This window comes from Paramesorhizobium salinisoli (assembly GCF_003335045.1).
Taxonomy (GTDB): domain Bacteria; phylum Pseudomonadota; class Alphaproteobacteria; order Rhizobiales; family Rhizobiaceae; genus Paramesorhizobium; species Paramesorhizobium salinisoli.
The window spans coordinates 57323-113062 of record NZ_QOZG01000006.1 but is presented as its reverse complement, the minus strand read 5'-3'; the positions used below and the strand labels follow the sequence as shown (position 1 = coordinate 113062).

General features: G+C 59.8%; 59 protein-coding genes and 4 pseudogenes (2 of these 63 only partly in view). 27 read left to right on the top strand and 36 right to left on the bottom strand.

Features of this window, described 5'->3' with window-relative positions:
- From DUT91_RS15285 to cyoA, 5 genes are all read right to left on the bottom strand, one after another.
- A protein-coding gene (locus tag DUT91_RS15285; protein ID WP_114441400.1) for an SURF1 family protein crosses the window boundary here: on the bottom strand, positions 1–725 show its 5' portion. Its footprint begins 40 nt before the window's first position; only the first 725 of its 765 coding nucleotides appear in the window; the start codon lies at positions 723–725; the stop codon falls past the left edge of the window.
- 62 nt (positions 726–787) lie between these two features.
- Positions 788–1192, bottom strand: a complete 405-nt coding sequence (cyoD, locus tag DUT91_RS15280; protein WP_114441399.1) for a cytochrome o ubiquinol oxidase subunit IV — start codon at positions 1190–1192, stop codon at positions 788–790.
- A complete protein-coding gene (cyoC, locus tag DUT91_RS15275; RefSeq protein WP_114441398.1) occupies positions 1189–1821 on the bottom strand; it encodes a cytochrome o ubiquinol oxidase subunit III in 633 nt (210 codons plus the stop codon). The genes cyoD and cyoC overlap by 4 nt, the downstream gene beginning before the upstream one ends.
- Positions 1822–1825: 4 nt before the next feature.
- On the bottom strand, positions 1826–3829 hold the full coding sequence (gene cyoB / locus DUT91_RS15270) for a cytochrome o ubiquinol oxidase subunit I (protein WP_114441397.1): 2004 nt from the start codon (positions 3827–3829) through the stop codon (positions 1826–1828).
- 15 nt (positions 3830–3844) lie between these two features.
- Complete coding sequence (gene cyoA / locus DUT91_RS15265) at positions 3845–4993, bottom strand: ubiquinol oxidase subunit II (RefSeq protein ID WP_425373805.1); 1149 nt, start codon at positions 4991–4993, stop codon at positions 3845–3847.
- 445 nt (positions 4994–5438) lie between these two features.
- Between cyoA and DUT91_RS15260 the strand changes: the two genes are divergently transcribed.
- The 3 genes from DUT91_RS15260 (at position 5439) to DUT91_RS15250 (ending at position 9378) form a co-directional block, all read left to right on the top strand.
- Positions 5439–6809, top strand: coding sequence for an MFS transporter (locus DUT91_RS15260; protein ID WP_114441396.1), 1371 nt, complete (start codon positions 5439–5441; stop codon positions 6807–6809).
- Positions 6810–7166: 357 nt separating this feature from the next.
- Positions 7167–7967 carry a carbon-nitrogen hydrolase family protein gene (locus DUT91_RS15255; protein ID WP_245419740.1) on the top strand — a complete coding sequence of 267 codons (801 nt, stop codon included), beginning with the start codon at positions 7167–7169 and terminating at the stop codon, positions 7965–7967.
- Positions 7968–8490: 523 nt separating this feature from the next.
- Positions 8491–9378 carry an alpha/beta fold hydrolase gene (locus DUT91_RS15250; protein ID WP_114441395.1) on the top strand — a complete coding sequence of 296 codons (888 nt, stop codon included), beginning with the start codon at positions 8491–8493 and terminating at the stop codon, positions 9376–9378.
- 157 nt (positions 9379–9535) lie between these two features.
- Here DUT91_RS15250 and virB11 read toward each other — a convergent pair whose 3' ends face one another.
- The 13 genes and pseudogenes from virB11 to DUT91_RS15185 form a co-directional block, all read right to left on the bottom strand.
- Complete coding sequence (gene virB11, locus DUT91_RS15245; RefSeq protein WP_114441394.1) at positions 9536–10570, bottom strand: P-type DNA transfer ATPase VirB11; 1035 nt, start codon at positions 10568–10570, stop codon at positions 9536–9538.
- 10 nt (positions 10571–10580) lie between these two features.
- Positions 10581–11753 carry a type IV secretion system protein VirB10 gene (virB10, locus tag DUT91_RS15240; RefSeq protein WP_114441393.1) on the bottom strand — a complete coding sequence of 391 codons (1173 nt, stop codon included), beginning with the start codon at positions 11751–11753 and terminating at the stop codon, positions 10581–10583.
- 9 nt (positions 11754–11762) lie between these two features.
- On the bottom strand, positions 11763–12617 hold the full coding sequence (virB9, locus tag DUT91_RS15235; protein ID WP_114441392.1) for a P-type conjugative transfer protein VirB9: 855 nt from the start codon (positions 12615–12617) through the stop codon (positions 11763–11765).
- Positions 12617–13288 carry a VirB8 family type IV secretion system protein gene (locus tag DUT91_RS15230; RefSeq protein WP_114441391.1) on the bottom strand — a complete coding sequence of 224 codons (672 nt, stop codon included), beginning with the start codon at positions 13286–13288 and terminating at the stop codon, positions 12617–12619. Before DUT91_RS15230 ends, virB9 begins: the two co-directional genes overlap by 1 nt.
- Before the next feature lie 4 nt (positions 13289–13292).
- On the bottom strand, positions 13293–13565 hold the full coding sequence (locus DUT91_RS26580) for a hypothetical protein (RefSeq protein WP_114441601.1): 273 nt from the start codon (positions 13563–13565) through the stop codon (positions 13293–13295).
- Positions 13566–13600: 35 nt separating this feature from the next.
- Positions 13601–14536 carry a TrbL/VirB6 family protein gene (locus tag DUT91_RS15220; RefSeq protein WP_114441390.1) on the bottom strand — a complete coding sequence of 312 codons (936 nt, stop codon included), beginning with the start codon at positions 14534–14536 and terminating at the stop codon, positions 13601–13603.
- A 3-nt stretch (positions 14537–14539) separates the two neighbouring features.
- The gene (locus DUT91_RS15215) at positions 14540–14773 is read right to left on the bottom strand and encodes an EexN family lipoprotein (RefSeq protein ID WP_114441389.1); all 234 of its coding nucleotides are present in this window, start codon (positions 14771–14773) and stop codon (positions 14540–14542) included.
- A complete protein-coding gene (gene virB5, locus DUT91_RS15210) occupies positions 14770–15468 on the bottom strand; it encodes a P-type DNA transfer protein VirB5 (protein ID WP_114441388.1) in 699 nt (232 codons plus the stop codon). The genes DUT91_RS15215 and virB5 overlap by 4 nt, the downstream gene beginning before the upstream one ends.
- Complete coding sequence (locus tag DUT91_RS15205) at positions 15468–17834, bottom strand: VirB4 family type IV secretion/conjugal transfer ATPase (RefSeq protein WP_114441387.1); 2367 nt, start codon at positions 17832–17834, stop codon at positions 15468–15470. The genes virB5 and DUT91_RS15205 overlap by 1 nt, the downstream gene beginning before the upstream one ends.
- Positions 17827–18167 (bottom strand): annotated as a pseudogene (locus tag DUT91_RS15200) (VirB3 family type IV secretion system protein). The gene DUT91_RS15205 and the pseudogene DUT91_RS15200 overlap by 8 nt, the downstream one beginning before the upstream one ends.
- A gap of 4 nt (positions 18168–18171) precedes the next feature.
- A complete protein-coding gene (locus DUT91_RS15195) occupies positions 18172–18471 on the bottom strand; it encodes a TrbC/VirB2 family protein (RefSeq protein WP_114441386.1) in 300 nt (99 codons plus the stop codon).
- Positions 18468–19136, bottom strand: coding sequence for a lysozyme family protein (locus DUT91_RS15190; protein WP_114441385.1), 669 nt, complete (start codon positions 19134–19136; stop codon positions 18468–18470). Before DUT91_RS15190 ends, DUT91_RS15195 begins: the two co-directional genes overlap by 4 nt.
- 3 nt (positions 19137–19139) lie before the next feature.
- Entirely contained in the window at positions 19140–19679 is a 540-nt protein-coding gene (locus DUT91_RS15185; protein ID WP_114441384.1) for a hypothetical protein, read from the bottom strand.
- 97 nt (positions 19680–19776) lie between these two features.
- On the opposite strand from DUT91_RS15185, the gene DUT91_RS15180 reads away from it, so the two are divergent.
- From DUT91_RS15180 to DUT91_RS15160, 4 genes and pseudogenes are all read left to right on the top strand, one after another.
- Positions 19777–20151: a helix-turn-helix domain-containing protein gene (locus tag DUT91_RS15180; RefSeq protein ID WP_114441383.1), complete on the top strand. Its 375-nt coding sequence runs from the start codon at positions 19777–19779 to the stop codon at positions 20149–20151.
- 568 nt (positions 20152–20719) lie between these two features.
- Positions 20720–21658 (top strand): annotated as a pseudogene (locus DUT91_RS15170) (class I SAM-dependent methyltransferase); the annotation flags it as partial.
- Between the two features lie 242 nt (positions 21659–21900).
- Complete coding sequence (locus tag DUT91_RS15165) at positions 21901–23139, top strand: hypothetical protein (RefSeq protein ID WP_200834990.1); 1239 nt, start codon at positions 21901–21903, stop codon at positions 23137–23139.
- A 119-nt stretch (positions 23140–23258) separates the two neighbouring features.
- Positions 23259–23762 (top strand): annotated as a pseudogene (locus DUT91_RS15160) (N-acetyltransferase family protein).
- Positions 23763–23921: 159 nt separating this feature from the next.
- Here the strand turns inward: DUT91_RS15160 and DUT91_RS26190 are convergent.
- Together DUT91_RS26190 and DUT91_RS15155 are read right to left on the bottom strand one after the other, a co-directional pair.
- Positions 23922–24269 carry a hypothetical protein gene (locus DUT91_RS26190; RefSeq protein ID WP_200834995.1) on the bottom strand — a complete coding sequence of 116 codons (348 nt, stop codon included), beginning with the start codon at positions 24267–24269 and terminating at the stop codon, positions 23922–23924.
- A gap of 149 nt (positions 24270–24418) precedes the next feature.
- Entirely contained in the window at positions 24419–25222 is an 804-nt protein-coding gene (locus tag DUT91_RS15155) for a helix-turn-helix transcriptional regulator (RefSeq protein WP_114441380.1), read from the bottom strand.
- 86 nt (positions 25223–25308) lie between these two features.
- Here DUT91_RS15155 and DUT91_RS15150 point away from each other — a divergent pair, with 86 nt between their 5' ends.
- Together DUT91_RS15150 and DUT91_RS15145 are read left to right on the top strand one after the other, a co-directional pair.
- Positions 25309–26862 carry an MFS transporter gene (locus tag DUT91_RS15150; RefSeq protein WP_114441379.1) on the top strand — a complete coding sequence of 518 codons (1554 nt, stop codon included), beginning with the start codon at positions 25309–25311 and terminating at the stop codon, positions 26860–26862.
- A gap of 434 nt (positions 26863–27296) precedes the next feature.
- A complete protein-coding gene (locus tag DUT91_RS15145) occupies positions 27297–28088 on the top strand; it encodes a phytanoyl-CoA dioxygenase family protein (RefSeq protein WP_114441378.1) in 792 nt (263 codons plus the stop codon).
- Positions 28089–28263: 175 nt separating this feature from the next.
- On the opposite strand, the gene DUT91_RS15140 is transcribed toward DUT91_RS15145, so the two are convergent.
- Complete coding sequence (locus DUT91_RS15140) at positions 28264–28656, bottom strand: nuclear transport factor 2 family protein (RefSeq protein ID WP_114441377.1); 393 nt, start codon at positions 28654–28656, stop codon at positions 28264–28266.
- 37 nt (positions 28657–28693) lie between these two features.
- Positions 28694–29740 (bottom strand): SDR family oxidoreductase, encoded by a 1047-nt coding sequence (locus DUT91_RS15135; RefSeq protein ID WP_114441376.1) that lies wholly within the window; start codon positions 29738–29740, stop codon positions 28694–28696.
- A 40-nt stretch (positions 29741–29780) separates the two neighbouring features.
- Here DUT91_RS15135 and DUT91_RS15130 point away from each other — a divergent pair, with 40 nt between their 5' ends.
- The 4 genes from DUT91_RS15130 to xth all read left to right on the top strand — a co-directional run bounded on the left by DUT91_RS15130 (position 29781) and on the right by xth (position 32062).
- Positions 29781–30425 (top strand): TetR/AcrR family transcriptional regulator, encoded by a 645-nt coding sequence (locus DUT91_RS15130; RefSeq protein WP_425373804.1) that lies wholly within the window; start codon positions 29781–29783, stop codon positions 30423–30425.
- A 357-nt stretch (positions 30426–30782) separates the two neighbouring features.
- Positions 30783–31037 carry a winged helix-turn-helix transcriptional regulator gene (locus DUT91_RS15125; RefSeq protein ID WP_342634458.1) on the top strand — a complete coding sequence of 85 codons (255 nt, stop codon included), beginning with the start codon at positions 30783–30785 and terminating at the stop codon, positions 31035–31037.
- Between the two features lie 66 nt (positions 31038–31103).
- Complete coding sequence (locus DUT91_RS15120; RefSeq protein WP_200834994.1) at positions 31104–31289, top strand: hypothetical protein; 186 nt, start codon at positions 31104–31106, stop codon at positions 31287–31289.
- Positions 31286–32062: an exodeoxyribonuclease III gene (gene xth / locus DUT91_RS15115; protein WP_114441372.1), complete on the top strand. Its 777-nt coding sequence runs from the start codon at positions 31286–31288 to the stop codon at positions 32060–32062. Before DUT91_RS15120 ends, xth begins: the two co-directional genes overlap by 4 nt.
- Positions 32063–32286: 224 nt before the next feature.
- On the opposite strand, the gene DUT91_RS25535 is transcribed toward xth, so the two are convergent.
- On the bottom strand, positions 32287–32652 hold the full coding sequence (locus tag DUT91_RS25535) for a hypothetical protein (RefSeq protein WP_147272190.1): 366 nt from the start codon (positions 32650–32652) through the stop codon (positions 32287–32289).
- 50 nt (positions 32653–32702) lie between these two features.
- On the opposite strand from DUT91_RS25535, the gene DUT91_RS15110 reads away from it, so the two are divergent.
- The 4 genes from DUT91_RS15110 (at position 32703) to DUT91_RS15095 (ending at position 34524) form a co-directional block, all read left to right on the top strand.
- The gene (locus DUT91_RS15110; protein ID WP_114441370.1) at positions 32703–33050 is read left to right on the top strand and encodes an ArsR/SmtB family transcription factor; all 348 of its coding nucleotides are present in this window, start codon (positions 32703–32705) and stop codon (positions 33048–33050) included.
- On the top strand, positions 33043–33513 hold the full coding sequence (locus tag DUT91_RS15105; RefSeq protein WP_114441368.1) for an SRPBCC family protein: 471 nt from the start codon (positions 33043–33045) through the stop codon (positions 33511–33513). The genes DUT91_RS15110 and DUT91_RS15105 overlap by 8 nt, the downstream gene beginning before the upstream one ends.
- Positions 33514–33610: 97 nt before the next feature.
- The gene (locus tag DUT91_RS15100; protein ID WP_114441366.1) at positions 33611–34078 is read left to right on the top strand and encodes an SRPBCC family protein; all 468 of its coding nucleotides are present in this window, start codon (positions 33611–33613) and stop codon (positions 34076–34078) included.
- Entirely contained in the window at positions 34075–34524 is a 450-nt protein-coding gene (locus tag DUT91_RS15095; protein WP_114441364.1) for a GFA family protein, read from the top strand. Before DUT91_RS15100 ends, DUT91_RS15095 begins: the two co-directional genes overlap by 4 nt.
- 51 nt (positions 34525–34575) lie before the next feature.
- Here the strand turns inward: DUT91_RS15095 and chrA are convergent, their stop codons facing one another.
- The 3 genes from chrA to DUT91_RS15080 form a co-directional block, all read right to left on the bottom strand.
- Entirely contained in the window at positions 34576–35943 is a 1368-nt protein-coding gene (chrA, locus tag DUT91_RS15090) for a chromate efflux transporter (protein WP_114441600.1), read from the bottom strand.
- Positions 35943–36764: a chromate resistance protein ChrB domain-containing protein gene (locus DUT91_RS15085; RefSeq protein WP_114441362.1), complete on the bottom strand. Its 822-nt coding sequence runs from the start codon at positions 36762–36764 to the stop codon at positions 35943–35945. The genes chrA and DUT91_RS15085 overlap by 1 nt, the downstream gene beginning before the upstream one ends.
- Before the next feature lie 468 nt (positions 36765–37232).
- The gene (locus tag DUT91_RS15080; protein ID WP_114441360.1) at positions 37233–38123 is read right to left on the bottom strand and encodes a LysR family transcriptional regulator; all 891 of its coding nucleotides are present in this window, start codon (positions 38121–38123) and stop codon (positions 37233–37235) included.
- A 103-nt stretch (positions 38124–38226) separates the two neighbouring features.
- Here DUT91_RS15080 and DUT91_RS15075 point away from each other — a divergent pair, with 103 nt between their 5' ends.
- Positions 38227–39096 (top strand): SDR family oxidoreductase, encoded by an 870-nt coding sequence (locus DUT91_RS15075; RefSeq protein ID WP_114441359.1) that lies wholly within the window; start codon positions 38227–38229, stop codon positions 39094–39096.
- Positions 39097–39530: 434 nt separating this feature from the next.
- The gene (locus DUT91_RS15070; protein WP_114441599.1) at positions 39531–40328 is read left to right on the top strand and encodes an SDR family NAD(P)-dependent oxidoreductase; all 798 of its coding nucleotides are present in this window, start codon (positions 39531–39533) and stop codon (positions 40326–40328) included.
- Between the two features lie 53 nt (positions 40329–40381).
- Here DUT91_RS15070 and DUT91_RS15065 read toward each other — a convergent pair whose 3' ends face one another.
- The 3 genes from DUT91_RS15065 to DUT91_RS15055 form a co-directional block, all read right to left on the bottom strand.
- Positions 40382–41134 (bottom strand): class I SAM-dependent methyltransferase, encoded by a 753-nt coding sequence (locus DUT91_RS15065; RefSeq protein ID WP_114441357.1) that lies wholly within the window; start codon positions 41132–41134, stop codon positions 40382–40384.
- Between the two features lie 394 nt (positions 41135–41528).
- Complete coding sequence (locus tag DUT91_RS15060) at positions 41529–41858, bottom strand: ArsR/SmtB family transcription factor (RefSeq protein ID WP_114441355.1); 330 nt, start codon at positions 41856–41858, stop codon at positions 41529–41531.
- Positions 41859–42500: an SRPBCC family protein gene (locus DUT91_RS15055; RefSeq protein WP_114441353.1), complete on the bottom strand. Its 642-nt coding sequence runs from the start codon at positions 42498–42500 to the stop codon at positions 41859–41861. It abuts the gene before it with no gap.
- A 258-nt stretch (positions 42501–42758) separates the two neighbouring features.
- On the opposite strand from DUT91_RS15055, the gene DUT91_RS15050 reads away from it, so the two are divergent.
- A complete protein-coding gene (locus tag DUT91_RS15050) occupies positions 42759–42965 on the top strand; it encodes a hypothetical protein (RefSeq protein ID WP_114441352.1) in 207 nt (68 codons plus the stop codon).
- A 101-nt stretch (positions 42966–43066) separates the two neighbouring features.
- Positions 43067–43609 (top strand): cysteine hydrolase family protein, encoded by a 543-nt coding sequence (locus DUT91_RS15045; RefSeq protein WP_114441350.1) that lies wholly within the window; start codon positions 43067–43069, stop codon positions 43607–43609.
- Positions 43610–43805: 196 nt separating this feature from the next.
- Here DUT91_RS15045 and DUT91_RS15040 read toward each other — a convergent pair whose 3' ends face one another.
- From DUT91_RS15040 to DUT91_RS15015, 6 genes are all read right to left on the bottom strand, one after another.
- The gene (locus DUT91_RS15040; protein WP_114441349.1) at positions 43806–44816 is read right to left on the bottom strand and encodes a LacI family DNA-binding transcriptional regulator; all 1011 of its coding nucleotides are present in this window, start codon (positions 44814–44816) and stop codon (positions 43806–43808) included.
- A 105-nt stretch (positions 44817–44921) separates the two neighbouring features.
- Entirely contained in the window at positions 44922–45305 is a 384-nt protein-coding gene (locus tag DUT91_RS15035; RefSeq protein ID WP_342634457.1) for a GlcG/HbpS family heme-binding protein, read from the bottom strand.
- Between the two features lie 33 nt (positions 45306–45338).
- Positions 45339–46250: an SMP-30/gluconolactonase/LRE family protein gene (locus tag DUT91_RS15030; RefSeq protein ID WP_114441348.1), complete on the bottom strand. Its 912-nt coding sequence runs from the start codon at positions 46248–46250 to the stop codon at positions 45339–45341.
- 89 nt (positions 46251–46339) lie between these two features.
- A complete protein-coding gene (locus tag DUT91_RS15025; RefSeq protein WP_114441347.1) occupies positions 46340–47440 on the bottom strand; it encodes an ABC transporter substrate-binding protein in 1101 nt (366 codons plus the stop codon).
- A 46-nt stretch (positions 47441–47486) separates the two neighbouring features.
- Positions 47487–48545 (bottom strand): ABC transporter permease, encoded by a 1059-nt coding sequence (locus DUT91_RS15020; protein WP_114441346.1) that lies wholly within the window; start codon positions 48543–48545, stop codon positions 47487–47489.
- 16 nt (positions 48546–48561) lie between these two features.
- Complete coding sequence (locus DUT91_RS15015; protein ID WP_114441345.1) at positions 48562–50058, bottom strand: sugar ABC transporter ATP-binding protein; 1497 nt, start codon at positions 50056–50058, stop codon at positions 48562–48564.
- A 166-nt stretch (positions 50059–50224) separates the two neighbouring features.
- On the opposite strand from DUT91_RS15015, the gene DUT91_RS15010 reads away from it, so the two are divergent.
- The 6 genes and pseudogenes from DUT91_RS15010 to DUT91_RS14985 all read left to right on the top strand — a co-directional run bounded on the left by DUT91_RS15010 (position 50225) and on the right by DUT91_RS14985 (position 54769).
- Positions 50225–51172, top strand: coding sequence for a 2-hydroxyacid dehydrogenase (locus DUT91_RS15010; protein WP_114441344.1), 948 nt, complete (start codon positions 50225–50227; stop codon positions 51170–51172).
- 10 nt (positions 51173–51182) lie between these two features.
- A complete protein-coding gene (locus tag DUT91_RS15005; protein ID WP_114441343.1) occupies positions 51183–52214 on the top strand; it encodes an L-idonate 5-dehydrogenase in 1032 nt (343 codons plus the stop codon).
- 66 nt (positions 52215–52280) lie between these two features.
- Complete coding sequence (locus DUT91_RS15000) at positions 52281–53036, top strand: SDR family oxidoreductase (protein ID WP_114441342.1); 756 nt, start codon at positions 52281–52283, stop codon at positions 53034–53036.
- A gap of 1 nt (position 53037) precedes the next feature.
- On the top strand, positions 53038–53556 hold the full coding sequence (locus DUT91_RS14995) for a gluconokinase (RefSeq protein WP_114441341.1): 519 nt from the start codon (positions 53038–53040) through the stop codon (positions 53554–53556).
- Positions 53541–54440 (top strand): annotated as a pseudogene (locus DUT91_RS14990) (NAD(P)-dependent oxidoreductase); the annotation flags it as partial. The gene DUT91_RS14995 and the pseudogene DUT91_RS14990, both read left to right, overlap by 16 nt.
- Positions 54437–54769, top strand: a complete 333-nt coding sequence (locus DUT91_RS14985; protein WP_114441337.1) for a hypothetical protein — start codon at positions 54437–54439, stop codon at positions 54767–54769. The pseudogene DUT91_RS14990 and the gene DUT91_RS14985, both read left to right, overlap by 4 nt.
- 142 nt (positions 54770–54911) lie before the next feature.
- On the opposite strand, the gene DUT91_RS14980 is transcribed toward DUT91_RS14985, so the two are convergent.
- Positions 54912–55740: the 3' portion of a TRAP transporter substrate-binding protein gene (locus DUT91_RS14980; protein WP_114441336.1), read on the bottom strand. Its footprint extends 158 nt past the window's final position; the window shows 829 of its 987 coding nt (coding positions 159–987); its start codon lies beyond the right edge, outside the window; the stop codon is at positions 54912–54914.

Genomic DNA, 55740 nt, shown 5'->3' with positions numbered 1-55740 from the left:
TAGGCTGCCCCCGCGCTCATGAGCGCCAGCAGATACCAGGTAATGGCATAAACCAGATGAGTGTTGCGGAAGTGGACGACCGTCAGGCCCCCAACCGGCAGGCCGCCGGGATTTTTCGTGGCGTCGGCATCGATGAAGTACGGCGCGACATTTTGAAGATGCTGGGCTGCGGCGATTGCCGCAACGTCACGGGAGTACCAGCGGCCCGCTTCCGGATCGTTCGAACGCAGGAAGGCGCCGTCCGGCTCGCTCATGCGCAGAAGGCCATTGATCGTGACGCTGCCTGCAATTTCGCTGCCGGCGCGAGAGGCCGTGGCGCGACGGTCTGCCGGGACGAAGCCGCGATTGATGAGGATAGTCGCACCGTCCGGCTGATGAAGCGGCGTCACCACCCAGAAGCCGGCACCCAATGCGGTCACCGCCTGAACCAGCACCTCCTTGCTGTAATCGAAGCTTCCGGACGCCGTGACATGCCGGTATTCGTCTCTTTCCGCCGTAAATTTGTCCCAATCGGACGGCGCGGGCACGGTCGCCGCATGAATACGGGCATCGACACGCGCGATCAGGTCGAGCTTCCAGAACAGCCGCTGCACCTGCCAGGTGCCCAACGCTAGAAAAACAGCCGTCATAAACAGCATCGCCCCCGTCATGATGAGCCGCGTGCGGCGCGAACGGCGGGGATTTCCCTCTCCCGCCTCGCCGGTGGAAGTGCGGTTCACGGCCATGATCCCGCCTCCAATTTTAGCCGCATGATCTTTTCGAAAGCCTGCAATTTTGAGATCATGCCCTATGGCATGTTCTTCATCACCTCTGGCGACATGGGCATCATGTTATAATTGAGATGATGCATAACCCAGAGCGAGCCGGAGAGCAGAATGCCGACAAGCACGAGAGTGAAGATCAGCGCCATGACGGTCCAGCCGCCCTCGGAGCGCGGATTCATATGCAGGAAATACACCATGTGAACGATGATCTGCACGGCCCCGAGCCCCATGACGAGAACCGCCGTCAGGGCCTTGCTCTCGATGATGCCGCTCATGACGAGCCAGAAGGGAATGGCCGTCAGGATCACGGACAGGACAAAGCCGGTCATGTAGCCTCGGAAGGTGCCGTGGCCGGCCTCATGGCCATGGCTATGACCATGATGCGTATCTGCCGCGTCCTGGGCGGCGGCGTGGGGATGCGAACTCATCCGAGGACTCCCATCAGGTAGACGAAGGAGAAGACGCCGATCCAGACGACGTCGAGGAAGTGCCAGAACATGCTGAGACACATCAGGCGGCGCTTGTTCTCGATGGTCAGCCCGAACTTCGACACCTGAACCATCAGCGTAATCAGCCATACGATGCCGAAGGTGACATGCAGCCCATGGGTGCCGACCAGCGCAAAGAAGGAGGAGAGGAAAGCGGAACGTTGCGGACCGGCGCCCTCATGGATCAAATGGTGGAATTCATAAAGCTCGAGCGCAATGAAGATCGCGCCGAACACGCCTGTGACGGCGAGCCAGCCGAGCGTCCGGGCCTTGGCGCCTTTTTCCATCCAGAGCATGGCGAAGCCATAGGTGATGGAGGAAAAGAGCAGCATCGCCGTGTTGACGGCGACGAGCGGCAGGTCGAACAGGTCGACCGGCGACGGGCCCGCCGCATAGTTGCGGCCAAGCACCCCGTAGACGGCGAAGAGGACCGCGAAGATAAGGCAATCGCTCATCAGGTAGATCCAGAAGCCCAGCATGGTGCTGCCTTCGGGATGGTGCTCGTCCGTCTGATAGAATTCCGGAACGTCGGTTTCCGGAGTGGCCAGATGGGTACGTGTTTTACTCATCGTTTCAGTTCTGTCCCGCGAGCAGTCTGGTGCGCGCGTTCTCGGTCGCGGTCACGGTTTCGGCAGGGATGTAATAGTCCCGGTTGTAGTTGAAGGTATGGCCGATCGCGACAGCGATCATCGCGACGAAGGAAATGATCGCCAGCCACCATATGTGCCAAATCATTCCGAAGGCGAAAGCGATGCTGATTGCGGCGAGGATAGCGCCCGTGCCGGTATTCTTCGGCATGTGGATCGGCCTGAAGCCTCCCAATGGGCGTTTATAGCCACGCTTCTTCATGTCGTACCAGCAATCGAGATCGTGAACGACCGGGGTAAAGGCAAAATTATACTCCGGCGGCGGCGAAGACGTCGACCATTCCAGCGTACGCCCATCCCACGGGTCGCCCGTCAGGTCGCGCAGCGCCTCGCGATTGCGGATGCTGACGAAAAGCTGAACGAAGAATGCGGCGATGCCAAGCGCGATGAGGCCCGCGCCGATTGCGGCGATGACGAACCAGATCTGCAGCGACGGATCTTCGAACTGGCTCACGCGGCGCGTTACACCCATCAGTCCGAGGACGTAAAGCGGCATGAAGGCGACGAAGAAGCCGATCTGCCAGAACCAGAACGACACCTTACCCCAGAACGGGTCCAGCTTGAAGCCAAACGCCTTCGGGAACCAGTAGTTCAGGCCCGCGAACATTCCGAACAGCACGCCGCCGATGATGACGTTGTGGAAATGGGCGATCAGGAACAGCGAGTTGTGCAGCACGAAATCAGCCGGCGGGATCGCGAGCATGACACCGGTCATGCCGCCGATGACGAAGGTCACCATGAAGCCGACCGTCCACAGCATTGGCACGTCGAAGCGAATGCGGCCGCGATACATGGTGAAGAGCCAGTTGAACATCTTCGCGCCCGTAGGGATCGAAATGATCATCGTGGTGATGCCGAAGAAGGCATTCACCGAAGCGCCGGAGCCCATCGTGAAGAAATGATGCAGCCACACGATATAGGAGAGGATCATGATCACGCAGGTGGCGTAGATCATCGAGGTGTAGCCGAACAACCGCTTGCCGGAGAAGGTTGAAACCACCTCGGAAAAAATCCCGAAAGCCGGCAGGATGAGGATGTACACCTCCGGATGGCCCCAGATCCAGATGAGGTTCACGTACATCATCGGGTTGCCGCCAAGGTCGTTCGTGAAGAAGTTCGTGCCCACGTAACGATCGAGGGCGAGCAGTGCGAGCACCGCGGTCAACACCGGGAACGAGGCGACGATCAGCACGTTGGTGCACAGCGACGTCCAAGTGAAGACCGGCATCTTCATGAAGGTCATGCCCGGCGCACGCATCTTCACGATCGTCGCTATCAGGTTGATGCCTGAAAGCGTCGTCCCGATGCCCGCCACCTGCAGGCCCCAGATGTAATAATCCACCCCGACATCCGGACTGTAGGCGATGCCGGAGAGCGGCGGATATGCCAGCCAGCCGGTTTTGGCGAACTCGCCGATGAACAGCGAGAGCATGATGATGATCGCGCCCGCCGTGGTCATCCAGAAGGAAAAATTGTTGAGGAACGGGAAGGAAACGTCGCGCGCGCCGATCTGCAGCGGGACGACGTAGTTCATGAGGCCCGTGACGAACGGCATCGCCACGAAGAAGATCATGATCACGCCATGGGCCGTGAAAATCTGGTCATAATGGTGCGGCGGCAGGTAGCCTTCGTTGCCGCCGAAGGCGATTGCCTGCTGGATACGCATCATGATGGCGTCAGAGAACCCACGCACCAGCATGATGATCGCGAGGATCACATACATGATGCCGATCTTCTTGTGATCGACGCTGGTGACCCAGTCGCGCCAGAGCGCCCCCCAGAACCGGTAATAGGTGATGAGACCGAGAACGGCGATGCCGCCGATCATGACGCCGATGAACGTCGCGACAAGAATCGGCTCATGATATGGAATCGAATCCAGGGTCAACCGGCCGAAGATGAACTTCATAAGGTCAGGGTTTGAAAACATTGTCATAAACCTTGATTATCGGAGGATCGTGCCGGACGAAACCTGGCTCAGATCGTCATTTTTGGCCTTGCCGAGGAATGGAAAAGACGAGCGGCTTTGCGGGGGCAGAACCACGCTGCCTCCCGGGCCGGCACCTTCCGGTGTGCATTGCGAAAGCAGGAAGGGACGCGACTGGCCATTGATGGCTCCCCATTTGCGCTCCCGGTCATAGGTCAGCCGGAGAACGGTGTTTGCCGATTCCTTGCCGCCTCCGCCCCCGGCGTCGATCATGGCCATTTCCTTCATGCACATTTTCGAGGGATCGACGCACATGTTGAGGATCGCATCGTAGAGCCCGCCATCGACCGCCGAATAATAACGGACCGGTTCCTTCTCGCTGGGTTGTTCCAGTTCCTGATACGCGGTCCGCGTGAGGCTCGTTCCCTTTTGCCGCACAGAGGCGACCCAGGCATCGAAACCGGTTTTGTCCAGGCCCTTGAAGGTGAAGCGCATATGCGAGAAGCCGCGGCCGCTGAAATTGGTCGAAAGCCCTTCATAGTCGCCCGGCTTGTTGATGACCGCGTGCAGTCTCGTCTCCATGCCCGGCATGGCGTAGATCTGGCCCGCAAGCGCCGGGATATAAAATGAATTCATCACCGAGGAGGCGGTGATCTTGAAATTGATCGGCACGTCGAGCGGCGCAGCCATCTCGTTCAGGCTGGCAATGCCATATTCGGGATAGATGAACAGCCATTTCCAGTCGAGAGCCACCACTTCCACCGTAAGCGGCTTCACATTCGCGGCGATCGGGCGGTCGGCGCCAATGCGGTCGAGCGGGCGGTAGGGATCGAGCTTATGGGTGCTCATCCAGGTGATCGCGCCCAGCGCAATGATGATGGCGAGCGGGGCCGACCAGATCACGACCTCGAGCCGGGTCGAATGCGACCATTCCGGATCATAGTGCGCTTCGGTGTTGGACTGGCGGTACTTCCACGCGAAAAACAGCGTCAGGAAGATGACCGGCACGATGATGATCAGCATCAGTGCCGTCGAAACAAGAATCAGGTCCGCCTGCTGCCTGGCGATATCACCGGAGGGGGACATGACGACCATGTTGCAGCCGGACATCAGCGGCAGGACGACGAAAGCGAACAATCGTCCGACGGTTTTGGGGTGCATGAACATCTTGCGCGCTCGTATTCTGTTCGTTTCGATCGCAGTAGCGCCAACGCCGCTCTTGCGGAATGAGGCGGTTGGCCGCATTGCAGCAATTTATTGCACCGCAGCACCCACCCGGCTCCGGTGAGTCACCGACTGGATACCCGTCCCCGCTATCTGCCGCCGGTGTCCTAATTTTGAATTCCACGCCTGATCACGAAAAATTCAGAATCGAATGGCAGTGACAATATTGAATCCGGTGTCATTTTGATTCGAAGTGCGAATCGCAGAAATGATAGTAAAATCAAAGAGAACTTCTCACCTAACGACACATTTGGCAAGTTAACACAGAATTTCCGCCTGGCTAGATACTTATCCCGTCTTGCCAACGGCTTTTTGCCGGATGATTCCTTGATCTTTCACGATCTTTGTCCGACATTACCCACCGGTGGATGCAGCAGCAGGAGAAGTCATGAGCACGGTCGCCAATCTCGCGGGGGCAGGGCCCACCTCCTCGGACCTCGAACGGGATGCCCGCCGCATCAACGACGGCAAGATTTCGCCGGGCAGCATCGCAATAGGTGTGGTGATCGCTCGCCTGTCGGAGTTTTTCGATTTCTTCGTCTTCGGACTCGGTTGCGTTCTCGTCTTCCCGAAACTGATCTTTCCCTTCGCGCCCGATCCGACCATCGCCATGATGATGTCCTTCGCGATTTTTTCGCTCGCTTTCCTGGCGCGACCGGTGGGCACGTTCGTCTTCATGTGGATCGACCGCCATTACGGGCGTGGCACGAAGCTCACGATTGCACTTTTCCTCCTTGGCGGCTCGACCGCCTCGATTGCCTTCATGCCGGGATTCGACACGATCGGTTATTGGGCGGTGGCACTGCTGGCGCTGTTCCGGCTGGGGCAGGGTTTCGCGCTTGGCGGCGCGTGGGACGGGCTGTCATCGCTGCTCAACCTCAACGCCCCGAAGAACCGGCGCGGCTGGTATGCGATGCTCCCTCAGATCGGCGCGCCCATCGGCTTTGCGCTGGCGAGCATCCTCTTCTGGTATTTCATTTCCAATCTCTCGGAAGCTGATTTCCTCTCCTGGGGCTGGCGTTACCCGTTCTTTGTCGCCTTTGCGATCAACGTAGTGGCGCTGTTCGCCAGGCTGCGCATCGTCGGAAGCACGGAATTCGGTGTCGCGCTGGAGGCCAAGGAACTGGAGCCCCGCCCGATCTTCGAGATGCTGAGCAAGCATGCCAGCGATGTGGTGATCGGCGCATTCGTCCCGCTGGCAAGCTTCGCGATGTTCCATCTCGTCACGATCTTTCCCTTGAGCTGGGTAACACTGCATGGCGGCCAGCCTGCTACGCGATTTCTCTGGGTGCAGGTTGTAGGCGCGGCCGTCGGCATCGTCGGCATCGTGCTCTCCGGGCTGATCGCCGACCGCATCGGCCGCCGCAGCCAGTTGATGATCGGCGCGCTTATCATCGCCATCTTCTCGTTTTCCGCCCCCTACCTTCTCGACGGCGGCAGCATGGAACAGGACGCCTTCATCATCATCGGCTTCGGCATCCTCGGCCTCTCCTTCGGCCAGGCGTCGGGCGCAGCCGCCGCGCGTTTCGATCAGCGTTACCGCTATACGGGCGCCGCGCTCACTTCCGATCTCGCATGGCTGGTGGGTGCCGCCTTCGCACCACTCGTGGCACTCGGGCTTGCCAGCAGCTTCGGCATCATCTTTATCGGCGGCTATCTGATTTCCGGCGCAATCTGCACCCTCGTGGCATTGAGCCTCCCCCGCATACTCGACTACGGCCACGAGCCGGTTCGCCGTAAGCGGAAATCAGCCAGGTAACTTTTCCCCTTCATGCCGATGACGATCAGCATGGGGCAAGTCGAGCTTCGGTCGCCCGGCTCCGACGTCATCGTCCAGGAACTCGGATCCGCCGCTTTGCGCGCCTTTCCTTGAAAACGTCCGTTGCGTGGGGAGAACGATCATAGTGCTTTGAGGCCTTCGAAATGTCCGGATAGTCCTTCGCCGCATAGAGCGAACGATCCTCGGCTCGGTGGATATCCGAACTGTATGCCCCAATTTCCCGAACCCCAATAATGCGGCATTATGGAGCAAGTGCCACAAAGATGAGTCAATTATTTATAGTTCTCAAGTCCCTCATAACCGGCGACAATGGACGCCTAGTCTGGGAAGCCGAACGTGAAGATTGCTGCAGCCCAAACCGTTGTATCGAGCGACATAAGTGCGAACGGCAACGCTATTCGGCAGGTTCTGTCGGATGCCGCCAAGGATGGCGTGAGGCTGGTCACCTTCTGCGAGGGCGCTCTATCGGGATATTCTAAGGCTCAGATTGCCGATCCTGATGACTGGCTGTCCTTCGATTGGAAGATGCAGGAAGCCGAGCTTTGTAGCATCGCCGCCGTCTGCTCTGAACTCAACATATTCGCCGTAGTCGGCGGAGTGCATAGGCTTTCCGTAGCCGACCGACCCCATAACAGCCTATACGTGATCTCGGCAGAAGGTGATTTGCTGACGAGATACGACAAGCGATACCTATCCAACAGCGAGATCAATGACTGGTACACGCCCGGTACAGACCCGATCATCTTTGAGATCGAAGGCTACCGTTTCGGTTGTGCAATCTGTATCGAGTGTCAGTTCCCCGAAGTGTTCATGGAATATGAGCGTCTCGGCGTGGATGCTGTCCTATTCTCATCCTATGGAATCCCGGAGCCTTTCCAAATAGCTCTCCGCGCCCATGCGGGCCTAAACTGCATGTGGATTAGTGCCTCGACACCTGCGCAAAAGGCACCAAAAGGACCTGCTGGAATTGTCGGCCCCGACGGCAAGTGTGTGCGCTTTGTGAGTCTTCAGCGACTTCCGGCTACTCCGTCTCGATATTGGATCGCGACGATCCAGTGTACGACATCCCACTCCGAAAGGCCCGCCCTTGGCGGAGCAGCGCACGTAAGGGTGAAATTTATCGGGGAAAGACGGTGATCGATCCCAGAAGCCGCGGCAGAAGCCAATACTGAATACCCGAGAGGCTACTCCTGTTGACGCCCAATTAAGGTTTCGTTAACGAGTTAGCGCATCTTTGATCGACAGATGTCGAGCAACCTGGCCTTCCAGAGCCATGTTCAGATCGATACGAATAGAGCGCTGACCTTCCAATTCCGTCTCTCCGACGAATCTGTCCGCCTATGTCCCGCGTATCAAAATGGAAAACCTGAACATGCTCCAGAAGCGCACTCACTCACGCCAGCGACACCATTGCTGCGCGCCGGCAAGTGCGTCAACAATCCAGAACGATGCCTCCCTTAGTTCCCAAAGGCTTTCATGGGCGCGCGGTTGAAATCGTCGCAACGGCCTTTCATTGCGCCTCCGTGTCGGAACCCAACGGTGCAGGCGTTGTCCGGCATGGAACCCCTACCACATAAAACGTGTTGTGTGGTTATCTTAAACCAACCCCAATAGCTACCTTAACCGGGTTCCGAATACGGATAGCAGTCCAGGACGTACGATGCTCACCGTCAATAAAGCCAAACACCACACCATCAACGTGGACGGAGTTGATCTTTTCTATCGTGAGGCAGGGCAGCGCGACGCGCCGGGCCTGCTTCTTCTCCATGGCCAGCCTTGCTCCTCATCCTACTTCCGCCACGTCCTCGGCCCTTTGGCCGAGATTGCTCACGTGATCGCGCCGGACTTGCCAGGCTTCGGCTTTACTGAAGCCCCCGACGAATACGAATACACCTTTGATGCCATGGCTCGAACAATCGACGCTCTGACGCGCAAAATCGGGATGAAGCAGTTCTTTCTCTACGTCCACGATTTCGGTTCGCCGGTGGCCTATTCCCTGGCGCTGAAGTACCCTGAACGCGTACTCGGACTGATCATTCAAAATGGCAACGCCCATGAGGAGGGCATTGGGTCAGCCTGGGATTTGGTCAGGTCATATTGGGCGGACCCCACCCCCGGGAACCGCGCGAAACTGCCAGAATGGCTTAACGCCGAGGGCGTGAAACATACTTATGTCGGTGACATTCCAGATCGCCTCATACCTCTTTTTGCGCCGGATGGCTGGCATCTGGATTGGGAGCGAATGAGCCAGCCTGGACGCGTCGAGATTCAGTTTCGCATCTTCGAAGACTATAGCTCGCACGTGGAGCGCTTCTCCGAATATGCGGCCTATCATCGCGATCACCAGCCACCCGCGCTGCTGCTTTGGGGTCGGCACGATCCATATTACGAGATTGATGAAGCTTTCGCCTACGCGCGGGAGCTCGACCGCATCGACATGCATATTTACGACGCAACACATCTCCTGCTCGAAACGCACCATCACGAATGCGCGGCACTGATGCGCGACTTCATTATCAATGTGCAATCGGACGAGCCAGTCGGCTAAGGGCTGCTCTGGGACGAGCCGGTCTGACCGCTTTCCACCCAGTTGGTGCCTTTCACGCCTCGGCGATCGTAGACGTAAAGCGGAGATTGATTTCCGACAGAATCGCGCCGGACAACTGACCGGCAGCTTAGAGGTTTGAATTTGCAGAAGCGGACCTTCAAGCCTCCACAGATATTGGCAGATCTCGCATAGAGATCCGTCGGTTACTCGGCTCGAAATAAATTTCCGTCACGCGAAATTGCCCATCGACACGCTTGCATTGGACGACGACGTCAACAGCCGTTTTCAGCAGGTGACGAATATCGTCACGCTCCAGGTCCTGCCCACCCTCGGATTCCTTCACAAGAAGCGTCAACTGCTCGAATGCGAGTCTTGCGGAGTCAGCGTGCACAGTGGTGATTGAGCCCGGATGCCCTGAATTCACATTGCGGATATAGTAGAATGCCGTCCCGTCGCGCAACTCCTGCAGCAGGATGCGATCGGGACGCATGCGCAGGCAGGATTCCAGAAGTTCCTTGGCGCCGATCCTGGCAAGTCCCTGCCCGCCCTTCGAGTATAAAAGCCGTACATGGTTCGGCTGCGGGATAATGAGCTCCGGTGTGTCCTCGATCGAAATGATCCGCTCATCGTCCGGAATATGGCAGACAAGCGCCTTGGAAAGGGTCGTCTTGCCCGACCCCGTGGCGCCGGAAATTATGATATTCTTGCGCACGAGCACCGCCTTTCGCAGGAACTGCGCATAAGCGCCATTCCGATGCAGATCGATGAGGTCCCTGTCCGCGGCGGTCGCATCGCCAATGGGCACTATGTCAGCGAAGAGCCCACCGCGCTCCAGCTCATCGAGACTCAGTGTCAGGGACGAAGGCTTTCGGATGGTGATGCTGACCGTGCCCTTGCTCGTCGCCGGCGGAATGACGATCTGAATACGCTCATCGCCAGGAAGCGTCGCCGACAGGATTGGACGCGTCTCATCGATCGATTGATGGGAAAAGCTTGCCACGGCCCGAGCCAGGCGCATCAGCTTCTCGAATGTCAGTTCCGGTGCGTCAAGGGTCCGCCACCCGCCGGGGCCTTCGGTCAGCACTTGTCCGGGCCGATTCACAACCACTTCATAAAGGGAATCGTCTTCAAGAAACGACGCCAGGGGCGCCAACAGATCCCTGACAACCCCGGCATCGGCACCTTCCGTCATGGCCCCTGCCCTATTTGGTCACAAGCGTCGACGGTGGCGCGAAGTCGCCCAGCACCGCACGGTCGAAGACACGGTTCCTCGCCTCCGTTATACGGAGCCTGTAGACCCCTGAGAAATCGAGATCGCGCGCCACGAAGATCGAGACCAGCTCGCCCTGGTGTTTGTTGAGCGTTGGTGGGATGTTGATCGATTGCTCGACCGTGATCGCCGCGGCCTGCTGGCCTGCGCTTGTGGTTTTCTGCGCATCGACGGCGCTGTCCTGCAGGCGGCGGCTGGCGTGACTCGTGGCGTCTCCCACAATGGAAAGGAGAAGCGCACTGCCGAAACGCTCCCACCAATGGGTATCGACATTGCCGTCGACGCCGGCCCGACCGAGCGTATCCGTCGCCGGCGAGGCGAGCGTGACGATAACTCCGGTCGGGGTTTTCGCGCGGTTCCAGAGGACGAACAGACGCCTCTGCCCGCGCTGGAGGCCTCCGCGATACTGGCCGACGACCTGGGTACCTTTTTCCATCAGGATCACCCGGCCATTATCCGACAGGACATCCCGGTTGATCACGCAACGCGTGAACCCGGGTTGATCCGACGCCATCGCCGTTTCCAGGACACAGGGTATCGTGGTGCCCGTGGCGACGATAAAATTCCTGTTGCCAAGCATGCCGGCGCGCGATCCCTCAAGCCGGGTCGGCCGCAGCATCCCGTCAAAACGCTGTTCGTCGGCGTTGGCCGTGTTTTGACCCATCATGTTTCCATCGAGCGGCAGAAAACCGCTTTCCGTCGATGTGGCGGGTTCTTCGAGCGCGCGCTGCGACGTCATATTTTGCCTTCCGCTGCTAAAGGCCATGACCGGTGCCCGGCGCGCGGAGTCGAGCAAAGGATCTTCCTCCCTCACCTCCTCGGCTATGACGGGTGCTGGCAGTTCCACTTCCGGCCTGGCTTTGACAGGTTCCACCTTTTCCTTGGCGGGCTCGAAGTTCGTCGTCTGGCGAATGACCACCTGCTTGGGCCGTGGCGCATCCAATGGCGTCTTCTCGCCGCTCATCGACCAGAGCGCAAAGGCGACGAAAGCGACGACAGCCAGCGCAACGCCGCCCCGCTTGACCACAGGGTTGTTGTCGATCTGCCTGCCGGCAACGGTCTCAGCGCGTTCGCCCGGTATGCGGCTATCGTCGTCTGGAGCCATGGCAGCCTCCTATTGTCCCGCGCCGCCATCGGTCCGCACGACGCGTTCGACCGAGGGTGAAGTCGTGTTGGTGTCAGGGTTGATGCCGACGCGGTCATAAGCCTCGCTGAAGACGCAAAGAACGTCTCCACCCCTGCGCAGGATGAACTTCCGGCTAATCGCATGCACGAGAACCAGATTACCATCGACGGACATGGGCACCAGGCTCTCGGTGCCGTCCGAGTTCTCCATATAAATGGCCGGCATTTCCTGATTGCCGACGAAGGCAAAGGTCGTAAGCTTCCCGTTATCGTAGACGGACTGCGGCTCCAACGCCTGCGAACCCTGGGCCGAGTAGCGCCAGTTTCGAGGGCCATAGGCTTCATGAAGGGCCAGCACCTTGTCGGCTGCCTTTGCCTGCGTCGCGACGGCTCGCACCGCAGCGGCCTGTCGCCGGCGTTCGGCTTCATCGGCCGGATACCGATATTTCACATAAAAGTAGGTGTTCTGGCCAACCTCCACCGTTCCATCGCGCACCGTCAGCTCCATCTGATAGCTGCGTGTCGATCCGTCCCGGCGCGTGGTCACGACGGAAATATTGGTGACTGGCTGGTTCTCCCGAGGTTTCAGGAACAGGATGTTGCCGGCCGGCGCGACCTCCCAAGCGACACTGTTGCCGAGCGCGACACGGGCGATCTCTTCGTCGGCCGCGAATTCGACCTGCACGGAGGAACGCAGCGACCCGATGATGCGGGTGATGTTGTAGGGCTGGTAATCGACAAAGCGCACGCGGCTGTCCTGCGAAGCACCCCGCGGGATTTCGAGGGCGAGCACCATAGAGGTCCAGCCGACAAGAAGAAGAGCGACGATTGCACCGGTCCGCATCAATTGATCGCCTCCGGATCGGCCCGGTATTCGCTAACCGCAAAACCAAGGGGGTTCACAAGCCTGTCGGTCGACGATATCGGCGCGTTCACGTAAGCGAAGGTGAGCATCGCCACCCAATGCGTCGTACGGACCTCCTCGCCGCGGGTAATCGTCCGCATGTAACGGACGGAGACGACGTGCGGGTTTATCAGCGAGATCGAGGCGATGCTGATGCGCACCGTCGCGCTGCGCCCAAAGGTGTTCTGCGGCGATTCCGGATTGCTGCCGCGATAGAGCGCCGAAAACCGCGCTTGCTCCGGCTGGGTCGACAAAAGCGCGACCGTGCGGAAGTTCTCCTCCGCCTCGCTCCAGACATAACCCTCGCGAGCGCGGACATATCTGGCCGCGAAGTATTTGGTGACGGCCTCGTCGTAGGTCCCCACCGTCGACGTCAGCGCGGAGACGACGTCGACGATGCCGGTCGACTTGTCGACCCGCACGACAAATGGCTCCACCGTCTTCAGCGGCGTGAGACCGGCGACCGCAAGAATCGAGGCGCCGGCGATGATGCTGGCGGCAATGGCAATTGTCCAGGCGATGCGGTTCGACCGTTCCACTTGAGCCATACGGTCCTGATCGAAACGCCGCGCCTTCTCGAAATAGCTCTTGAGATCGTCCGTCGTCACCATGACGCTATCCCGCACAACGACGGTAGGAGGCATCGATGTCGAGATGAGCGAAAACCGGCGAATCGCTGCTTACCTCTACATAGCGTGTGGCCGCGTGCCGAGAGGTCATGGACCGCTTATCCGAATGCTTCTGGGTAAGGTTGCTGTTGGCCTCCCATTGCCACATTGAGCGATTGAGCGGTCTGCGCGAATAGCCATCGCATTTGGGTAGCGGATAGGTAAGCGATGCGCAGCCGGTTAAGGCCGCCACCCAAAGCAGCGAAAAAGTTTTGATCATTCCGGGGAATGCCTTTTTCTTGTTCGCGCGGACGGTCATGAGCCGGCGTCTCTGGATCTGAACGTCCGCCCCACGGCACGAAACCCACGCCCGGCGGCCCGGAAACCGCGTGAGGCAGCCCGGGCGAGCGCACCCTCGTGGGCATCTCGTGTTGCGCCGTATCCGAAAGCGAGCGAAGCGCCGCCGGCCGAGAGCGCCGAGGCGATGCCGGGAAGCTGATAAAAGACGTAAAGGGCCGCTAGACAGATGGCGCCCAGCGCTGTCGGGCGCATCAATACGTCGGTATATCCCTCGATAACCGTGAAGGTAGCGTCGATGCAGGTTATCAGCAGCGAGCCGACGGCGGCGACAAGAACCTGGAGAATTACAAAATTGGCAAGCTGCCCGATCCACGCTTCCGTGAAGCGCCGTGTGGCGTGAAACATGGCGAGCGCTATAAAGATCGGGCCGATCGCCAACACGATGGCAAGTGCCAGCCGGGCATAGAGGGAAACAATATAGCCGATCGCCGCCACGATAAAGCTTGCGAAGATGACCAATACTCCCCCCAGGCCGGTGACGATATCGATAGGCCACGATGCCCGGGACCAGATGCGGGTGGCCGAGGCGTGCCCCTTGTCGAGCAGACTGTCGAAAGTCGAGGCGCTCGGCGCCGTGCCGGTGTTCAACGCCTGGGAAATCTCGCGCGGCAAGACGTCGAAGAAAACGGTCGTGACATAGGTCTGATACTCGCTGGCGTTCTTTACCAGCATCACGATGATGGCGAGCTTGATCGCCCGGTAGGCGAAATCGAGGATTGGTTCCTGGATCGAACCGCGAAGGACGAGATAGCCGTAGAGTACGACGTAGAGGGTGACAGCCGCCGTCAACGGGCCTGAGACCCACTCGGACATGTTCTTCGTTCCCTCGGAGATGAAGGTCTCCAGGGGGATCTTGAACTGCTCGTCGACGAAGATGAATACCTCGTACATGGCTCAGCCTCTCAGGGAATCAAGCATGCGCTGGAGCCGCAGCTTGCCGTCGGCGGCTTCGGCGTTCCTGCAGTTCGGTGCATTGCGAACTTCGCCTGGATTGTTACGGCATTTGGCGATGATGCCGGCAAGCAGTGACTCGTCGGCGGTCAGTTCGTCCACGCTGTAGGTCCGCTCCGCCTGCTGCGAGCAAGCAGTCAGGCCGAAGATCGTAAGGCGTAGGAAGCTTCTCTTCATTGCAGCGCCTCCTCCATCGCGTCCATGCGCCGGCGCCAATCCTCGGCCTTGCGCTGCTCGTCGATCTGGGTTTGCGCCTGCTGCACCATGCGCAGCCCCTCCATGCGCAGGACATCGTTCTGGAGGAAAGCCGTTTCGGCCTGAAGCCTCGCCTGAAGGTCGGCGATTTCCTTGGCATCGCCAGCGGTGGAGATCTTTTGCCGCAACTGGTCGATACCATCGATGCGCTTTGTGGTTGCGTCGTAGATCTGCTCGCCAAGGCTCATCTGCCCGGCATTCCTATTCTGGATGCGGGAAAGCTCCTGCGCATAAAAGTCGTCAGCACTGGTCCGGTAGGTCGTATTACCTTCGCGGAATTTCGACGTGGAATCACCGAACAGGCCGGTGGCATTGCCCTTGAACAATTCTTCAATGGCATTGAAGTTTGCCGGCAGCGCCTTGCGGATCGCCGGATCGTTCAGGGCGCTCGCGACATCGGCCATGTCCGTCAGTCTATTCAACGAACCATAAAGCTGCTGCGCCTGCTCGATCTGCTGATGCAGGGCATCGAGCTGGGACTTGAATTGCGCAATGCTCTCGATATGCTTGGCGATCGCCGTCTGGTCGATCACCGGGATCCCTTGTCCCGCCGCACTGCCGGCGGAAAGGATGAGCGCCGCGGCGATTGCCGCACCGTGACGTCGATGGAAAGCCATCAGCTCGCACTCCTTCGTTGCTGGAAGGCGGGAAGCCAGTCCTCCCGCCGCTCGCCGACCTCCGCACGGATCGCGTCGCAAGGTTCAACATTGGCGGTCCGGCCGGAGAGGATGGCGAGCTCGTTATCGAAACCATTGAGGTTCAGTTCGGCGACAACACTGTTATGGCCCTGCTTCAGCACGAACCGGCGGCTCTCGACGGAGAGCTCGCACGCGATCAGGTCGTATTCGCGCTCCGTCAGCTTGAAGCCGTCGACATAGTCGGCGTGGTTGCCGCGGGCGTTCGGCAGAAAAATTTGCGTCGGGCATTGCTCGATGATCGTGTGCGCGATCGGCGAAACGAGCGCATCGCGCGGGCTCTGAGTGGCGAAAAGCATGAGGCCGTTCTGCTTGCGGATCGTCTTGAGCTTGTTCTGGGCAAGATCACGAAAGCCTTCGTCCTGGAGCGCCTTCCAGAACTCGTCGATGACGATGATGATACGTCGGCCGTCGATCAGTTGCTCGACGCGATGAAAGAGATAGGCCATCAGCGGCGTGCGAATCTCCTCGTTGTCGAGGAAGTCGGTCATGTCATAGCCGACGAACTTGCCACCCAAGCCGATGTCCTCGATGACATTGTCGAAGACCCAGCCCAGCGGCCCTCCCCACTCCCAACGCCGCAGCCTTGCGGCGATACCTTCCGGATCAGTGTTGTTGAGGAAGGTCCGAAGCGCGCCGATCGTGCGACGCTCCACCGGCAGATCTGCCAGGCCATCGATGGCGGAGGCAATGTCGCGAAGTTCGGTCACGGTCCGTTCCCGCGTCGCCGAGCCGACAAGCTTGCCGATCCAGCGCGTGAGGAACACCTTGTTATCCGGCGTGAGTTCGAGGGTCTTCAGCGGCGCGCAGCCGGTCGGAACACCGTTCTTAAGGGGAAGGTAGGTGCCGCCGGCGGCGCGCACATAGAGATCGGCTCCCCTGTCCTTGTCGAAGAACACCACATGCGGATCGTGCTTTTCGAGCTGCGACAGCATGAAGTTGAGCAGTACCGTCTTGCCGGCGCCCGAGGGTCCGCAGACGAATGTGTTGCCGAGATCGCCATAATGGAAATTGAAATAGTACGGTGCTCCCGACGCCGTCTTGAGCAGCGCGACGGCGGGACCCCATTCGTTGCCATCCTTCTGGCCGAGCGGATAGGAGTGGAAGGGCGATAACCCGGCGAAATTCCGCGACGTAATCGCCCCGGAGCGTGCGCGATACCGAAAGTTGCCCGGAAGCTGCGCCCACCAGGCCGCCTCGAGGCCAAGATCCTCGCGCGCAACCACAGCGCCGCCACCGGTCAGGCTGGCTCTCGCCTTGGCAAGATTGTCCGTCAGTTCCTTCACCGAGGGGGCGAAGACGGATAGCGAAAGATGATGCTCGCCCAGGACAAAACGATTGGACTCCAGATCGTCCATCGCATCGTCCAGTTCTTCGATCTGCGAGGCGGCCTTGTCGCCAATGCTCACCATCTGGTTCTGTTTACGGCCCATGATGGTACGCGCGTCGGCCTTTGAGACGAAGGAGAAGGATTGGGCCAGGATCAGTTCGAAGGGGCTGGTGAGCACACCGTCCAGCATGCCGGTACTGGTGCGCGCCGGATATTCCTTGAAACTCAGCATGCCGGCAAAGCGGCTTGTCGCCTCGTGCCGTATCTCTATCGTCTCGCGGCCGACGATGACGCGATCGGAGTAGATCGCCGATGCGATGCGCCCGTCAGTCAGCGGAATGGGCTCCCGTCGGCCGCCGACGATCTGATGCAGGACCTCATTCGATTCCGAGAACAGCAAACCATCGTGCTCGTAGAAGGACAGCACGCGCGGGTCGAACCGCTTCAACGCCGCCGTGACATCGATGACCTTGTCGCGAAGCTGCTTAAGGGCCTCCTCGTCCAGTTCGGCACCTGCGCGACGAGCCTGACGCAGGCGCGACAACAGCCTCGCCGCCTTGTCCGCCGGATCGCGGGCCGGCGACCACAGGATCGTCAGATAGAGGTCGTTGCGAAACAGATCCTCGCCCACCATGCGCGCGCGATACTTGTCGTTGAGCGCGGCGGAAAACGGCGTGGTGAACGTGCCTTCCGGATAGCAGTTATCGCGACGGCGGATGAGATGGGTCCACAAGGCAAGCCGTTCGTCGGCGATGTTGCGGTAGAGCGTATTGAGATCACGGTGAAGCATGTTCAGGTCGAAAACATCCGCGGTCTCAAAGGAGACGCCCTCAAGGGCAACCATCACCATCAGCGCTCGGGAATCGAGCGCGATCGTCGACGCGTCGACGTGGCGAACGTAGGGAATGAAGGTCTCCGGGCCAAGCTCGCGAGACCTGAGCGTGGCGAGACTAGGCAAATCCGAGGTCCTTTTCGTCATAACGCCGGGCAAGCCCCAGCGGCGAGAGCGTCGCCCCGCCCCAATAGGCCGTGTTGCGAGATCGGCCACGTGTCGCCACCCAGGCAAGCAGGATGCGAAACATGTTGTGGTCGTGCTTGACGGCGCACGGAACACCAGATGGAAGACGACGCCAACGAGGGCGTAGGCGATCGAGCCGGCAAGGATGTAAAGAATGGTCGTGAGCATGATATTCAGGCCCATGGCTTCCATCGTCACGCCGGCGATCATCGCCGGCCGGGTGCAGGCAATGAACAGCGTGTTGTCCTCGAGCTCCGGTCTTGCGTTCGCCATCCTGTCAGCTTCCCACGATGGTATTCACGAGTTCGGTGGCGCCGAAAATGCCGCCGATGCCGATGATCCAGAACCCTGCCCTTCTGAGGTCCATGTAACCGAACATCCAGGCGATGCAGATCACGATTACCGCGATGACGGCCAGCAGTTTGGCGATATTGCCAGTCAGCATGTCGACAATGTTCTGCAGCACGGTCTCGATGCCGGCAGCCTGGGCGAACGCCGGCTCGGCGAGGGTCGCGATGATGGCAACCGCCATCACAGCGAAAGCGGCTATCTTGCGAATACGGAAACTGAAGGTCATTTACTTTGCTCCAATTGACTGTTCTGAAAGACGAGGACGGAGGAGCGTCTTCGCGAACTGAAGACATCCCAGGACGGCGTGGCCGCACTCTGTTTTACAGGCTGGTCGTGCCCTGCCGCTTCGACATCCACATCGGGGGCGTTCTGTTTGGTGACACGCCTCCCCTGCCCGCCATCGCCGATCGTCAGCGTTGCGAGGGTTTGACCCAGCCGTTTGATTTCACGCCGGACCTGTGCGTCATACTTGACCATGGCGCCGACGGAGGGATCCCGCCCATGGTAGGACTGAAGCATCAATTGTTCGGCCCGCTTAGGATCTGCGCCGGCCTTCACCGCGAGCCGGTAATATCCGTCGAGCAATGTCGCGGTGCCGTGAAGGTTGAGGCACGGGTCGAAGGCCTCGGAGATCGAGAGCTTCAGCGTCCGGAGTTCTGCCATGCCGATGCCGCCGAGACCGAGCTGGATGTCCTGCTGCCCGGCCGCTAGCGACGTGGCGATCTCGATCGCTTCCACCCTGGTCGTGGGCTGCTGCGACAGCGGGGCGCCGCTGTTGACCCGGATGGCGAATGGCTCGAACCGGCTTTCCAAGCTGACAACGCCGGCGAGTGTTTCGACGGCGATCAGGGGTGCGCAGATCTGCGCAAGATCAACGAAGGCAACGGGCATCGGTCAGTACCAAACCCGTTGCTTGCCGACGCCCTCAATGGTCACATCGATGTAATGCGGCCGCCGGCGTAGGTTCGGTCGGGTGATGATTTGGGCCATGCATTGGAAACGGCCGCCTACCCGTCGCCAGCGCGGCGAAAGGACGGAGCCGCGTTTACCGGCGTGGTTGTCGCGTCCCGATGAGCAGAAGCGATTGCCCACCGGCTGGAAGGACGTCGAGACGCATGTCGCATGGCGCCCGCCTGCCCCGAAGGAGCCGATCAGCTTGTAGCCTTCGTTGCAGGAGTACGGATCGTAGCCGGGCCGCGAGCTATGAAAACCGGCCCCGCTGCAAGACGGGATTGACCGGCCCTTGGCAAGTCGGTCCCACAGCTTGCGGATCGGCGGTCGGCATTCGGCATGTTGCGTGGGACCGCCGGGGTTGGAAAGGCATAGGATAACCTGGCATCCCCACCCGTCGGCTCGCGCTTTACTGTCGAAAACGAGAGAGAAAGACGCTAGACTGGCTGCAGCGACGAACGCCTTTGCGAGAGAGATTTTCATGACCCCTTCCCTTCATAGTCGAGGCGCAGCCCGGACCACCCAGTTGGCGCGCGAGATTGCGACTCGTTATACTATCAAATATCTCATAGTTTAAACGATGACAAGGGCACTCGACGCACGATGGCAGGACCAGCGGTTTTCGGCCACCGCCCTGCAAGAGGTTTTTGATAATCCTTTGGAGGGGGAGACGCCGCAGTCGCGGTTGAAGCAGATCGGCATGATGACGTTGCTTTATATGATGCACCAGAAGGGCGAGAAGCTGACCCTCGCCAACATCAAGGAAATGACGGGGCTGACGCGCAACACAGTGAAGGAATCGATTGATCCACTCGTTGCACGTGGCATTCTGCAGGAATCGATCGTGAAAAATTCGGTAGGACGTGGAACGGCGTGGCAATACGAGTTCAATCCGCAAATAGTCGAGAGATTGCAATCCGGCGCAAGCACAAGCCAGCGGGCATCGGAGACATAGTCGCAGTTTTCGAATACTGGCTCGTGCACAGTCGGGTCATCACGATGCGACGGATTTTGCGGCCCGCCTGACTGGGATTGTGCCGCTGTCTTCGGCAGAACCGCTTTCGCGAACCGCCGCGATTGCTCCCGAATTGCGTTGCCTCCTACCGCCGGATCAGCCTCCGCCGGTGCATCGAGGGTTTTCGGCTTTCCGAACCGAGATCCGAGAGCAGGCCAATCTCGGCGAGTATGGGCAATAACATGCGCTTCCAGCCCGCGCGTTCGATCATGTTCACCGCCGGCAGGAAAGCCCGGGGCTCCCTTATCTGTACTGAGGCAGCCTCGATGCGCGGCGCGCCGGTGGACCGGGGCCAAGGCATTGGCAGTGGACATGATGCGGCTCCACTCCCCCACATCTGAAGCGCAAAGGCCCATTCCGGGCAGTCAAAACACCCGCTAAGCCGAATCTTGCCAGAGGTCTGCCGGAGTTCCGTCCGCTATTCACTCGTCATGGGATCTAAAGCCGATGGGGCTGGCCGCTGGAGAGCCCGTGTTGCCTTTCAACCGGCTAAGCATGCCGGATAAGACCAGAGCCTGACATGAGTCTGCTGGAGTTCGATATCGATTGCATGACGTTCTGGGATACTCACCGGCGTTTGTGGGGCCATTTTGACAACCACTATTTTGCAAGCATTCCCTACCGGCTCGAAGAAGAATGCCGCCTGGCCGCAGCAATACTCTTGTTTGGCCTCTCCGCGTGGGGATTTAGCGGGCAAGCCGCAACGATCTACACCTTGGGAGCAGGTGCAGGCACTCTCGCAAGAGCGTTGGCAAGACTTGGCGATGGCAGGCTCAAGACCCTGAACTGCAGCCCGACTGCCGGTAATCGTGCCTGCTTTTTCGCACGACGAGGAAGCGAGGACGCGCATTTCCATCATGGTCCATTCTTCGAACTGGACGACGAACGCTATGCGACCGATGAAAATCTTCGACCGTTCCGGGATGGATATGATCTGGTGCTGGAGGACACAACTTTCCAAATGTACGGTCGCGACCGGGAAGAACAGCTCTCTGTCATAGCACCGCGAGTTCGGGCCGGCGGCCTGCTGGTGCAAATTCAAAAGCTCATGCACCCGGACACCAAAACCTACTTCGCTCGCGAACGCCAAAAGGACGAAGAATTCAAGTCACGGTACTTTTCGCAGTCGCAGATCGACGCAAAAAAACGCGACGTTCTCGACACTATGGCAAATTTTCAGGTCGATCTGGAGAGCTCCATTTCCGCCCTCGGCACGTGTTTCGACTACTCCGCCATCACATGGAACAGCGGGAATTTTTATACGATCGTTTCCTCCAATTCGTTTGCCTCGTTACGCGATTTCATCACTTCCATGGTGAAGCCAGCTATACCTCCGGAGTATTGTTATGAGCTCCTGCCGCGCATTTTCGCACGCGAGGGAATGCCCCCCGGGCCGGCAGACTGGACATGGCGAGCGCCACGATCGGCCGCACCGAAACCTGAATGACGACCTCGAACCATTGCGGCACTCAGATGCAGGCATGGAGGAACGAGCTAATGGTCAGCCATCAAGCGGATGTGGGAACAGATAACGAACACGGCTATCACACCATAGCCGACCTCAGAAACACCTTGTCATATCTCATGCCGCATCTGGATGGGTTCTGGCGCCGCCCGCTCAAGGATTATGCATGGGCGGCCTATGATGTCGATGACCGCCGAACTGGATGCGCCCATCGCGACCAGGCCATGTCCTTTCTGCAGAAATGTGTAGAACGAGTTGCCCTTGGATCGGGAGCTGACCCACTGGAGGCACGCCAGGCAGCAAATCAATTGGCCGCCTGCCCGATCATTCAAAGCGGGCCGCATTGCCATCTGCTTATCGAGCCGGATGCCTTTTACACACATCTGTTCAGTCTGCTCGGACTTGGCGCGCATGGGCTCCGGTGGCATATTTGTTACAGTGCCTCGACTGTGAAATTCATAGAAAAACCAAAAAAGGGACCCGGCTGGCTTCACCTCGAGGGTGAAGCGGTCAATGTCTTCGGAGTTCCCCGCAGCCGGATGGATTCCTACAATATTTGCGGGTTCAATTGCCCCTATCGCTTCGTGCTGTCGGGACGAAAGAAGGGGGCGTCCGCGAACGCGACCGCCGCCAAGCTCAAGGCAATCCTGCCGACCACCGGATTCTCATCGGCAGCGAACGCAATCAAGGCCGGCAACCAGGCGATATGGGAGAAAGCATTTCCGTCGGCGGTTCGGCTTCTTCAACTTGACGATATCGATATCGCTGATCTCGTAGCCGACCATCTTGAGGACCCAGGATCATGGCTTTCGGGGCGTTTTTTCGACAATGGTTTGTTTGCTCGCTCTATTTTGGAGGGAATCGATGGTCTCAACGCCGGTCCGTGGTCGGGATGGATTCGCCGCACGACTGATCTCTTCTGGGGGCTGGCGGACGGAAAAATCTTTCCCTTGCGATTGCGAGACAAAGTTCTTTCGGGTGGAGTTGGATCACGATTTGCAATCCAGTTTGCACCGCAAAACATCGCTGCCGCGCTTCGCCAACGAAAAATAGTTCCCAGCCTGCTCACGACATTTCTGGTAACGTCCATCCTGCCGGGGGTGCGGGTTCTCGGCGGCAGCCGACAGATAATCTATTATCCCCTCATGCGCTATATTGTTGCTACCGCACTGGAAAAATCGAACGAACGTGACCTGTTAGGTGCTCTCGATGCTGATATCCGTCCCGGATTATGGGGGCACCGCGTTGTGAGGCCGGGCGACGGGTTTCCTCTCCTGGAGATCGAAACGCGTGGAAGCGTCCAGGATCTACTGCCGGACTACGATGAGCAGCCATTGGTGCAGGCATGCGGGGATCTCGCCAGCTTCACGACCGATCCCATCTGGGCAGAGCTTTCCACCTGCATCGCAAACGGTGCCATTCATACTCAATCGCCCGAATGGCGATGGGCGCAGCTCTCATAGAAGCTCGCTTCGCACCGATCATGAAGGCGATAGTCCACCATTGATCATGAAGGCGATAGTCCCACCATTCTTGCCAGTCATGGTTCTAAGGGGACCGATCGGAGGTGTATGTGTCAGCAATAAGGCAGGAAATCTTGATCAGACGCCTCTCAACGGATGAAATTGACATTTTCCGCAGCATACGCCTTGAAGCGCTTTCCCGTGAGGCATCCTCATTTGCGAGCAGATATGAGGATTGGGTCCATCTTTCCGACGAGGAATGGCGTTAACGGCTGAACAATCCGGTTTTCGTCGCGTTCGAAAATGATCGGCCCGTCGGCATTATGGGGCTGTTGCATCAGCGCCTGGGCAAAATGGCGCATCGCGCTACCCTCATCAGCGTCTATGTGCGCAAGTGTCAACGTGGGACAGGGATCGCAGAAAACCTCCTGGACGCGGTTGCGGATTATGCAAGAAGCGTCGGTGTTCAGCAGCTTGAACTGGCGGCCAGCATCGAGAGCCCGGCGGCACTGCGCTTCTATCAACGGCAAGGATTTGCCGAAGTTGGCCGGATCCCCAGCGGCTTTCTTGATGACGGCAAGGAGGTTGAGGAGGTGATCATGATGCGTCGGCTAGATGAATGATCGATCCGGTCTCAACCGGTTCAACGGTGACATCAATCCGCTTGGCTTCATCCGCGGAATGGCAATTTATCCACCTCCGGCGCCACTCACGGTATTACGGGTGCCAGTTTCTGGATGCTGCAGCGAATATATCCATCTCGCGCTGGAAATCTCTGTATCTCACCCAAACACGAGGCATATAGCGTCAAGTGTGATCCGATTCAGCCGTGGGTGGCGGTGTTTTTCCGATAATGCCAGCAGGTCAGCCTGGATTAGTTTCCATTCATAAACAACAAGTCTTTGATTCTGTTTGATCAATCGCAATTTCGCGGGCAAGGCACGGCGGTTTCGGGTATCCCGGATCATGCCACCGCCGGAGCCGACAATGCGCCAAGAACGCACCGTCCAAGCCAGCATATTCGATCTTTTCGCCTCGTACGAGATCGGCTGCGAGCTGAAGGCGATGTCGGACTGGTGGACTAGCATCGCGATCTGGTTGGTCTGCCGGGTCACATTTGGAATACCCATCATCATTCTCCTCGGCCAATGATGACGGGTATTCGGGAGTCTTCTCGTGGCGGAGCCATTTGCTGGCTGTCCGGCTTCAGTCTGCATTCGGCGAACGCGACCGCGCCGCGGCCGACCTCATCCCACTCGTCCAATCCAGATACATCGTTCTAACGTGGACCTTGTCGGCTGAAATACACCACCATGCGCAGATGGCGATGCTCATCGACCGTGAGCATGTCGTGGATAAACTCATGACGGTTGTCATCCGCATCCAGGATGGCGCTGATCCCTCGGCCATAGCTGTCCACATGAGATTGCTCCATGCCGCGACGAAAATCGGGCGATAGCGCCACCAAATCTTCGATTAATGTGAGTGCCGCAGGGCTCGCAGGCGCCGCGGCAAGATCGTAACGAAACTGTGCGTGCAGGCGGGGCGCGTCTTGATGCCAGTTCGGAAATCGGCGCCGTGATGCCGGATCTGCAAATATCATCCGCATGAAGTTTCGATGAACGCGCTCGCGCGTCGCAAAGCCAAACAGGCTGTCGGCAGCTCTGTTCCAGGCAATCACATCCCAATGCAGATTGATGACATAGGCTGGACGTTCGACAAGATCATCCATCAACTGCTGCACCAATGGCGAAACAGATGAAAGCTCGAACGCCTCGGCAGGTGGCGGTCGGCGGTGAGCCAGCAGGAACAGGTGGCAGCATTCCGCATCGTCAAGCCTGAGCGCTTTGGAGACATTGAGCAGGAAAGCCTCAGAGACTTGAATATCCCGCCCCTGCTCAAACCATGTGTACCACGTAAGGCCTACACCAGCGAGAGCGGCCACCTCTTCACGCCGTAGCCCGGATGTTCGCCGCCGGCCGGTGTTTGGCAGTCCTACATCGGCCGTTGACAGCTTCTTTCTGTGATGCACCAGGAAGTCCGAAAGCTCATTACGCGTGCGCGCGAGGGTGCGGGTGCTCATGCCATTGCTCCTTACAATAGGATAAAAACTCATATTGTAACAGGATTAACATTGCCCGATGTCGTCTTCCTGACAAGGAGGACGAGATGATTGCGCACGATCCAATCGAGATTTCCAAGCCTGGACCTATAGCTGCGAAAATGTCCGCGAGCCCACGCGAATGGTTCGGGCTGGCACTGCTGGCGCTGCCAACAATGTTGCTGGGACTGGACCTGACATTGCTGCATCTGGCACTGCCTGCACTGGCCGCGGACCTGCAGCCCACCAGCACGCAGGCGCTTTGGATCATGGACGCCTATGGCTTCACAATCGCCGGCTTTCTGATCACCATGGGCACCCTCGGAGACAGGATCGGCCGGCGCAAGCTGCTGATGATCGGCGCGGGTGCCTTCGCCGTCTGCTCTGTCTTCGCCGCATTTTCCACCAGCCCCGGCATGCTCATTCTTGCCCGCGCCGCGCTTGGCGTGGCGGGCGCCACCCTCATGCCCTCTACACTGGCGCTCATCAGCAATATGTTTGCCAACCCGAAGCAGAGAGCGCTGGCAATCGGGATATGGGCGACCATGTTCGCACTGGGTATGGCAATGGGGCCGGTCGCTGGCGGCTTGATCCTGGGCTGTCTGTGGTGGGGTGCCGCCTTTCTGCTCGCCGTTCCCATCGTATTGTTCCTGATCGTGCTCGCGCCTGTCCTGCTGCCGGAATATCGGGCGCCGCATGGCGGCAGGCTCGATCTCATCAGCGTGACGCTATCACTGTTGGCCCTGTTGCCGTTCATCTATGGCATCAAGCAAATGGCGAAATACGGCATGTCCTATGATGCCGTCGGCGCAATTGCAGCCGGACTCTTATTCGCGCTGTTGTTCATTCGCAGGCAGCGCCGTCTCACCGACCCGGTGCTGGATATGACTTTGTTTTCCAACCGGGCGTTCAGCGTCGCGCTGCTTGTGCTACTCTTCGGCCTCGTTGCAGTTGGTGGCGCCATGTTGCTGGTGACTCAATATCTGCAACTGGTGATGGGCTATTCGCCTCTGGTTGCCGGCCTCTGGATGGGGCCCCCTGCCCTAGCCATGGTCGCCGCCGGTATTGGTGCCCCCCTTGTTGCCCGACATGTCAGACCAGGCTTTGTCGTCGCCGGCGCGCTTTTCCTTTCGGCAATCGGCTATCTGCTGCTCGCACTGCTCAGCGCGGGCGATAACGGGCTGGTCGCCGTCGTCACCGGCTTCTCGCTCGCCTATCTGGGCCTCGGCACCATTGCCGCGCTGGGGACAGATTTGGTGGTCGGCTCCGCACCTGCCGATAAGGCGGGTTCGGCATCGGCCGTATCCGAAACGGTGCAGGACCTCGGCGTTTCGCTCGGGATAGCGATCCTTGGCAGTCTTTCCACGACCATCTATCGGCAGACCATGCTCGACCAGATGCCGGAGAACATTAATGCAGATGCACGTGAAGCTGTTTCCGACAGCCTTTGGTCGGCGTCGCAGGAAGGCGGATTGCCCTCCGGCCTGATTGAGCTAGCCCAAGCTGCCTTTATCTCCGGCTTCAACATCGCCTCAAGCGCAAGCGCGATCAGCGTCGCCGTCCTCGCTATCCTCGCCGCCGTGATGCTGAGACATATCCGGCCGCTGGAGCCAGATGCGTGACCAAGACAGCGTGAAGATATTGTGGGGAGGCAACGGTATTACGGTTTCTGAGAACAGCCAGCTTTTGTTCATCCGTTTGCGAAAACTGGCTGATCGCTTCCCACCAATAGCAGCCGATTAGGCGACTTCAAGCTGCTTACAGCCTTTCCGGTTCTGGCCTGAAAAACTGAGCAAGCCGCCATTGAGCTGACGACCCTATATTTCAGCCATTTGAGGCCTTGCGCAGAGTTCTGAGAACTGGTCCTATCTGGTTCAGCGATTGTGCATTGTTGAAGTCCTTGCCGGCAAAGAGCTCAACTGCTATCTCCAACTCATGATGATGTTTAAGTCCACATTCTTCCCGCTGATCTGACGACTAAAAGTCGTCGTGGCACGCAAGTGCCTTCCAGATCATAAACGGCCTGTCCAAGTGAGGCCGTGCGGAGATTTATTGAATGTCGGAAGCTTCTCATTCCGATCTGAGCCAAGATCAGATCGCGCATTTCATTGAACACGGATATCTTAAGCTAGAGAGTGCCTTCGATGGCGAACTGGCCCGCCAAGGGCGGGAACAGCTCTGGGCCGCCATGGGTCTGTCCCCTGACGCGCCGGAGAAATGGAAACAACCGGTTGTCCGATTGGGCTTTATGACCAGTAAACCGTTCGTGGACGCTGCAAACACACCGCTTTTGCACGCATCGTACGATGCCCTGGTTGGAGAGGACCGATGGTTGAGACCCAATGGCCTGGGAACTTTCCCGGTCCGTTTCCCCTCATCAAACGATCCTGGTGATGCGGGGTGGCACGTCGATGTCAGCTTCGGCACCGACAACCCCGACTTCATGCAGTGGCGGGCCAACGTGAAAAGCAGCGGCCGCGCCCTGCTCATGTTGTTCCTCTTCTCCGATGTCGGGGAACTGGATGCCCCGACAAGGATCCGGAAAGGGTCGCACCGCGCTATCGCCAAGCAGTTGTTGCCACATGGAGAGGCCGGTCTCACGCTCAGCCAACTCGCCGCCGATGGTTTTACTTCGACTGCGGACTGTGAAGAAGTGTCGGCCACCGGGTCTGCCGGAACGGTTTATCTCTGTCATCCCTTCCTGGTCCACTCGGCGCAACCGCATCGCGGAACTGAGCCTCGCTTCATGGCGCAACCCCCGCTACTGCCGAGGGGTGAGTTTGACCCGTCGCTCCCACCCTCTGCTGTGCAAATAGCCATCCGCAAGGCCATCGGGATGGAAATCTAAAAGCCAGGGGCCTGGGACGTACCGTTCCAGGCCCTAACCACCTTGCCATGAGGCGTGGTCCGCTAACCGGGTCGATTTGCCGAAAGCAGCCTGGCAGCAACCCACCAGGCTAAGCCGCTCGGGGAGCTGGAAGCCGGTTTTCGTTCAGACGCAAAAGTTTCTGGTCGGGCTCCGGTCACTGCTGATCGATAGCCGTTGCCTGCGACCAGACTACCATCCATCGGCCGTCGCGGCGCTCGTAGATATCCGTGTGCCAATACTCTCCCGGTGGTACGGGATGGCCTTGGAAGATGACTTCGAGACGAGCGCGGTAGCGGATCACCGCCGCTGAGCCGTGAAGACGGACTGCGATAACGCCGGGCTCCCACATTGTGTATTTGATCTGACCTGCGGCGATGGCACCGAGGTATTGCTCCCGTGATAGAGGCATGCCTATCGGAGTGATCAACTGGAAGTCATCTGCATGCAAAGGAGCCGCCGCAGCCATGTCGGCGGCAACAAGGGCCCGCAATCGCCTGCGTTCAAGTTCACGAATGACGTCTTCTTCGGCCTGAACTCTATCTGTCATGTAAATCTCCGCTGTCGGTTTATGGTATGGCAAAGGGTCACAATGATCGAGTGGCCGTACGGAGAGGGACCAGCCCTCTGTCGATGAGGCTTCGACCGCAATCCCGGATTGTCTCCTCTTCTGGGCGCGGATGCCATTGCAACATGGCCGCTGCCTTCGACGTGTCGACGCGAAGGTCCCGTCCCAGTTCATGAACGATCGACTGCGCGTCCGCATCGACAAGTGCAAGAATTCGGACAAACCAGTCAGGTAGTTCGGCGGTCGGCAAGGAAGACTTGTACTCCGGAAAGCACCGGGCAAGCGTGTGCGACAGATCCTTCATCGAAAATACTCGACCTCCAACAATGAACCTGTGTCCGGCGGCCTGAGGTTCGACCATTGCACGGACGTGGGCTATCGCGACATCACGCACGTCTACGATCGAGCAGCCATAGCGCGGCAGCCTTGAAAATTTGCCGTTCATCAGCTTCCAGACCAGCCCCACGGACGAGTCGAGCTCATATCCCATCAAGGGTCCGAGGATGGGACCTGGATTTACCACGCTTAAAGATAGACCGTGTTCATTGGCGAACGCCCAAGCGGCGCGCTCCGCCAACGTCTTGGACTTGTAATAGGGTGTTGCCCGTTTGCTTCCAACATCCGTCCAATCCCTTTCGCTAAATGGTGCTCGTCCGCTCCCATGGTTGGTGGCTGCGATGGATGAGGTGAGAACAACCCGCTGAACCCTGCCTTGGTGTGCCGCCCGCAACACGCGGAGCGTTCCATCCCTTGCCGTGCGGATCAGTCCTGCCTCATCACGCACCGCGCCGCTCGGAAATGGAGACGCCGTGTGGATCACGTAATCGCAGCCCGAAACCGCTTCAGTCCATCCCTGGTCATAGTTCAGATCGGCTTCGACCAGGCTGAGATTTTCCGTGAAAGGTTGGAAACGGGGTATCCTTGTCGTCGCTGACGCCATCCGCCGTATTGTTCCGCGCACACGATAACCCTGTTGCAACAGCTGCAGCGCCACGTGACCACCAAGGAAGCCGCTGACTCCGGTGACCAGAACCAGCGCGTTTTGAGGCGATACCTTCTCTATCATGACGTACTCCCGTTGCCGGTCTTAGACATATAGACTTAAAATGTCCATATGTCTCTTTGACATTTCGGACACTATTCGTCAATATGTCCATATGAAAAAAATAGGGCCCAGGACGGCATCGATTCTCGACGCCGCGCTCCCAGTGTTTGCCAGGTATGGTTTTCACAAGACCACAATGGTGGACATCGCTCGCGCTGCGGGGATTTCGCGTGCATCGCTCTATCTTGCCTTCAACAGCAAGGAAGAGCTCTTTCGAGCCGGGTCGGCGCGAGCTCATCAACAGACGATGTCGAATGTTGAGGACGTGCTTTCCCGCAATGGAGATGTCATCGATCGTATTGCGGACGCCATCTCCGCATTCCAAGAAGGACTGATAGCTCCCTTCAGCAGGAGTGAAAGCGCCAAGGAACTCTTCGATATCAATATGCAATTGGCGGCGGACATAACGACCGACGCCAGATTGAAGCTGCTCAAGCTCCTTTCGGAAGCTCTCGCCGATGCACAGGCTCACGGAGAAATCGACCTAAAGGCGCTAAAGGCCTCACCCATCGACGTTGCCACGCTCATCGCCGCCGCCATGGATGGCATCAAACACACAATCAGTGCCAATGGGCCGTCAGATGACGCCATGAAACTGTTGATGAGGGTTCTAAAGTCGGCGCTCAACTCGGAACGAAGATCATGATCAACGAGCTTTGGCATGACCTGCAGAGCAGGCCCGGCGAAGAATAGATTTGGCCGCCGACGGCGCATTGCATCCGTTGCGGAATGTACAATGACCGCCCTCCGACCGGTCGAGGAGGAAAACACCTTTGAGTCGTGTACCGTGTGGAGGTTGGCAATCAGAAAGTAGCGCAGCGTTTGAAGCGGTTACAGCCGCCGTTTGAGCATTTTTCAGGGCGCAAACGGCCGCCATAAGTTCTCGAATATCCCGGCTATCGCGCCCACATCGCTCCGCCTGCGATACCGGCCGTGGGTTGTCAGTTGATTGGAGAGCGGTCAAGCCGAGAGGCTTATGCCTGTGGAGTCATCGGAGCTCACGATGCCTTGCCGAAGGTTCCTGCGTGCTGGTCCACGGCGATTTAACGAGCTACGCCTCGACATCCCGCCGATTTCGGCCAAGGTGCTCTCGCAAAGGCTTCGTGAACTGGAAAGCCGTGGCGTTATCACACGAACTATCCAGCCAACGACGCCGCCTTCAGTGGAGTACGCCCTTACACCGCTCGGCCAGGAACTGGTGCCAGCGTTGGACGCCATCGTCGAAGTCGGCTACAAACTCAAGGCCGCAGTGCGATAAGGTATCCCGGATCAGCGCGCCTGCTACGCGCGTTTAACCGAGCAGCAACCGCAAAGGAGTCCTGCAATGAGCAAGCGCGAACTGATCGATTGGGGTACCGGCAAACGCTATGCCCGCCGCGACCAAAGAGGCAAGTTTCAGGAAAGCGTTCATGTCTCCGGCTCGTTGTCGGCCGAGCCCGTCGTGACGCCAGGCACAACGCAAAGCTCGGCCAGGGCGATAAGGGCGACCACAAACGCTGAAGTGCGGTGAAGCTCGCCACCTACAACGTCAACGGCATCAATGGTCGCCTCAACGTGCTGCTTCGGTGGCTTGAGGAGGCGAAGCCGGATGTCGTCTGCCTGCAGGAACTGAAAGCGCCCGATGGGAAGTTCCCTCGCCGCGAGATCGAGCGCGCCGGCTATGGCGCCATCTGGCACGGGCAGAAATCCTGGAACGGTGTCGCGATTCTTGCCCGCGACCGGGAACCGCTTGAAACCCGCCGCGGGCTTCCCGGTGATCCAGAGGACAATCACAGCCGCTATATAGAGGCTGCGATCGACGGCATCGTTGTGGGCTGTCTTTACCTTCCAAATGGCAATCCCGCACCCGGTCCGAAGTTCGACTACAAGCTCCGCTGGTTTGAGCGGCTGCAATCCTATGGGGCCGAATTACTCGAACTTGAAGTGCCCATCGCCCTTGTCGGTGACTTCAACGTGATGCCCACCGATCTAGACGTTTACGCGCCGGAACGGTGGCGCGACGACGCGCTATTCCGGCCGGAGGTGCGCGCCGCCTTCGCAGAACTTGTCGCCACTGGATGGACGGATGCAGTCCGGCTGCTGCATCCAGACGAGCCCATCTATACGTTTTGGAAGTATCTGCGAAACGCATTTGCGCGCGATGCGGGCCTTCGCATCGATCACTTTCTGCTCAGCCCTTCCCTGCGGGACCGTCTGACCGCGTCCGGTGTCGACAAGTTTGTGCGCGCCTGGGCGCACACGAGCGACCACGCACCCGTCTGGATTGAACTGGATAACGGATAGCCTTTCCTAAAACAATTATATCTCCGATGCCGGCACGGCTCTCCACCCTGCCCTCGTGAATCCGGAGACGGAGGATGTCAAAGGCGTGACGCAATGCCGGAAGGTGATCGGCGAGTGGGCCCGTCGTGTGTCTAGGCGCGATGCCGCTCGAACGGCGTGGTCCGCAAGTGCCGACAGCGCCTTTCTGGATGCACCAATCTGCGCCTGGACGGACAGGCCCTGGATCATGGCATCGATGAAGCGCGCGAGGGAACTAGCGTCGCGCCCGGCTTCAATTGACCGTCGGAAATACCGCGCTTGATATGCGCCTGGATAGCATCGAGCGTTACCGTAGATTGGCGAGATAACGCGCCACCGGCTTGTTTTCGGTCGCACAGGTCAGCACGGCCGTCGAGACCAGGCGAACGGCCCTGTTTGGTGAATTCTCGTGCCGACTCCCGAAACACCGCGTCAGCAAGGTAAAAGTGAATCCTGGTCTTCAGGTTTGGCCGGAAAGGCATCCAGATTGCCAAGCGGCACGGAATATTCCGAGCCGGAAACATCCAGACGGCCGGGCCGACCCGCAGATGGCTTTTCTTGCCGCTTGACACGCGATTGTCTGTCTGTAATAAACCAATCAGTTAATTAACTGGAAAGTAAAATGCAGGTCCAGACAGACCCGTTAAGCGCAGCCTTTTCTGCCCTCGCCGACCCCACTCGCCGGGCGATCATCGCCCGGCTCGCGGCGGGCGATGCGACGGTGAACGAGCTCGCTGCTCCATTCGACATGAGTTTACCGGCCGTGTCGAAACACTTGAAGGTGCTGGAGCGGGCGGGCCTCATCTCGCGCGGACGGAACGCGCAGTGGCGACCCTGCAAGCTGGAAGCCGGGCCGCTCAAAGAGATTTCCGGCTGGGTAGAACACTATCGCCGGTTCTGGGAAGGCAGCTTCGACCGTCTGGACAGTTACCTAAAGGAAATCCAAGAAAAGGGGAAACGCCATGAATGATGCCGCGACCGCAGGGCAAAGTGATGCCGAACTCATCATCTCCCGCCTTTTTGATGCGCCGCGTGCGCTCGTCTTTGAGGCTTGGACGAATCCGGATCACCTCAACCGCTGGTGCTGTCCGATTGGATTCACCCTGCCCTTTTCGCAGGGCGATATACGCAGCGGCGGCTGGTTCAAGACCTGCATGCGCTCGCCTGAGGGTGAAGACCACTGGCTGAGCGGAACATACCGCGAGGTAAAGCCGCACGAGCGCATCGTCTTCACCCATGCCTGGCACGATGAGACCGGCAAGCCCGGCCAAGAGACCGTGGTGACGATTACACTGAGAGATGAAAACGGCAGGACGCAGCTTACGCTGCACCAGGCCCTCTTCGACTCCAAGGCTTCGCGCGACGGCCACCAGGATGGCTGGAACGCGACGCTGGACAGTTTGGAGACGTATCTTCCAGAGATGGCCGGCTGAGATTATCCAAGGTCGCTGAATCAAGAGGCGAACCTTTGTCGTCAAGCACCGGCAAGGCTCTGTACTTTGCCCTTTCCCTTCAAAACAGGAGGACAGCATGAACCAAAACGCCAAGCCCGCCACGGGCGAAATCGCCCTCACACTCACGCGAATATTCGACGCCTCCCCTGCCCTCGTCTTCAAAGTGTGGACTACACCTGAGCACCTCGCCCGCTGGTGGGGTCCGAAGGACTTCACGGTGCCCTCGGTCAAGGCGGACTTCCGCGAGGGCGGCGCGTGGCGCACTTGCATCCGTTCGCCGGAAGGGCAGGAGTACTGGGCGCATGGCGTCTACCGCGAGATCGCGCCGCCGCACCGCATCGTTTTCACCTTCACCTGGGAGGAGGAGAACGCGACGAACATGGTGACCACCGTGACATTGGAGAAGGTGGAAGCTGGCACGCTGCTCACCTTCCACCAGACAGCTTTTCCGAGTGCCGAAAGCCGCGACGGCCATGCCGAAGGCTGGATGGAGTGCATCGATCGCCTGGAAGCCTACATCGCCGAGCAAGAGGGAGCAGCATGAAAAAGACCTATCACGGAAGCTGCCACTGCGGGGCAGTCCGCTTCGCCGCCAACCTGGATCTCGCGCCGGTGGGCGAGCGGTCAGAGCCACCGCGGCCGGGTATGTGGTGGACCTCCACCTTCCGTTGCAACTGCTCCTCCTGTCTCAAGACGCGATTCTGGAAGGCGTTCGTGCCGCCGGAGGATTTCGAATTGCTTTCGGACAAGGAGGGGCTGACGGAATATCGCTTCGGGGGGAAGCTGATCCGCCACGTCTTCTGCGCGCATTGCGGCGTTCATCCCTTCGCCAGCGCCGATTTCGACGTCATGGGCGGCGCGTTCTATGCGGTGAACATCGTCTGCCTCGATGATGCCACCGACGAGGAACTTGCCAATGCACCCATCATCTTTGAGAACGGCAGGAACGACGCCTGGGACCGGCCGCCGGAGGTAACCTCGCATCTCTAGGCGAACGCGGCGGCATTCCGGGGCTTTCACTTCTTTGGGCGGCTACAGCTCTTATGCAATGTTGGCTACTCCAAGCACGACGCCAGCTGCTGCGCATCCGACGAGAACCGTGACCGGACCGAGCTTAAAGCGAAACACCGCCACAAGGGCGGCCAGCACCAGCGCCGCCGCCGGCAAGTTCAGCGTGGACCACACCGGCATATTGAGATCAAGGCCGAACGATGTAACGGTTCGCACTTCATCGAATACCACATGCAGGCCGAACCACACAGCGAGGTTAAGGATAACGCCCACCACTGCGGCAGTGATTGCCGTCAACGCCGCTGTCGACACCTCGTTATCGCGGAGGCGCTCGATGAAAGGAGCGCCGAGGAATATCCAGAGGAAGCAGGGCGTAAAGGTTACCCATGTCGTCAGAAGCCCGCCCAGCGTGCCCGCCATCAGGGGCGATAACCCGGCCGCGTCACGGAAGGCCCCCATGAAACCCACGAATTGTGTCACCATGATTAACGGGCCGGGCGTGGTCTCCGCCATGCCGAGCCCGGCCAGCATCTCGCCCGGGGCGAGCCAGCCGTAGTTCTGCACCGCCTCTTGGGCCACATACGCCAGAACTGCATAGGCGCCGCCGAAGGTCACGACCGCCATGATGCTGAAAAAGCCCGCGATCTGGGAAAAAACATTGGACGAACCCAATATGGCGAACAGCAGGGCGACCGGAGCCAGCCAGAGAGCGAGGAACACCGCGGAGATGCGAAACGCCCAGGCACGGTCGACTTGGGTGTGGTCGGGCGATTCCGCCCCCAGCAGGGTATCGGCGTCATCGACCTGGACCTTGCCTACCTTGCCATGCCCGCCGTCGCCCCGAAACGCCGGCAGGCCCGCACGCGCACCGAAAAACCCGATCAGGCCGGCAATCAGGATGATCAGTGGGAATGGAACGGCAAAACCGAAGATTGCGACGAACGAAGCAGCGGCGATGGCAATCATTGCGCCGTTCTTTAGAGCCCGCGACCCGATGCGGATGACGGCTTGAATGACAATGGCTAGCACCGCCGCTTTCAGCCCGAAAAACAGTGCCTCGACCGGTCCGACATTACCGTAAAGCGCGTAAATCCAGCTGAGTGCCATGATCGCCACAACGCCTGGCAGCACGAACAGGAGGCCCGCGATGATTCCGCCCAGCGTGCGGTGCATCAGCCAGCCGATATAGACAGCCAGTTGCATCGCCTCCGGCCCAGGCAGCAGCATGCAGTAATTGAGCGCGTGCAGAAACCGCTTCTCGCCCAGCCATCGCTGCTCTTCGACAAGAATGCGGTGCATGAGCGCGATCTGGCCGGCCGGGCCACCAAAGCTCAGCAGGCCGATGCGCGCCCAGATGCGGGTGCCCTCGGCGAGAGTGGGGTATCCACGGTCCTGCATCATTCTGCTTTCGGTTTGTTGGTGGGCCAGTTGTGGGTCTCGTCGGTTGCATCCCGCGCCCATCGATAGAAGGCGTCATAGAGCAGCATGCCGGCTTCGAGCTGCTGTAGATCGTCGGAATACATCCGCGACAGGCCGAGCGATGCCGCCAACAATCCTGCCGCCTCGGGCGCGAGGTCGAGCCGGGCGGTATCCGCGCCGCGGACGATAGACGCAAGCCGGTCGAGGGCGGGGATGGTCAAGCCGAACTCGGCCAGCATAACGTCGAAGGTACACAGTTCGCCTCGGTGGCTCCAGAACACATCCTCAATATCGAAGGGGGACGCATTGTAGCGTTCGGCGACACCCACCACTTCGGCGGGCGCCACGAACAGGATGATCGCGCGGGGGTCGAGAAAGCGGCGGATTAACCAGGGACAGGCGATGCGGTCGATCTTCGGGCGCGATCGCGTGACCCAGATGGTACGGCCCTGGGCATCGCGTGCGGGCAGTTTTTCTGGATCGATCAACGGCAGCCCGGCCGCGCGCCAGGCCTCGAACCCGCCGTCGAGATATTCCGAGGAGCAGCCCTCGGCGCGAAGCAAAGCGGCTGTGCCCTGGCTGCGTCGATGGCCGGCCTGACAGACGGCGATCGATGACTGTCCACCGAGCTGCGGTGCAAGGGCAGCGAGCGCCTGATCGTCGATCCTGGTTGCACCGGGCAAAAGCCGCGGATCGGCGGCAAAATCTTCCTCCGACCGCACGTCCAGCAGGAGCGGCGAGCGTGGGGTTCCGATAATACGGGTGAGCTTGTCGAACGTAATCGCGTTGGGCGCAGGCATGAGCGTTCCTCCGTCGCCGGGGTTGGATGTGGAACGCGATCTTTGGCTGGCGCCTCGTGGGGAGCTCGCAATCCCCATGATCTTAGATACGAAAGACGGGGCAGCGGCGTCAAGAACTTAGACGCAGAGCAATCATTATTGAATCTGAAGACTGCCCTGGCAGCGACGAACGGGGGCTCACCAAATCGAATTGTCTTCTCACAAAGCGCTGGTCGATCTGTCGATCCGCCCTGGTTTGCCGGCGCAATGGCGGCGCAGCATGTGGAAGAGGTCTACGCTGCTGCTGATCGTGCGTTTGACGGCCCGTTCTGTTGATAGGTCCGCTTGGAGCGCTACCGGGTATAACAAGCTGGTGAACGATCAGAGGTCAGCAGGAAGACCCATTCAGCAGTGTGCCCCCGTCATGTCATTTTCCAGGAGACGGGCAATTATGCCTTACGCGTTTTGGCGTGAATAGTCCTCCTCCAATCATCTGCCGATATAGGCGGCAAGTTCGTCGGGTGTTCCATTTGGAAATGCCTGTTTCAGAAAATCCAGGAACGCGGAAACGCGTGCGCTGAGTAATCGGCGGGATGGATATAACGTCCACAAAGCGATTTCGGGACCGTCAATCTCGCCCCATTGCACCAGTGTGCCGTCAGCCAAGTCGTGGGCTACCAGAGAGATGGGAAGGCGTCCTGCACCCACACCGGATCGCACCGCATCCCGGACCATGATGAGCGTTGATAGGATGAGGACAGGTTCGATCTTCATCGTTGACCGGCCAGAGGGGGTCTTTACGTGCCATGTTTGCCATTCACCAGCCCCCCGGGCAACGCCAGGGGCTGCGCGGTCGCCGGTCGACCGAGGAAGGTCAGGGCTTGCCACCACGACGAGCCGGTCGCGGAGAAACGCGCGTCCGACCAGGCTTTCGTCGGGATCTGGATTGACCCGGATGACCAGATCGTAGCCTTCCTCGATCATGTCCATAGGCCGATCCTCAGTCGTGACCTCCAGCCTGACCTCCGGATATTTGAGGGCAAATCCCGCAGCAATCTTACCCATCGCGCTATGGGAGAAAAGCACCGGCGCGCTGATGCGCAACTTGCCCTTAGGGGTGTGACCACCGGATGCAATCGCCGAAGCCGCCTCGTCGAGTTCAGCGAGCAACCTCCCTGTCCGCTCGTATAGCGCTCGTCCTTCTTCAGTGAGCTTGAGGTTCCGCGCACCTCGTTCAAACAGCCGAACGTCAAGGCTGCTTTCCAATTCTGCAACACGCCGGGATAGCGTGGCTTTCGGTCTGCCGGTCGCTCTTGCGGCTTTGCCGAAGCCGCTATGGCGGGCCACAAGATTAAAATCAGCAAGTGCGAGAAGATCCATATGTGTTCCACCTGTGAGACGCTGAGTCTAAAATATCTGTCTATCGAACTGTCAATGGACCACACATATTGGACATGTCAAGAAATACAGCTGGAGAAATACCATGACTATTCTCGTTACCGGCGCCACAGGCAATATTGGCCGCCAAGTTGTCGAACACCTCGTCAAGCAGGGCGCTGACGTGCGTGCCATTGCCCGCGATCCCTCGAAAGCGAACTTCCCGGCGAACACATCCGTCGTGCAGGGCGACTTCCTCGACGTCGATTCGCTGCGCAACGCCATGTCCGGCGTTTCCGCTCTTTTCCTTTTGAAGGCCGTAGTTCCTGACGAATTTACTCAAGCCTTGATAGCGCTCAACGTCGCGCGCTCGGCTGGCATTGAGCGGATCGTCTATCTGTCGGTAATTCACGCCGACATCTACGTGAACGTACCGCATTTCGCTGGCAAGTTCAGCGTGGAGCGGATGATTGAGCAGATGGACTTCAAGGCAACGATCTTGCGCCCGGCCTACTTCATACAGAACGATCTGATGGTTAAAGACGTCATCACCGGCTACGGCGTCTACACAATGCCGATCGGCGCCAAGGGCCTGGCGATGATCGATACCCGTGATATTGCCGAAATCGCCGCCCACGAGCTTCTGCGCCGTGAACAGGCTCCAGAGCCGCTCCCGATCAACCGGATCAACCTTGTAGGACCAGAAGTACTGACCGGAACGGATATTGCTTCCATTTGGTCAGACGTCCTTGCTCGCCCAATCAACTACGGCGGCGACAACACCGAAGGCTTTGAACAAAACCTAAAACAGTTCGTACCAGCCTGGATGGCTTACGACATGCGTCTGATGGGTGAACGCTTCTTAAAAGATGGGATGCTGCCTGACGCCGGCGATGTCGATCGCTTGACCCAGCTTCTTGGTCGGCCACTTCGCAAATATCGCGACTTCGCCTTGGAAACTGTTGCTTCCGCCTGAAGGAGCAATGGCTACCCTCGATCTGTTAACCCACTCACGTCGGACAATCGAAGGACGGATGGTCAGGAGGCTTTCCGACATGCACATGAGAATTTGTCTGCATAGCTCTATCTGCGCGACCACGCCGCCTCCTGCTTCCGCTTCTTTGCTCGCGCTGTCGGCGGACCGGATATAGCCCTGCGCCGTCCAGAGACTCCTCGAGATACTCGCAGATCACCCGTACTGACACCGGATCCTTTCCATATTTGGCGACAGCCGTCACGATGGCGTCATCCTCGGTCAAATTTACCAATCAATTGTGCTTAAAAAATACCGCATTCACCTGACCGGCGCATTCATCCATTCCTACTTTGCCGCGGAAAACGATTGCATTTCGCATGACCGACAGTATAAAAAACCACTTGTGGAGTGCAATCGGTTTTTGCGGTGGGGCAATGATGCTGCAAAACAAGGTGGCGATCGTCTATGGCGGCGGCGGCGCAATAGGTGGGGCAGTTGCTCGTGCCTTCGCGAGGGAAGGAGCTGAACTTTTCCTCGCCGGCCGAACAAAGGAAAAGCTGGATGCGGTGGCGAATGACATTTGTAGCGCAGGCGGACGCGCCGAGATTTCCGTCATTGACGCCCTCAATGAGCGGGATGTTGCCCAGCATTCAGCGGAGGTTTCTGCAAAGGCGGGCGGGATTGACATTGCATTCAACGCCCTCGGCATAAAACATGTGCAGGGCATCCCGCTTTCCGAGCTGTCGGCGGCAGATTTCCTTCATCCGATCACGGCCTATGCGACGGCATACTTCATCACCGCCCGCGCCGTGACGCCGTACATGGCGTCTCGGGGTTCGGGCGTTATTATGATGCTATCGACGCCAGGCGCTCGAATGCCGGGAACGGGATTTCTCGGCTACGGGGTTTCGTGCGCTGCAACGGAAGGCATGACGCGGTTGCTGGCTGCGGAACTCGCCCCCGCCGGCGTCCGGGTCGTGTGCATACGATCGCACGCCATTCCAGAAGCGTCGGCCATGGGTTCACACTCCCGCGATGTGTTCGAGCCTGTCGCCCGAAGCGCAGGCGTCAGCCTCGATGAGCTGATGGAGGGGGCAGCGGCAGGGACACTGCTAAAGCGGCTTCCCACGCTCGATCAGGTGGCAAGTGCCGCCGTGTTCGCTGCCTCGGCGCAGGCGGCCTCAATGACTGGGACCGTCATTAATCTCACCTGCGGCGCGGTTGTAGACTAGATTCAATCCTAGTCCCAGCTTGTCACGGTCGACATCGAGGGAATGCAACTCCCTTAGGTAGGGCGTGATGCAGCAAGAAGGAGAAACGGCGGTCGACGCCGCTCCTGCTCAAGCTCTGGACGAACGGCGAGGGCCGGCACAACTGGTCCAGGCTCCTCCAGGCGATCAATCCGGAACCCCCGCGCGATGAGCGTATTCACGTAGGTGGCCACGGTTCTATGATATTTGATCACCCCATCAACAAACCACTTTGTATCCCGCTGGCCTTCTTCACTGTAATTGTCTAGTGGCCAGTGTAGGAGATCGTCGCCATCGCGTACCCAGCCGACGGGGTTTGCGGTGACAAGTGGATGTTCGATGGAGAAAACGAATTGCCCTGCGGGCTTTAGGGACTCGAAAATTTGGTGAACTACCTTGGCGTAGCTCTCCACGTAGTGCAGGGCCAATGATGAAACCACAACATCCACCGACTGACGGCGAGGTACAAAGCTCTCAATGGATGATTCCAGATAGGTAATTCCAGGGTCATCTGTGAGCCGCGTTGCTTCTTCGAGCATCCTCTTTGAAATATCCACTGCTGTTACAGATTCCGCGCCGCAAGAACGTGCATAACGCGCGAAATCACCAAATCCGCATCCAAGATCGAGAACGTCTCGCCCTTTAAGATTCGGCAACAGAGACCGAAGCGCCGGCACCTCAACCGCACCATTTAGCCCTGTATCGCTCTGTCTCAACGTTCGGTAGTCGTTAAAAAACCGAACGTCATCATAGATATTCTGTGGATCCGCCTCATTATTTATGCGCATCTTTTCACACCTCGTCAGGGAATATGAGTCTTTTTCAATACGACCTTCTCCCGGGCGGTCGATAACTTTTCAGGGCTCGTTCACACATACAAGCTTTCAGTACATCGGTGGCCTAGAGTCTACGCGCCGGCCACTGCAAGTGCCGAGCGCGCGTCAGGCCAGCAGCATTGCGCTTCCGATGAGGGTAGTCACTCCTCATCCGCCGCTTCACGAATGATGAGCGCCACGGCAAGGTTAATGAAGGAGCGGAGATCAGCGAGTCCCCTGCCGGGGTCATGGTCGGAAGGCACTTTTTATCGCAGGAGGCCCTGGATCTTCTCGCTGCGCTAGTTTTCGTCATCTCCGGCTCCCTTGGCAAGGACATGGGACCAATTTTGAGCGCCATTATGATTTCTCAACTCGGCCGCTTCTGTTTTCCTCCGCGAACCTCTGTTTCGAGCGCGCTTAGTTTTGGTTCCCAGAACGAGCGAAAGCGGTCAAGCCAGGTATCTATCTCCTGCAATGGCTGAATATCGATCGAGTAGACGCGACGCTGCCCATCAACACGCACGCGAGCGAAACCGCTATCTCTCAGAACACGGAGATGCTGCGAAACGGCCGCTTGCGTAATGCCGAAGTCGTGTTGGATGACCTTGACGACATCACCGGAGCGATGCTCGCTTTCCGCAAGCAACTCCAGAATGCGACGCCGCACCGGATCGCCGAGAACATCGAAGGCGTGCATTCAACCCTGCTCCGATTCCTCGCCTATGTAGAATGCCCTTGTCAGTTTCGCTGCTGCATCCGCCTGCGCCGGGCTCTCCCCGCCTGCGACCGCCGCTCGCCGCCAGTCTTCGCTGACGCTAGCAATTAGAGCTTTGCCTTCGGCAGAGGACGTGAAAGCGTCTTCATCGAAGCACTCGAAACCAGTGTCCGAAAGATGAACTGCCAGGCTGACCAGGCCCAAGTCCCAGCCAACACCGGGCGCACCCGGCCCATACTTCTGCCAGTGATCGTTCACTGGGCAGATGTGGGATAGCGAGAGCCGGCACCACGTTTCCCCCTCTGGAGCAATGCGCGCCTCGATCCAACTCGTTTCCCCTCCAAACGCCCATGTCGTGGCGAAGAAACGCGGCGGTACGCAGTCGGTGATAATGCCGCCGGCGCTGCCCTCTAATTGCCACCGTCCTCCGAGTTTCAACTCACCGCCAATGGGCAGGAACCACCGAGATAATCGCTCCGGATTCGTTATGGCATCCCAAAGATCGTCGGTCGTTGCGTCATAAGACCGTTCCAACGTGACATTGCGAGCGGGCTTGCCGTCTCGCTCGAGTTCCGAGACGATCCGCGTGACCGCTCCCAGATGATCTTCGAATTCGAACCGCATCAGCTACCCTTTGTAGAAGATTTCACTTATATAAGTGTATACTTGCATAAACCGTTCTGTCAAGTAAGCCGCCGTCTTCTACCTGGATCGCCTATGGAACTTAAAAGCTGGCCTAGCAGGATATTTAAAAAGGCATGGCTCACGCTCGTGATCTTTCTCTAATTAAACGCTTCCCCAGATTCACTAAATCAATTTCCAGGACTGCATCGTCCTTCAAATTCGCTATAAGACATTCGCTCGAAAAAATTAGGAGAAATCATGGAAACCGTGGAAATCAGCAACCGAAGCGACTTCGCTCTATGGGCGATCCAGCGCGCGCAGGAGATCGTGACGGCAGAAGGTGCCGCCTTCGCAATGGCTGCTCGTGACATGAATGAGGGCCGGCTGACTGAGACCGCAGCCGCGCTCGGCAAAGCGATCAGTGAGGCCATGCTCGAAGTCTTCGATGGCCTGATCGGCGAATGAATTTCAGGGAGCAAGGGACCAGAAGAAGATGTTGCCCCTGGCGGATGTGAAAATTGGTAAGACGGCCCTCTGCAAAGCACGCAAATCGGAAGGAACATGAAATGGCGGTGACCGCGCTCATCATTATCGATATGCAGATGGACATGCAGCATCGGATGGAAGCGGGGCGAGATCATGTTAATCCGGAGGCTCCCGCACGCATTGCTGATCTCACAGCAGCTTTTCGCCGTAAGGGACTGCGCGTTCTTCATATAAGACACGCCGATGAAAACCCTGCTTCGCCGTTTCATCCGGAAGCACCGGGATATCGCGCGATGCCATGTGCAGAGAGCCTTGATAGCGAACCCGTTTTTGTTAAGAGAACTTCATCGGGCTTTGCGTCCACGGACTTGGCCGATTATCTGCGCGAAAACGACATTGATGATCTGGTAGTCACCGGGGCTGTCGCCGGGTTCTGTGTTAACTCGACAGTTCGCGCCGGCTCCGATCTCGGGTTCAATATGACTGTCGTGCGAGATGCCGTGCTCGGGTTCGATATGCCTTCTGCTGGTCTGTCCGCCCGCGCGATCTTCGATGTGACGATGGCACACCTCGAATCCGATTTCGCCAGGGTTGCGGATGCGGCCTTTCTGTTGCCCGACTAAGCCGAAGCATTTGCCGACCTATACAAATCCATTCTCTCTTCGTTCTTGAACGTCGGACAAACGCACTACTTTTGTGTCGTGATACCAGAATGGATTAGGGTCCGGCCTTCAGTCAGGGAAGCGGGTTGGCTATGTCAGTATGTCGGGCGTTTTCAAGAATATAGAGAGCAAGAAATACAATCAGATTGCCGAACGGTCAGCGGCTGCTCTCGCGCACGATGAGCTGGGGCTCTATGGTGACATGGTGCAAATCCGGCTTGTCATCGATGAGGTCGAGGATTAGCTGTCCCGTGCGCTCGCCGATCTGCCGGGCCTGGGCGTTGATGGTCGTCAGCGCCGGCACGCTGATGCCGCCGATCTCGTAATCGCCGAAACCGCCAATGGCGATGCGCGCCGGCACCGGTACGCCACGACGCTGGCATTCCGTCAGCGCCCCGAAAGCCGAGAGGTCCGAGACGCAGATCACGGCCTCCGTATCAGGGTATTCGGCAAGCAGCCGCGCCATGGCGTTCGCGCCTTCCCGCATCGAGATCGGCGGCGCGCCTGCATCGATCAGCCGCGAGGCATCGAGCCCGTGATCACTGAGCGCCGCGATGAAGCCGAGCCGTCGATCGCTGCCGCGTGTGTCCCGGCTCGCATCGCCCCCGATAAAGGCGATGCGGGTGTAGCCGGCCGCCACGAAATGATCGACCATGCTGCGCACGGCATCGGCGTTGGAAAAACCGACGAAATGGCCGATCGGCTCGGCGGGAACGTCCCAAGTCTCGATGACGGGCACATTGGCATTTTCGAGCAGTTTTCGCGCACGCGGCGTGTGTTTGCCACCGGTGACGACAATGGCCTGCGGCTTGCGGCGGAGGAACTGCTCGATCAGCCGCTCCTCCTCCTCCGTGTCGTAATTCGTGTAGCCGAGCAGGATCTGGAACCCGTGCGCGCTCAGCAATTCGGAAAGACCTCTCACGGTATCGGCAAAGTTCGCATTGTTGATGGAAGGGATGGTGACGGCGATGAAGCCCGTCTTCTGCGAACGCAGGTTCGACGCGGTCGAATCGAAGACGTAGCCGAGATCCTCCGCCGCCTTCAGGATCGCATCGCGCGTATCCTTGTTGATGAGACTGCCGGATTTAAATGCGCGCGACACCGTCATAGGGGAAACGCCTGTCTTCCGGGCGATATCCGCCATCGTCGGTGCCTTGTCGTTCCGCATTCCCTAGCCTCGTTATCGTTATCACACCGTAGCGCAGCGGTGCTCTATCCCACAAGTGGAGCGATCGTGGGCCGCTCTTATATCCCCATGCGCAAAATCGGCGGCTCAGGTCTCCTCCGCGTCGATCGCCTTCAGTGCAGCGCGGGCGACCTGCTCGTCCTGCTCCCCCGATCCCGAGCCGACGCCGATGCCGCCGAGGAGCACGCCCCCAAGGCGGATCGGCAGGCCGCCGCGCAACCCGGTAATTTCTCCCCCGGTCGCAGCAGCAACAGCGGGGCGCACGGCTTCCGGCACGCTGTCGCTCGGCGCGTCGGTGGAGGCGGCGGTGCGGGCCTTGGCGGTCGCGCTCCTCAACGAGAGGTAGCGCGCGCCGGCCATGCGGAAGGCGGCGAGCGCCACACCGCTCGCATCGACGATGACAATGCATTGCGGCTGGCCCATCGCCTTCGCCGCGAAGATTGCCGCCGCCAGCATGGCGAAGACGCTCATCCGTCAGCCGGGCGGTCTTTTCCACGAAGGTCATTACGCCCCCACCGGCGGTCGGCTTCCGCCGCGAATGGCGAGCGAGACGGCATAGACGGAGCTGGTCGCAGTGATGAAGAGACGATGGCGATGGCGCCCGCCGAAGCAGATGTTGGAAACAGTTTCCGGCACGAAGATTTTCCCGAGCCTGCGACCGTCGGGCGCGATGCAGTGCACGCCGTCGCCAGCCGAGGACCAGAGATTGCCCGCCGCATCGACGCGCATGCCGTCTGCCCAGCCGGGGGAAATGGTGTGGAAGACCGCCCCGCCCACCAGCGTCCAGTCCGCAGCGACATCAAAGGCGCGGATATGGCGCGGATCGTTGGAGAACATGCGGCCGGTATCCGCCACATAAAGGCGCTTTTCATCTGGGCTGAAGGCCAAGCCGTTCGGGCAGTGGAAATCGGTGAGCACGGCGCGGGCATGGCCGGAATGCGGATCGACGCGATAGACGTTGCAGGGTAGTTCCTGCTCGCTGCGGGTGCCCTCGTAGTCCGAGACGATGCCATAATGCGGATCGCTGAACCAGATCGCGCCGTCGGAGGTGACGACCACGTCGTTCGGTGAATTCAACCGCTTGCCGTCGTAGCGGTCGGCGATGACGGTGACGGAGCCGTCGTGCTCGGTGCGGGTAACGCGGCGCGTGCCGTGTTCGCACGTTACCAGCCGGCCTTCCCGGTCGCGCGTGTTGCCATTGGCGAAATTGGAAGGCTCGCGGAAGATACTGATGCCGAGCGCCGGACTCCAGCGCAGGATGCGGTTGCTCGGAATATCGGAGAACAGGAGGCAATCGTGGTCGCCAAACCAGACAGGTCCTTCGGCCCAGTCGAACCCGCCAGCCAGCTTCTTCAGCGGGGCGTTACCCAGCACGAAGCGCGAGAATTCCGGCTCTTCTGCTTCAAAAAACGACATTCCGCTCCCTCCTTTCAAAACAAGCGCGGTGCATACCGGCCGCGCCAGAGACGGTGCAAGCACCGCACCCGGCACGCCGGGAGGAAGGCTTATTTACCCCAGATCTTTTTGTATTCGTCACGGTAACCGTTGTCCGGGTCGAAGGTGTTTTTCGGCCCGCCATCGAACTCGACATTGTCGGCCGTCACGACATGGAGCGGCGAGACGTAGCCGGACCACTTCTCACCAGAAAAGGCACGGTTCAATTCATCGACGAGTTGCCAGCCCTGCAGGTTCAACGGCTCGGCAACCGTCACCGACTGGTACTGCTTGGTACGGATGCGCTGGTAGGCGCTTTGCGAACCGTCGCCAGCCGCCACGCTTTTCGGTGCGCCTTCGCCCGCAATGCCAGCCGCCGAGAGCGACGGGCCCATGAAGTCGAAATAGATGTCGTTGATCGCCAGCGAATGGGTCCACCGGTCGCCGTATTTCTGCAGGAGCGTGGTGGTGAGCTGCGGCATGCGTTGCGAGGTCTCGGCAATCGGCGTATCGACATATTCCAGCACCGTACCGCCGAGCGCCTCGATCTCGGCTTTCATCTTGTCAGCCTTTGCGATGGCGATGGCATATGTGGAATCGGTGAAGATGACCACGCCCGGCTTGCCGCCGGCATCGACGAAGGCGTAGTCGGCCGCCGACTTGGAGACCTCCATCGCGTCCGTCGTCACGTTGGCGAAGACGCCGACGTCGTCGACCGGGCCGACCGCCGGCGCAGCGTGCCAGGCAACCATCGGAATGCCCGCCTTCTTGGCATCTTCCATGGCTGGCTTCTGCTCGACGGCGTCGAAGCCTGCGATGATGATGCCGCCCGGCTTCAGCGTCAGCGCCTGGCCGAAGGAAGCGGTGCGGCCCTCGATGGAACCGGCGCCGTCGACCACGGTCACGGTCCAGCCGATGGCGGCGGCCGCCTCTTCGATGCCGTTGACGACGCCGAGGATACCGCCGTTCTTCATGTCGGCCGCCACAACGACAACGCTCTTGCCATTCGCAGCCTTGGGGCCGCTCGTCGGGCCGTCCCACTTGTCGACCTTGCCGGCATATTTCTCGACGACGGCCTTGGCGTCGGCGATGGCGTCCGCGAAGGCGGGACCGGCGAGCGCCAAGGCCAGCATGGCGGCTGTAGTTGTTGCGAGGAAATGTCTGCGTTTCATTGATGGTGTCCTCCCTTTGGACGTGAGAATGCGGTGGAATGCGAAGTCAGGACGCTGCCTTGCCCGGCGCAGTCTTGGGACGGTTGGCGTCGGCTGCGCCGCGGCGGCGCTGGGCGTAGCCGGCAATGCCGATGGCGACGAGCAGGGTGACGCCATTGAACAGCGGCTCGACGAAGAAGGAGCCACCGAACTGCTGGATGCCAGCGATGCCAACGGCAAGGATGATGACGCCGATCATTGTGCCCCAGACATTGACGCGGCCGGGCTTGATAGTGGTGGAGCCGAGGAACGCGCCAACGAGCGCGGGGAGCAGGTATTCGAGGCCGACGCTCGCCTGCCCGATGCGCAGCCGCGAGGCGAGCAGCACGCCGGCGACGGCGGAGAGTACGCCCGAAACGATGAAAGCGCCGATGACGAAGCGGCGGACGGGAATGCCGTTGAGCGCCGCGGCTTTGGGATTTGCGCCGATGGCATAGACGTAGCGGCCGATCGGCAGGTATTCCAGCACGATCCACATGACCAGCGCCAGCGCCAGCACATAGAAGCCGGTGATCGGCAGGCCGAACAGCATGGTGCCGTTGAGCGCGAGAAACCCGTCCGGCAGCACGCCGACGACCTGCCGGCCGCCGGTGTGCCAGAGCGCGACGGCATAGATGACGGTGCCCGTGCCGAGCGTCGCGATGAAGCTGTCGATCTTGGCGACTTCCACCAGCAGGCCGTTCAGGAGGCCGGTGAGCGCGCCAAGCACGAGCACGATGGCGACCGCGATCGGCCAGGGCAGGCCGAGCGTGGTCTGCAGGCTGATCGCGAGAATGTGCCAGAGCACGATGCCGTAGCCGATGGTGAGGTCGATGCGCCCGCAGGCCATCGGGATCATCGCGGCCAGCGACAGGATGGCGATGATCGTTTTGTTGGCGATGATCGAGCGCAGGTTGAGCAGCGTAGGGAACGTGTCCGACAAAAGGACCGAGAAGACGAGGATGAGCAGCACCGTCAGGATCACAAGGCCGTAGACGGGCAGGAGCCGCTTCAGCCGCTCACCGGCCGAAAGGCCTTTCAGCTCCGCTGGCGTCGGCTCAAGGGCAGCGGACTGGATGGATTGCATGGTCTTTCTCCCGGGATCAGGCCGCTTCGGAAGCGGAGGCCGCCGAAATGACAGCGGATGTGGTGAGATCGGCGCCGGAAAGCTCGCGGACGATGCGTCCGCGCGAAAACACCAGCGCCCGATGGCAGATATGGGCGATCTCCTCGAAGTCCGTGGAGATCACGAGAACTGCAAGCCCCTCCTCCACCGCCTCGGCGATGAGGCGGTAGATGTCAGCCTTGGCGCCTACGTCGACGCCCGCGGTCGGATCTTCGGCAATCAGCAGCTTGCGGCCGGTCGCGATCCAGCGCCCGACCACCACCTTCTGCTGGTTGCCGCCGGACAGCGCCTCGATGGCGAGCGACTGGTCGTTGGGGCGCAGGCCCACCTTCTCGCCGAGGGCGAAAGCCTTTTCGGCCTCCTCCGCCGGCGAGAGGAAGGCGAAGAGCCCGCGGCCGGAGGCGCCGGGATTGAGGAAGGTGTTTTCCCGCAAGGAAAGCGACATGGCGACGGATTCCTCCGTGCGGTCGCGGGCGATGAGGCCGATACCTGAGGCGATCGCCGTTTCGGGACTGGCGAGGTCCGGGCGCGCGCCGCGGATCGTCACGTCTCCCGTCGCGGGCTCCGCCCCGAAAAGGGCGCGGCCGATTAGCTCCTGCCCCGCGCCGCGCAGGCCGACCAGACCGAGAAGCTCCCCCTGCTTCAGTTCGAAAGAGACGGGGCCGGTGGCGCGGCAGGCGAGATCGCGCACCGACACCAGCGTCTCGCCAGGCACCGAATGCGCCTTGGCGAAGAGCTGGCTCGCCTTGTCACCGATGATCATGCGGATGAGCTCATTCGGATTGGTGTCCTTCACCGCCGTTTCGCCAACGAGATGGCCATCGCGCAGCACGGCGACCCGGTCGGCGACGCGGAAGATCTCATCGAGGCGGTGCGAGACGTAGATCATCGCCACGCCCCGCTCCTTTAGCGGGCGGATGGCATCGAACAGGCGCTCCACCTCGTCTGCCGGAAGGCTGGCGGTGGGCTCGTCGAGAACCAGCACGTCCGCCTCCACGGCGAGCGCGCGGGCGATGGCGACCAGCGACTTTTCCGTGCGCGTCAGACTCTGCACGCGGGTCGAAGGATCGAAATCGCAGCCTACCAGTTTCAGCGCCTCGGTGGTGCGCCGCGCCGTCGCGGCCCAGTCGATCAGGTTGAGGCGCATGGAAAAGCCCTGCGCCAGGCCCACATTCTCCGCCACCGTCATCCATTCGATGAGGCCGAGATCCTGATGGATGAAGGCGACCGGCTGGCGCTCGTTCGGCTTTGGCGGACGATGATGGTAGGGTTCGCCACGAAAGAGGATGTCGCCGCCATCCGGCCGGTAGATGCCGGCGAGCGTCTTGATGAGGGTCGACTTGCCTGCGCCGTTCTCGCCGAGCAGCGCGAGGATCTCGCCGCGCTTCAAGTCGAGGGAGACGCCCGTCAACGCCTTCGTGCCACCGAACTCCTTCGCGACCGCACGAAATTCCAGAAGTTTTTCCGTGATCACCGCTCCTCCCAAAGCCTGCGATCTCAACCTATGGTATCGTTAACATAACTGTCAAGTCCCTCCTCAAGGCTACCGTTCGCCACCTGCACGTTTTTAAAAATGGCACTGGACAATTCGGCACCAAAAGCTATGTTATCGATAACAAATTTACAGCACAGGATACATCGTGAGCAAGATCGAGATACTGCAGGTCGGCCCTTACCCTTTGTGGGACGAGGAGCGGCTGAACGCCAATTTCACGATACACCGCTATTTCGAGACGGCGGACAAGGCGGCATTCCTGGCGGAGCATGGCGCCAACATCCGCGGGATCGCAACGCGCGGCGAGCTTGGCGCGAACCAGACGCTGATCGAGGCACTGCCGAAGCTGGAAGTCATCTCCGTCTATGGCGTCGGCTTCGACGCGGTGGACCTTGGCGCGGCCCGCGACCGCGGCATCCGCGTCACCAACACGCCTGATGTGCTGACCAAGGACGTCGCTGACCTCGGTGTGACGATGATGCTGGCGCAGGCGCGCGGCGTCATTGGCGGGGAGAGTTGGGTGAAGAGCGGCGACTGGGCGAAGAAGGGTCTTTACCCGCTGAAGAGCCGCGTGCACGGCAAGCGCGCCGGCATTCTCGGTCTTGGGCGCATCGGCTATGAGGTGGCAAAGCGCCTTGCCGGCTTCGACATGGACATCGCCTATAGCGATATGGGGCCGAAGGATTTTGCCGGGGACTGGGCCTTCGTCGCCGACCCTGCCGAACTTGCCGAACGCTCGGACTTCCTCTTCGTCACACTCGCTGCCTCCGCCGAGACGCGTCACATCGTCGGCCGTAAGGTCATTGAGGCGCTGGGGCCGGAAGGCATGCTGATCAACATCTCGCGCGCCTCCAACATCGACGAGGCGGCGCTTCTCGATGCGCTCGAAAGCAAGGCGCTCGGTTCCGCCGCGCTCGATGTCTTCGAGGGCGAGCCGAACCTCAACCCCCGCTTCCTCGCGCTCGAGAACGTGCTGTTGCAGCCGCATATGGCCTCCGGCACGGTGGAGACCCGCAAGGCTATGGGCCAGCTCGTCTTCGACAACCTGTCAGCCCATTTCGAAGGCCGCCCACTGCCCACCCCGGTTCTGTGAGGACAACCCGATGAAAGCCATCGTCATTCATGCGGCGAAAGACCTGCGCGTCGAGCACTGCACCGTCGAGACTCCCGGGCCCGGCGAGGTGGAGATTCGTCTCGCCACGGGCGGTATCTGCGGATCGGACCTGCACTATTATAATCACGGCGGCTTCGGCACGGTGCGCCTGAAGCAGCCGATGATCCTCGGCCATGAGGTTTCTGGCCATGTCGCGGCGCTCGGCGAGGGCGTGTCCGATCTCGCAGTCGGCGATCTCGTCGCCGTATCGCCTTCGCGTCCCTGCGGCTCTTGCGAGTATTGCCACAAGGGCCTGCCCAACCATTGCTTCAACATGCGCTTCTACGGCTCGGCCATGCCCTTCCCGCATATCCAGGGTGCCTTCCGCGAGCGGCTCGTTGCCAAGGCCAGCCAGTGCGTGAAGGCCAACGGCCTTTCGGCGGGCGAAGCGGCGATGGCCGAACCCCTGTCGGTGACGCTGCACGCCACGCGCCGGGCCGGCGAGATGCTGGGCAAGCGCGTGCTCGTCACCGGCTGCGGGCCGATCGGTACGCTATCTATCCTTTCGGCCCGCCGGGCGGGCGCGGCGGAAATCGTCGCGGCCGACATTTCGGAAAAGGCGCTCGGATTTGCTCACGCAATCGGCGCTGACCGCACGATCAACCTTTCGGAAGACCAGGACGGTCTCGCTTCGTTCAGCCACAACAAGGGATATTTCGACGTTCTATATGAATGCTCGGGCGCTCAACCTGCGCTCGTCGCCGGTATCCAGGCGTTACGCCCGCGCGGCGTGATCATCCAGCTCGGACTTGGCGGCGAGATGAGCCTGCCAATGATGGCGATCACCGCCAAGGAACTGGACCTGCGCGGCTCCTTCCGCTTCCATGAAGAATTTGCGGTGGCGGTAAAACTGATGCAGGGCGGTCTCATTGACGTCAAGCCGCTGATCACCCACACACTGCCGCTCGCCGATGCGCTCAACGCATTCGAGATCGCCTCCGACAAGGGGCAATCGATGAAGACCCAGATTGCGTTTGTCTAAAGCATTCGCACGACATGTGAAGCGGCTTTCTGTCCGCCATCGCTATAACCAAGAGACAAAGGGCACATGAGCATCCAACTCTTCGATCTTACGGGCAAGCGGGCCCTCATCACCGGCTCTTCGCAGGGCATCGGCTATGCCTTGGCAAAGGGTCTCGCCGAGGCAGGCGCCGAGATCATTCTCAACGGACGCGACGTGGTCAAGCTGAAAGCGGCTGCAGAAAGCCTCGGCGCAAAAAACACACTCGCCTTCGATGCCACTGACCATGCGACCGTGCGCAACGCGATCGACACCTTCGAGGCCGAGCTCGGCGCCATCGACATCCTCGTCAACAATGCCGGCATGCAGCACCGCGCGCCGCTCGAGGACTTTGCCGCCGATGCCTTCGAGCGCATTTTGAAGACAAACATCTCCTCCGTTTTCAACGTCGGGCAAGCAGCCGCCCGCCACATGATCAAGCGCGGTGCAGGAAAGATCATCAACATCGCCAGCGTCCAAACTGCTCTCGCCCGCCCCGGCATCGCGCCCTATACCGCGACAAAGGGTGCCGTCGCCAATCTCACCAAGGGCATGGCCACCGACTGGGCCAAATACGGCCTACAATGCAACGCCCTTGCGCCCGGCTACTTCGACACACCGCTCAATGCGGCGCTCGTTTCCGATACAGCCTTTTCCGCCTGGCTAGAGAAGCGCACACCGGCCGGCCGCTGGGGCAAGGTGGAGGAACTGGTTGGTGCCTGCATCTTTCTCTCCTCCAACGCTTCCTCCTTTGTGAACGGACATGTGCTCTATGTCGACGGCGGCATCACGGCCTCGCTCTGAGATGGCCGCCAACCCCATTCCAAGCCGCATCGTCCTGATGGGCGTCGCCGGCTGCGGCAAGTCCGCCGTCGGCGCGGCGCTCGCCGCCCGCCTCGGTGCGACCTATCTCGACGGCGATTACCTCCACCCACCGGAAAACATCGCCAAGATGAGCCGCGGCGAGCCGCTCACCGACGAGGACCGCTGGCCCTGGCTGACGCTGGTCGGGCAAAGGCTCACGGAGCCTGACGACATCCTCATCCTCGGCTGCTCGGCCCTCAAACGTCGCTACCGCGATCAGATCCGCGATAAAGCCGGCGCACCCGTCACCTTTGTCCACCTTTCCGGCACGAAGCACCTGATCACCGCCCGTATGTCCGCCCGGGCCGGCCACTTCATGCCGCCGAGCCTCATCGACAGTCAGTTCGCCGTCCTCGAACCGCCGGCAGCAGACGAAAAGGCCATCACCGTCGACATAGACAAGCCGCTGGAGGCGCTCGTCGCCGCCATCGCGACCAAACTGGAGGAGACCCGAACATGAGCAACAGGGTAGCGCTGATCGGCGCGGGCGCCATGGGCGGCGCCATCGGCACGCGGCTTGCCGAGACCGGCAATCGCCTCACCGTTTTCGATCCCGACGCTGCCAAGCGGCAGGCGCTGGTCGACAAGGGCGCTTTCGCCGCAACGACGGCGGCTGAAGCCGCCGCCGCGAGCGACTATGTGATCCTCAGCCTCAATGCGCCCGCCATCGTGCGCCGTGCCGTCTTCGGCGAGGCGGGTGTGGCGGCTGGCGCAAAGCCGGGCACGCTGATCATCGACATGTCATCCATCGATCCCGAGGCGACGAAGGAGCTGGCGACGGATGCCGCGGCGAAAGGCCTGCGCTGGGTGGACAGCCCGCTTTCCGGCGGCGCCCCGAAGGCGCTGATCGGCCAGCTCACGCTGATGGCCGGCGGCGAGGCGCAGGACGTGGAGGACGCCCACACGGTGCTCCGCCATATCGCGAGCAATTACACCCATATGGGTCCGGTCGGCGCTGGCCAGACGACCAAGCTGATCAATCAGGTGCTCTGCGGCCTCGGCTTCCTTGCCGTCGCGGAGGCAACCCAGCTTGCCCTCGATGCCGGCGTGGACGCCGCAAAGATTCCGCAGGCGCTGAAGGGCGGGCGCGCCGACAGCGCGATCCTGCAGGAGTACATGCCGCGCTTCGTTGCGAAGGATTATCGCCGCACGGGGCGCATCGACAACATGGTGAAGGACCTTTCCGGCGCGCAGGACCTCGCCCGCCGCACCAACACCGCCATGCCGCTGACGGCTGTCTGCGCCGAGATCCACCGCATGCTGACGGCCGCCGGCCTCGGCGGCGAGGACCAGGCGGCGCTGATGGAATTTTTCCGGGGACCGAACAAGGAGAATTTTGAATGATCACCCGTTTCGCACTGTTCGAAGGCAAGGTGAAGGACGGCCAGACGGACGCCTTCCGAAAGGCCGTCATCGACCGCATCCTGCCGAAGTGGCGGCAATTCCCGCACGCAACCGACGTGCGCATCTCCTTTGCGGAAGCCCGCGACGAGGGCGCGCCGGAACTGCCGATGATCCTCGCCATCAACTATCCGAGCCTCGAAGCCGTGGAAGAGGCGCTGGCAAGCCCGGTGCGGGCAGAAGCGCGCGCCGCGACCGAAGCGGTCCTTGCCGAATTTTTTGAAGGCCGCATCCACCATCACGTGACGCTCGCCAACGAATGCAGGCTCTGAGTAGCCGCTAAGGCCGGCCTTCTAACGCGGTATCCTTCCAGATGCCGCGTTTTTCTTTGGCGCACGGACAGCCCGCCTATAAACATAAGGCAGAGGAGCTTTCGCCCCTCCGCCTCTGAAATTCCCGACCGGTTTCGGCCGATTACTGGCTCTTGCCGAGTTCGACGATCTTGTTGACCAGTTCGTCGCCATTGGCCTGGATGAAACCGTCCCAGACGGGGCGGACCTTTTCTTGGAAGGCAGCGGCGTCCACGTCGCGGTTCACCGCCATGCCGTCCTTCTCCAGCGAGGCGATCATTTCCTCTTCCTTCGAGACGTTCAGGTCACGCTGCTTGGCGATCGCCTCCTTGGCTACCTCCGTGACGATCTTCTGCTCCTCCGCGCTGAGGCCCTTGAACTTCTGGTCGTTGATGACGAGCGCCAGCGGTGAATAGGCGTGCTGGGTCAGAGACAAATATTTCTGCACCTCGTTGAACTTGAACGAGACGACAATGCCAACCGGATGGTCCTGTGCGTCAACGACGCCGGTTTCGAGCGCCGTATAGAGTTCGGCGACCGGAATCTGCTGCGGATTGGCGCCGAACAGCGCGAACATGTCATTGAGCGCGCGGGAGTTATTGACGCGCATCTGCAGGCCGGCAAGGTCTTCGGGCTTCTTGATTGGCCCCCTCTTATTGGTAATGTTGCGGTAGCCGTTTTCCGGATAGCCGAGAACCATCAAGCCATGCTGGGTGAACTCTGCGGAAATCCCCGCCCCGATCTCTCCATCGAGCACTTTGTAGGCGATGTCGCGCGTCGGGAAGATGAATGGCAGTTCGAACACGCCCGCCTGCGGCACGAGGCCAGTGAAGTTGTTGAGGCCCGACATGGCGATGTCGATGATGCCGGAGCGGGCGCCGTCGATCATCTGCGCATCGTTGCCGAGCTGGCCCGCCGGGAAGATCGAGACCTTGATCGAACCGTTTGAACGC

Coding starts and splice junctions, on each gene's coding strand:
- DUT91_RS15105 (WP_114441368.1), top strand. CDS start 33,043: ATGAATGATGCCGCGACCGCAGGGCAAAGTGATGCCGAACTCATCATC.
- DUT91_RS15110 (WP_114441370.1), top strand. CDS start 32,703: ATGCAGGTCCAGACAGACCCGTTAAGCGCAGCCTTTTCTGCCCTCGCC.
- DUT91_RS15085 (WP_114441362.1), bottom strand. CDS start 36,764: ATGCCTGCGCCCAACGCGATTACGTTCGACAAGCTCACCCGTATTATC.
- DUT91_RS15230 (WP_114441391.1), bottom strand. CDS start 13,288: ATGGTGACGACGGACGATCTCAAGAGCTATTTCGAGAAGGCGCGGCGT.
- DUT91_RS14995 (WP_114441341.1), top strand. CDS start 53,038: ATGGCCGCCAACCCCATTCCAAGCCGCATCGTCCTGATGGGCGTCGCC.
- DUT91_RS15195 (WP_114441386.1), bottom strand. CDS start 18,471: ATGACCTTCAGTTTCCGTATTCGCAAGATAGCCGCTTTCGCTGTGATG.
- DUT91_RS15065 (WP_114441357.1), bottom strand. CDS start 41,134: ATGCGCATAAATAATGAGGCGGATCCACAGAATATCTATGATGACGTT.
- DUT91_RS15040 (WP_114441349.1), bottom strand. CDS start 44,816: ATGCGGAACGACAAGGCACCGACGATGGCGGATATCGCCCGGAAGACA.
- DUT91_RS15190 (WP_114441385.1), bottom strand. CDS start 19,136: ATGCCCGTTGCCTTCGTTGATCTTGCGCAGATCTGCGCACCCCTGATC.
- cyoC (WP_114441398.1), bottom strand. CDS start 1,821: ATGAGTAAAACACGTACCCATCTGGCCACTCCGGAAACCGACGTTCCG.
- DUT91_RS14985 (WP_114441337.1), top strand. CDS start 54,437: ATGATCACCCGTTTCGCACTGTTCGAAGGCAAGGTGAAGGACGGCCAG.
- chrA (WP_114441600.1), bottom strand. CDS start 35,943: ATGCAGGACCGTGGATACCCCACTCTCGCCGAGGGCACCCGCATCTGG.
- DUT91_RS15025 (WP_114441347.1), bottom strand. CDS start 47,440: ATGAAACGCAGACATTTCCTCGCAACAACTACAGCCGCCATGCTGGCC.
- virB9 (WP_114441392.1), bottom strand. CDS start 12,617: ATGCGGACCGGTGCAATCGTCGCTCTTCTTCTTGTCGGCTGGACCTCT.
- DUT91_RS15005 (WP_114441343.1), top strand. CDS start 51,183: ATGAAAGCCATCGTCATTCATGCGGCGAAAGACCTGCGCGTCGAGCAC.
- DUT91_RS15140 (WP_114441377.1), bottom strand. CDS start 28,656: ATGACAGATAGAGTTCAGGCCGAAGAAGACGTCATTCGTGAACTTGAA.
- DUT91_RS15165 (WP_200834990.1), top strand. CDS start 21,901: ATGTCCTTTCTGCAGAAATGTGTAGAACGAGTTGCCCTTGGATCGGGA.
- DUT91_RS15035 (WP_342634457.1), bottom strand. CDS start 45,305: ATGAGCGTCTTCGCCATGCTGGCGGCGGCAATCTTCGCGGCGAAGGCG.
- DUT91_RS15030 (WP_114441348.1), bottom strand. CDS start 46,250: ATGTCGTTTTTTGAAGCAGAAGAGCCGGAATTCTCGCGCTTCGTGCTG.
- cyoA (WP_425373805.1), bottom strand. CDS start 4,993: ATGTTCATGCACCCCAAAACCGTCGGACGATTGTTCGCTTTCGTCGTC.
- DUT91_RS15060 (WP_114441355.1), bottom strand. CDS start 41,858: ATGCACGCCTTCGATGTTCTCGGCGATCCGGTGCGGCGTCGCATTCTG.
- virB5 (WP_114441388.1), bottom strand. CDS start 15,468: ATGGCTTTCCATCGACGTCACGGTGCGGCAATCGCCGCGGCGCTCATC.
- DUT91_RS15050 (WP_114441352.1), top strand. CDS start 42,759: ATGGAAACCGTGGAAATCAGCAACCGAAGCGACTTCGCTCTATGGGCG.
- DUT91_RS15220 (WP_114441390.1), bottom strand. CDS start 14,536: ATGTACGAGGTATTCATCTTCGTCGACGAGCAGTTCAAGATCCCCCTG.
- cyoB (WP_114441397.1), bottom strand. CDS start 3,829: ATGTTTTCAAACCCTGACCTTATGAAGTTCATCTTCGGCCGGTTGACC.
- DUT91_RS15055 (WP_114441353.1), bottom strand. CDS start 42,500: ATGCGGTTCGAATTCGAAGATCATCTGGGAGCGGTCACGCGGATCGTC.
- DUT91_RS15075 (WP_114441359.1), top strand. CDS start 38,227: ATGACTATTCTCGTTACCGGCGCCACAGGCAATATTGGCCGCCAAGTT.
- virB11 (WP_114441394.1), bottom strand. CDS start 10,570: ATGACGGAAGGTGCCGATGCCGGGGTTGTCAGGGATCTGTTGGCGCCC.
- DUT91_RS15080 (WP_114441360.1), bottom strand. CDS start 38,123: ATGGATCTTCTCGCACTTGCTGATTTTAATCTTGTGGCCCGCCATAGC.
- DUT91_RS15120 (WP_200834994.1), top strand. CDS start 31,104: ATGAGCAAGCGCGAACTGATCGATTGGGGTACCGGCAAACGCTATGCC.
- DUT91_RS15145 (WP_114441378.1), top strand. CDS start 27,297: ATGTCGGAAGCTTCTCATTCCGATCTGAGCCAAGATCAGATCGCGCAT.
- DUT91_RS15095 (WP_114441364.1), top strand. CDS start 34,075: ATGAAAAAGACCTATCACGGAAGCTGCCACTGCGGGGCAGTCCGCTTC.
- DUT91_RS15155 (WP_114441380.1), bottom strand. CDS start 25,222: ATGAGCACCCGCACCCTCGCGCGCACGCGTAATGAGCTTTCGGACTTC.
- DUT91_RS15130 (WP_425373804.1), top strand. CDS start 29,781: ATGTCCATATGTCTCTTTGACATTTCGGACACTATTCGTCAATATGTC.
- DUT91_RS15000 (WP_114441342.1), top strand. CDS start 52,281: ATGAGCATCCAACTCTTCGATCTTACGGGCAAGCGGGCCCTCATCACC.
- DUT91_RS15180 (WP_114441383.1), top strand. CDS start 19,777: ATGACAAGGGCACTCGACGCACGATGGCAGGACCAGCGGTTTTCGGCC.
- DUT91_RS15185 (WP_114441384.1), bottom strand. CDS start 19,679: ATGAAAATCTCTCTCGCAAAGGCGTTCGTCGCTGCAGCCAGTCTAGCG.
- DUT91_RS26580 (WP_114441601.1), bottom strand. CDS start 13,565: ATGATCAAAACTTTTTCGCTGCTTTGGGTGGCGGCCTTAACCGGCTGC.
- DUT91_RS15125 (WP_342634458.1), top strand. CDS start 30,783: ATGCCTTGCCGAAGGTTCCTGCGTGCTGGTCCACGGCGATTTAACGAG.
- DUT91_RS15020 (WP_114441346.1), bottom strand. CDS start 48,545: ATGCAATCCATCCAGTCCGCTGCCCTTGAGCCGACGCCAGCGGAGCTG.
- DUT91_RS15100 (WP_114441366.1), top strand. CDS start 33,611: ATGAACCAAAACGCCAAGCCCGCCACGGGCGAAATCGCCCTCACACTC.
- DUT91_RS15070 (WP_114441599.1), top strand. CDS start 39,531: ATGATGCTGCAAAACAAGGTGGCGATCGTCTATGGCGGCGGCGGCGCA.
- DUT91_RS15045 (WP_114441350.1), top strand. CDS start 43,067: ATGGCGGTGACCGCGCTCATCATTATCGATATGCAGATGGACATGCAG.
- DUT91_RS15215 (WP_114441389.1), bottom strand. CDS start 14,773: ATGAAGAGAAGCTTCCTACGCCTTACGATCTTCGGCCTGACTGCTTGC.
- cyoD (WP_114441399.1), bottom strand. CDS start 1,192: ATGAGTTCGCATCCCCACGCCGCCGCCCAGGACGCGGCAGATACGCAT.
- DUT91_RS15250 (WP_114441395.1), top strand. CDS start 8,491: ATGCTCACCGTCAATAAAGCCAAACACCACACCATCAACGTGGACGGA.
- DUT91_RS15150 (WP_114441379.1), top strand. CDS start 25,309: ATGATTGCGCACGATCCAATCGAGATTTCCAAGCCTGGACCTATAGCT.
- virB10 (WP_114441393.1), bottom strand. CDS start 11,753: ATGGCTCCAGACGACGATAGCCGCATACCGGGCGAACGCGCTGAGACC.
- DUT91_RS26190 (WP_200834995.1), bottom strand. CDS start 24,269: ATGGGTATTCCAAATGTGACCCGGCAGACCAACCAGATCGCGATGCTA.
- DUT91_RS15135 (WP_114441376.1), bottom strand. CDS start 29,740: ATGATAGAGAAGGTATCGCCTCAAAACGCGCTGGTTCTGGTCACCGGA.
- DUT91_RS15260 (WP_114441396.1), top strand. CDS start 5,439: ATGAGCACGGTCGCCAATCTCGCGGGGGCAGGGCCCACCTCCTCGGAC.